Genomic DNA, 54,897 nt, shown 5'->3' with positions numbered 1-54,897 from the left:
CAAAAGTATGTTACGTAATAACATACCATTTCAGTTGGGGCGTTTCCCCAACCCATTCTGTTCGGTCCAGTTCCAGCTCTGAAAATTCGCATTGGTACAGTCGATGCCCATGACCATTCAAAGACGCAATCTGCGCAGCCGCCTGAACCGCCGGAGACGACAACGCCCCGCAATGCAGGCCTATGACACCCTTCCCCCTCAGTTGCGTCAGTGGCTTGCGAATGCCTGTTTGCCGTGGAGTCCGAACTCTGCCCTCAAGATTTGGAAGGCAGCCGGTGGGGCAAAGGCCCCGGCCGACGCACTGGCGCGTTTGAATGCGATCGAGCAGGCCATGCTTCTGAGGGATGCCCGGATTTGGGAGGAGTAGCTGGCCTGAAAAACGCAGGCGGAATCCCGCGTCGGCTTGCAACAAGGGCCTTTCTGCTTGCGCTGCGCCCAGAATCCGCCTATACGCGCGCTGTCTGAACAAGGGCGGTCAACGCCCGGGCGACGTATCTGAGCAGGGCCGGGTTTCCTCGGCCCTTTGTGTTTGTTTAGCCAGATGCGCACCGGGTCACGCCAGAGGACATCATGAAACAAGACCGGCGGAGACAACCGCTCGGCCAGCAAAAACGTTATGTAAAGGAAAACAACGCCACATGGCTAACGCATCCATGGAGGAATTCGAAGCCCTCCTGAACGAAAGCTTCGAAATGGACACCCCCGAGGAGGGTTCGGTTGTCAAAGGCAAGGTCATCGCGATCGAAGCGGGCCAAGCCATCATCGACGTAGGCTACAAGATGGAAGGCCGTGTCGATCTGAAAGAATTCGCAAATCCCGGCGAAGCTCCTGAAATCGCTGTTGGCGACGAGGTCGAAGTCTACCTGCGCGCCGCAGAAAACGCCCGTGGCGAAGCCGTCATCTCGCGTGAGATGGCCCGCCGTGAAGAGGCATGGGACCGTCTGGAAAAAGCATATGCCGACGACCAGCGCGTCGAAGGTGCTATCTTTGGTCGCGTCAAAGGTGGCTTCACCGTGGATCTGGGTGGCGCAGTTGCGTTCTTGCCCGGCAGCCAGGTTGACGTTCGTCCCGTGCGCGACGCTGGCCCGCTGATGGGTCTGAAGCAGCCGTTCCAGATCCTGAAAATGGACCGCCGCCGTGGCAACATCGTTGTCTCGCGTCGTGCAATCCTGGAAGAATCGCGTGCCGAACAGCGTGCCGAAGTCATCGGCAACCTGTCCGAAGGTCAGACCGTCGAGGGTGTCGTCAAGAACATCACAGAATACGGTGCATTCGTTGACCTGGGCGGCGTTGACGGCCTGCTGCACGTCACCGACATGGCATGGCGCCGTGTGAACCACCCGTCCGAGATCCTGACGATCGGCGAAACCATCAAGGTTCAGGTCATCAAGATCAACAAGGAAACCCACCGCATCAGCCTGGGCATGAAGCAGCTGCAGGAAGATCCGTGGGATCTGGTTGGCGCCAAGTACCCGCTGGGTTCGGTGCACAAGGGTCGCGTCACCAACATCACCGACTACGGTGCGTTCGTCGAGCTGGAGCCCGGTGTCGAAGGTCTGGTGCACGTGTCCGAGATGTCCTGGACCAAGAAAAACGTCCACCCCGGCAAGATCGTTTCGACCAGCCAGGAAGTCGACGTTATGGTTCTGGAAATCGACGGCGCCAAGCGTCGCGTGTCCCTGGGCCTCAAGCAGACCCAGCGCAACCCGTGGGAAGTGTTTGCAGAAACGCACCCCGAGGGCACGCAGGTCGAAGGCGAAGTCAAGAACATCACCGAATTTGGTCTGTTCATCGGCCTGGAAGGCGACATCGACGGCATGGTTCACCTGTCGGACCTGTCGTGGGACGAGCGTGGCGAGGATGCCATCCAGAACTACCGCAAGGGCGACGTCGTTCAGGCGGTCGTCTCGGAAGTTGATGTTGAAAAAGAGCGTATCTCGCTGTCGATCAAAGCTCTGGGCGGTGACAAGTTCGCCGAAGCCGTGGGCGGCGTGAAGCGTGGCTCGGTTATCACCGTCGAAGTGACCGCGATCGAAGATGGCGGCATCGAGGTGGAGTACGAAGGCATGAAGTCCTTCATCCGCCGTTCGGACCTGAGCCGCGACCGTGCCGAACAGCGCCCCGAGCGTTTCTCGGTCGGTGACAAGGTCGATGTCCGCGTGACCAACGTCGACAGCAAGACCCGCCGTCTGGGCCTGTCGATCAAGGCGCGCGAAATCGCCGAAGAGAAAGAGGCCGTTCAACAGTACGGTTCGTCGGACTCGGGCGCATCGCTGGGCGACATCCTGGGTGCCGCGCTGAAGTCGGGCGACTAAGCCAGACCTGCAGTTTTGAACACTCAGACGGCCCCGCTCATCCCGAGCGGGGCCGTTTCTTTTGCGAATCAATGTGTTCCGGTTTTGCGAGTTATTCGGCGATAGGTGCAGGCATGAACCGCCGGATTCGCGTCCGTACACGCGAATTTCCGGTGCTTTCTTGGAAAATGCACCCCGGACACACAGAGTTTACATTCCACCCGGCACCGTTTTTTCCTATACTGGCCAAACCAGTAGACGAGATGACACGGTGACCTGGGAGGGTAGCACGCATGATCCGTTCAGAACTGATTCAGAAAATCGCCGACGAAAATCCACATCTGTACCAACGTGATGTCGAGCGGATCGTGAATACCGTATTCGAGGAAGTCACAGACGCGATGGCGCGCGGTGACCGTGTCGAACTGCGGGGCTTCGGAGCTTTTTCGGTCAAGAAACGGGATGCGCGCGTCGGCCGGAACCCTCGCACTGGCGAGACGGTTCAGGTCGAAGAAAAGTGCGTGCCGTTTTTCAAGACCGGCAAGTTGCTAAGGGATCGTTTGAACGGTAAAGCGTGATCTCATGATGCGCTACATTCGATACGGTTTTCTTGCGGTCCTGGGGATCGTCCTTGTCTCGGTCTCGCTGGCCAATCGCCAGATGGTGCAGTTGCAGTTGATGCCGGACGCTTTGTCTGACCTGCTTGGCTTCAATCTGGCCACCTCGCTGCCGCTGTTTCTTGTGGTTCTTGGCGGGATCGTGGCTGGCCTTGTCATCGGCTTTCTGTGGGAGTGGCTACGCGAGCACAAGCACCGCAAGGACGCCACCGTCAAAAAGACCGAGGTCAAGAAGCTCGAGCGCGAGGTCAAGAAGCTCAAGAAGAAGCAGAACGAAGGTCAGGACGATGTGCTTGCCCTTCTGGACGAGGCCAGCTGAGAGCCGATGTCTGCCGAGATCAGCGTAAAAATCTGCGGCTTGACCGCACCCGAGCATGTGCGCGCAGCCGTTGAAGCAGGTGCGCGTTACATTGGGTTCAATTTCTTTCCCAAGTCTCCACGCTATGCACCGATTGCCCAGGCAGCGGCGCTGGCCAGTGATGTGCCGGTCGGCGTGGCCAAAGTGGCCCTGGCGGTAAACTTCACCGACGCGCAGTTGGATGAGATCGTGGCGGGGGTTCCACTGGACATGTTGCAGCTGCATGGCGCCGAAAGCCCCGAGCGCGTGGCCGAGGTCAAATCACGCTACGGCTTGCCGGTGATCAAGGCGATTGGAGTGGCGGAAGCCGAGGATTTGGCCGCAATAGACCTCTACTCGGACGTGGCCGATCAGTTGTTGGTTGACGCCAAGCCGCCGAAGAACTCTGAGCTGCCCGGCGGCAACGGTTTGCCTTTTGACTGGCGACTGCTCGCCGGTCGCAAATACTGGCGGACGCCGTGGATGCTGTCGGGGGGACTCAACCCGGACAACGTAGCCGAGGCGATCCGTATGACCGGTGCAAGGCAGGTCGATGTGGCATCGGGCGTGGAAAGCGCCCCGGGTGTCAAGGATCGGTGCCTGATCCGCTCATTTATTGAAGCGGCACGGTGATCTGACCAGAACGCGCTTGCGTATCCTTCTCAAAGGGGAGGATGAAGGATGCTGGCTGCAATTGGCGCGGTTTCACTGAAGCGATGGTACCACGGGCCCGAGTTTTTCTGGCGTGCGGGGAAGGCCTTGCGCCAGGCCAAGGGCGATCCCTTGTGCCTCCATGCCGAGGTGTTTTTGCATGAGGGCGCGTATTTCTCGCTGAGCGTTTGGCACGACGTCGAAGCAATGCTGACCTTTGCCCAGTCGAACCCGCACCGAGGGGTGATGCAAGCCGCCCCGCGTTTGGCCAATACCTACCAATTCCGTCACTTTGCTTGCATCGCCATTCCGACCCGGGAGCAGGCGCTGACTATCTGGATGAACGGCAGTACCGCGGCGGAATAGTGCGATTTGCGATGGCAAATCCCGCCGGCACCTCCTAATAACAACAGGCACGACGATGGAGACCACCATGGCCAATGATCTGTTCAATTCCTTCATGTCCGGCCCGGATGAAAGCGGCCGCTTCGGTATTTTCGGCGGGCGGTTCGTCAGCGAGACTCTGATGCCGTTGATCCTGTCGCTGGAGGAGGAATACGAGAAGGCCAAGACCGACCCGAGCTTCTGGGCCGAGATGGACGATCTGTGGGCCAACTACGTGGGCCGTCCGTCGCCCCTGTATCACGCCGAGCGCCTGACCGAACATCTGGGTGGCGCCAAGATCTATATGAAGCGCGACGAGTTGAACCACACCGGCGCGCACAAGATCAACAACGTGCTGGGCCAGATTATCCTGGCGCGCCGCATGGGAAAGACCCGGATCATCGCCGAAACCGGGGCCGGGCAGCACGGCGTCGCTACAGCGACCGTCTGCGCCAAGTTCGGCCTGAAATGCGTGGTCTATATGGGCGCACATGATGTCCAGCGGCAAGCGCCCAACGTGTTCCGTATGCGCTTGCTGGGGGCCGAGGTGATTCCGGTGACCTCGGGCCGCGGCACCCTGAAGGACGCTATGAACGACGCGCTGCGCGACTGGGTGACCAACGTGCGCGACACGTTCTACTGCATCGGTACGGTGGCCGGACCGCACCCGTATCCGGCGATGGTGCGCGACTTTCAATCGATCATCGGCAAGGAAGCCAAGGAACAGATGATGAAGGCCGAGGGTCGCCTGCCGGACACGATCATCGCGGCGATCGGCGGCGGCTCGAACGCCATGGGGCTGTTCTATCCCTTCCTCGACGACAAATCGGTCAACATCATCGGCGTCGAAGCAGGCGGCAAAGGCGTCAACGAAAAGATGGAGCATTGCGCCTCGCTCACGGGCGGTCGACCAGGTGTTCTGCATGGCAACCGGACTTATCTGCTGCAGGACGACGACGGCCAGATCCTCGAGGGGTACTCGATTTCGGCCGGGCTCGACTATCCGGGCATCGGCCCCGAACATTCCTGGCTGCACGATATCGGGCGCGCGCAATATGTGTCGATCACTGACAAAGAGGCGCTTGAGGCGTTCCAGCTGTGCTGCGCAACCGAGGGCATCATTCCCGCACTCGAACCCAGCCACGCGCTGGCGCATGTCATGAAGATCGCGCCGGAGCTGCCAAAGGATCACATCATCTGCATGAACATGTGCGGACGTGGCGACAAGGATGTTCAAACGGTCGCCAAGTATCTGAACTTCGACATGTCTGATACCGAGGGTCGCGACGCAACCTAAGGGCAGCCCAAAGATCCGGACCCGGCACGCTTCGACCGTGCCGGGTTTTTCATTCCCGGTTCACTGTCCAGAGTCTGCGCGGTGGCTGGTCAGAACGTGCAGCGGCACGATTTCCAATGCGCGCTGGTGAGTCGCCTCAAGATGAACCTTTGGCGCACAGCCCTCGTCATGGGCCTGCATGAACCGCGCGGCACACAGGCACCAGCTGTCGCCAGGCTTCAGGCCCGGGAAATCGAACTCGGGCCGTGGCGTGCTCAGGTCGTTGCCGACATATTTTGAATAGGCCAGAAATTCAGCGGTCATCACCGCGCAGACCGTGTGGCTGCCGCGATCCTCAGGGCAGGTGTTGCAGGCCCCGTCGCGGAAAAAGCCGGTCAGGGGCTTTCGCGAACACGGAGCCAGCACGCCGCCCAGAACATTTATGCTGTCCTGCTTTTGCATGCAGCTACCTTACAGGCTTTGCGCGATCTTGCGGAACATTTCGATGTTCTGCTCATTGACCCCGGGTTCCCGGAAGCGACGATCAGCGCCCGTTGATACGATCAGAACGCCGCGCGACTGGTCGAAATACATGTATTGGCCATAGACGCCGCGTGCCAGAAACTCACCATCATGGGCGCCGACGGGGATCCACCACTGATATCCGTAGCCGATCTTGCCGGGCTCGGTCGGTGCGCTTGGCAAGGTGGATTCCTTGATCCAGTCGGCCGGAACGATCTGGCGTCCATCGCTCATGCCGTTCTGCAGGATCATTTGGCCAAAGCGGGCGTAATCCCGCGTCGTGAAATTCAAGCCACCCAGAACAAAGGCTACACCGGCGCCGTCGGTGATATAGTATCCGTCCCGCTCAAGACCGAGGTGCTGCAGGATCTTTTCGTCCAGCAACGCGGCGACGCTTTGACCCGTCGCCCCTCGGATCACCATTCCAATGACATGGGTATCGATGGAAACATACTGCCAGGTCTCGCCAGGTGCCGCGAAACTGTCCTTCAACGAGGCCGCAAAGTCATCCAACTCGCCCCCCAGGGCGACGACCCGACCCATCCGGTTGATGTCGGATTTCGGGTCCAGATAGTCTTCGTCAAAGGTTACACCGCTGGCCATGTTCAGCACGTTGCGGATCGTAGCTGTTTCATAGGCGCTGCCCTGCAACTTGGGGGCATATTTGATGACCGGATCATCCAGCGAGGCTATGGCGCCCTCCTCAAGAAGGATGCCGAACAGAGCGGACAAATAGCTTTTGGCCATCGACCACGAGATCCGGCGGTCTTCCGGCGATGTGCCCAGGAAATACTCCTCGAACCGGACCTGCCCGTCCTGAATCACCAGTAGGGATGTAACGGCACGCTCTTCGATCCAGTCCGGCGTCTCGGCGGGCAGTTCGAATTCAGCGCCATAGGGCAGGTCCCAAGTGGGACCGTTCCCGCGAGGGAGGTCGACAGTCAGAAACGCCGCGTCCATGTGAGAGAAATTCTGAACGATCTTTTCTTCGGAAAACAGAGAGTTCACCGCCAGAAGGCGCTGAATTTCCTCGCGCTTCCAGAAACCGACAACTGCAGCGGCCAAGACCAGCGTCAGGACGATTCGCAGCAGCCATTTCAGACCAGTTTTCATGATATTCCTCCCGTTTGGCGGCATTGGATCGTGATGACTGCAATTCGGCAATTGCTACGTTGCGGAAGGTTGTTGCCGCTATCGGAACTTGTCCAACAGCTTCTGCATCGCCGTGCGGTCATCAGGCGTTACCGTCTCGGCTTTCGGGGCAAGAGAGGTCTTGGTTTCGGATTTGGGCGTCGTGGTGGAACTGCGCGGTGGCGCTGTTCGCAGCGCCACGGCGTTCATGAACTTGGCCGCATCGCCCGCAGCCAGATGAACCGCCCCGTCTGCAACGCCTTGCAGAACATCATCCAGCCAGTCGGTGTCGGCCTTGGCGAAATCGCCCAGAACATAGGGCGAGACCAGCTCTTTGCGTCCGGGATGGCCGATCCCCAGCCGGACACGATCATACGCTGCTCCGATATGGTCGTGGATCGACCGCAGGCCGTTATGCCCGGCATGGCCGCCACCTGCCTTGGCGCGAACCTTCCCGGGTGCAAGGTCCAGTTCGTCATGGAAAACGGTCACATCGGTTGAGGCGAGCTTGAAGAACCGCATGGCCTCACCGATCGATTGGCCCGAGCGGTTCATGAAGGTCATGGGCTTCAGCAGCAGGACCTTTTCTCGGCCCAGCATTCCTTCGGATATTTCACCCTGAAATTTCGAACGCCATGGCCCAAAGCCATGATCCCTGGCGATGGCATCCACCGCCATGAAACCGATATTGTGCCGGTTGCGGGCATACTTTGCGCCCGGATTGCCCAATCCGACAAACAGCTTCATCGCGAATTCCTTGTGCGTTTCGGTCCGGCGCAGAATTGCACGAGATGCCTTTCCTGTGCCAGCCGGTCGTTCAAAGAAAAACGGGGCCCTGGACGAGGCCCCGCTTCAAATTCCAATCCGAAGGATCCGGATTTATTCTTCGTCTTTGCCTACGACTTCAACTTCGTCGGCTGCGACTTCCTCTTCACCTTCGCCTTCTTCGTCGTCGCTGGACGCCAGGCCGGTCGGTGCCGAGATGTTCGCAATCACGAAATCACGGTCGATGGTCGGTTTGGTGCCGTTGGGCAGGTCAACCGACGAGATGGTGACAACGTCGTTGATTTCCAGACCGGTCAGATCGACGGTGATCTTTTCGGGGATGTCGCCGGCGGTGCAGACCAGCTCGACCTCAGGACGGACAACGGTCAGAACGCCGCCCTTCTTGATGCCGGGGGCTTCTTCCTCGTTGATGAACTCGACGGGGATGTACAGGGCGATCTTGGTCGTGCGACGCAGACGCATCAGGTCCAGGTGGGTCGGCAGGTCCTTGACGACATCACGCTGAACGTCGCGGCAGATGACGCGGACGTCTTCGTGGCCTTCGACCTTCAGGTTCCACAGGGTCGACTTGAAGCGGCCTGCCTTCAGGCGCTTGAACAGTTCGTTGAACGGAATCTGGATCGGCAGCGGGTCTTTCTCGCCACCAAATACGATGCCCGGAACCATGCCGTCGCGGCGTGCCTGACGAGCGGCGCCCTTGCCCGTCCCCGTCCGTTCCAGAGCTACGAGATCAGGAATCTCACCAGCCATGATAAATCTCCAATGTTAGGGCAGGGTGCCTCCAAGGCTGTCACCCCGCGTGAAGCGGCGTCCTTAGACCGAATCCGGCCATTTGGAAAGGGGTAAAAACGATTTCCGCGTCATTCCTGCCAGCGGCCGCAGAAATCTTGCGGAACAAGCAGATTGTGCGGCCCCAGATCGGCCACGTTGCGCTCGCCGCACAGGGCCATGGTGGTGTCCAGTTCCTTCTGGATCACTTCCAGCGCGGTGGTCACGCCCTTTTGGCCCATCGCGCCCAGCCCGTAGACGAAAGCGCGCCCGATATAGGTGCCCTTGGCCCCCAGCGCCAGCGCCTTGAGCACGTCCTGCCCCGAGCGGATGCCGCTGTCGAGATGCACTTCGACCTCGCCGCCCACCGCATCCATGATCCGCGGCAGCATCCGGATCGAGCTGAGCGCGCCGTCCAGTTGCCGCCCGCCATGGTTCGAGACCACGATGGCGTCGGCGCCCAGCTTGGCCGCCATCTTCGCGTCTTCGGGGTCAAGGATGCCCTTCAGGATCACCTTGCCGCCCCATTGCTCCATCAGTTTCTCGATCTTCGTCCAGTCGAGGCTGGGATCGAATTGTTCCGCGGTCCAAGCGCCCAGTGACGAGGCGTCCGAGATGCCCTGAACATGGCCCACGATATTGCCGAACTCGCGCCTCTTGGCGCCCAGCATCTCGATGCCCCAGGCCCATTTCGTCATCAGGTTTGCGATGGTTTTGGCCGTCAGTTTCGGCGGGGCGGACAGGCCGTTCTTCAGGTCCTTGTGCCGTTGGCCGAGGATTTGCAGATCAAGAGTGATAACCAGGGCCGAGCATTTGGCATCCTTGGCGCGCTGGATCAGGCGGCGGACATAGTCCTCGTCCTTCATGGTGTACAGCTGGAACCAGAACGGCGCGCCGGTATGTTCGGCCACATCCTCGATCGAGTTGATCGACATGGTCGACAGCGTGAAGGGCACGCCGAAATCCAGCGCGGCCTTGGCGGCCTTCATTTCACCATCCGCATGCTGCATCCCGGTCAGACCCACGGGCGCGAGGGCCACCGGCATGGCCACGTCCTGTCCAATCATCTGCGATGCGGTCGAGCGGCCGGACATGTCCACCGCAACCTTTTGGCGCAGACGGATGTCGTGGAAGTCCGAGCTGTTGTCGCGGAAGGTCTGCTCGGTCCAGCTGCCGCTTTCGGCATAGTCATAAAACATCCGGGGCACCCGGCGTTCATAGATGCGCTTGAGGTCGTCGATATTGGTAATGACAGGCATGGCCGCGCCTTTCTGCAGATTGGTTAGGTTTCTTTACCAATTCTTCCACCGCGGCGCAACGGCCAGTTGCGCAAGTGGTCAGGTGGGACGAAGGCGCAAAGAAAAACCGCCGCAGGCGTGCGGCCTGCAGCGGTTGAGAACCGTTTGGGGTTTTGGCGTCAGGCGCTGTGGGCGCCGTCTGACAGCGATTTCACGAAATCCAGAACCTCGTCCACGGGTTTGCCGGCGGCGATTTGGCTGACGATGGCCGAGCCGACCACCGCCCCGTCGGCAACGCTGGCGATGGCGCGTGATTTCTCGGGAGTGTTGATGCCGAAGCCCACGATCACCGGAAGATCGGTCGCCGCCTTGATGCGCGCGACCTCGGGGCCGACATCGGTTGCCTCGGCTTCGGCCGCGCCCGTGATGCCGGTGATCGAGACGTAGTAGACAAAGCCCGAGGTGTTCTGCAGCACTCTCGGCAGGCGCTTGTCATCGGTGGTGGGCGTTGCCAGCCGGATGAAGTTCAGCCCGGCCGCCTGCGCGGGCAAGCACAGCTCGTCATCTTCCTCGGGCGGCAGGTCTACGACGATCAGGCCGTCGATGCCGGCCTCTTTGGCGTCGGCCAGGAACTTGTCCACGCCACGGCTGTAGATCGGGTTGTAATAGCCCATCAGTACGATCGGCGTGGTGTCATCGGTTTCCCGGAATGCCTTGGCCAGATCCAGCGTGCGTTGCAGCGTCATGCCGCCGTCCAGGGCCCGTTGACCAGCCGCCTGAATGGTGGGGCCGTCCGCCATCGGGTCGGTGAAGGGCAGGCCCAGTTCGATCACGTCCACGCCGGCCCCCGGTAGACCGCGAACGATCTCAAGCGAGGTGTCATAGTTGGGATCCCCGGCCATGATATAGGCGACAAAGGCCTTCTTCCCCTCGGCTTTCAGGGCGGCGAACTTGGCGTCGATACGGGTCATGGACGATCCTTGCATACAGGTTTGGACCTGATGTGCAGAAACTTTGGCCGAAAATCAATCCCGTCCTGCGCGGTGGGTTCAGAAGTTTCAGAAGTTCAGGTGATACCGCAGCAACAGCGCGTTCACGCCGGGGTTTTCCTCTTGCGTGCTGGCGTTCGATTTGTGGGTCACGGCCAACGATATGTCATTGCCGTTGTTCAACGTGTAGCCCAGCCCGAAAAGGCTTCGGATTTCGAAGCTCCCGCCGAGGTCGTTCAATTCGTTGGCTTCGCTGTAGAAACCCGGCATCACGCTGCCTTCCACGAACCATCTGTCGGCAAAGGAATAGACCCCGATCACCCCGGCGCCGATATGTGTGTTTCCATCCTCGTCCACCGACAGCGCGGCCCCGAGCGCGGCGCTGAAGCGGGTGGCCTCGTGAAATGGCCGGTGCTGGTATTCGAGGGAAAAGATCGCCTGGTCAATCGAGCTGCTCTCCGAATAGTCGGCGTAGCCGGCGCCGAAAATCACCGACTGCGCCTGCGCGGCTGTTGAAAAAGCCAGAAAAGCGGCGCTTGAAAGGAGGTTTTTCATAGGGATGTTCGCTGTTGATATTCGTTACAAAGTTAAAGTTTGACACTATTCTCTCGTGTTCAATGTCAACAAGCACACGTTTTCCCTACATTTCCGTGATGTTGCAGATTGGACTCAGGGCCAGCTGCCACAGGTGCCTTGCGCATTGCACCGGACCCGCATAGAAGCAGCCCGCGAATGGCATCAGGAGGCCGTCATGGGCTTTAAAATGGGTATCGTGGGTCTGCCGAATGTCGGAAAGTCGACCCTGTTCAACGCGTTGACCAAGACCGCGGCCGCGCAGGCGGCGAATTTCCCGTTCTGCACGATCGAACCCAATGTGGGTGACGTGGCCGTTCCCGATGCGCGTCTGGACAAGTTGGCTGCGATCGCCAAATCGAAGCAGATCATCCCGACGCGTATGACGTTCGTGGATATTGCAGGCCTGGTCAAAGGCGCTTCAAAAGGTGAGGGGCTGGGGAACCAGTTTCTGGCCAACATTCGCGAAACCGATGCCATCGCTCATGTATTGCGCTGTTTCGAAGATGGCGACGTGACCCATGTCGAAGGCAAGGTCGATCCGGTGGCCGATGCCGAGACCATTGAGACCGAACTGATGCTGGCCGATCTGGAAAGCATCGAAAAGCGTCGCGCCAACCTCGTACGCAAGCTCAAGGGCAACGACAAGGAGGCGCAGCAGCAGGATCGGTTGCTGGCCACCGCGCAAGAGATGCTGGAAAGCGGCAAACCCGCGCGCTTGGTCGAGGTGTCCGACGAGGATGCAAAAGCCTGGAAGATGCTGCAGTTGCTGACCACCAAGCCGGTCCTGTATGTCTGCAATGTCTCGGAAGAAGACGCGGCCGAAGGCAATGAATATTCCGCGCGTGTGGCCGAGATGGCCGCGGCGCAGGGCAATGCCCATGTCATCATCAGCGCCAAGATCGAAGAAGAGATCAGTCTGCTGGAGCCTGAAGAGGCGCAGATGTTCCTCGAAGAGATGGGGCTCGAAGAACCGGGCCTCGATCGACTGATCCGTGCGGGGTACGACCTGCTCAAGCTGGAAACCTATTTCACGGTTGGCCCGAAAGAGGCGCGCGCCTGGACCATTCGCAGGGGCACTGCGGCACCTCAGGCGGCCGGTGTCATCCACGGCGACTTTGAAAAGGGCTTCATCCGCGCCGAGACAATTGCCTATGATGATTTCGTGGCGTGCAATGGCGAACAGGGCGCCAAAGAGGCCGGGAAGATGCGTGCAGAAGGCAAAAGCTATGTCGTCAAGGATGGCGACGTGATGCACTTCCTCTTCAACACTTGATCTCGAAACAGCTTTTCTGGGCCGGCATTGGCGGTATCTTGAGGTATCGCTCCTGTCCGCCCGAGGCCCGCACGTGTTCGAAATCCGCGATCTGCAATTGCTCAGCGCTTTGGCGCGTCATCGCCATTTTGCCAAGGCGGCCGAGGAGTGCGGTATTTCGCAGCCCGCGTTCTCGATGCGGATCCGCAACCTCGAGGATCGGCTTGGCGTGTCCATCGTCCGCCGTGCGAACCGCTTTCAGGGCCTGACCGAAGAGGGCGAGATGATCGTCCGCCGCGCCCGCCGCATTCTGGATGACGCCAAAGCGCTGGAGCAGGAGGTGCAGGCGATCAAGGGCGAGATCACCGGTACACTGATCCTGGGCGTGATCCCGACCGCCATCGCGTTTACTGGCCGCTTGGTCAAGCGGCTGCAGCAGGCGCATCCGCGTATCCTGTCGCGGATCGAGACGATGTCGGCCACAGCAATCCAGCACCGCCTGGACGAAGGCAGCCTGGATGCCGGCATCACCTATGGCGACAGCATCGGCACTGACCTGCGCTATGTGCAGCCTCTGTACGAGGAAACCTATGTTTTGCTCATCCCCGAGCATATGACGCAGGGCAAGGGCCCGATCCCGTGGGCGCAGGTCGCCGAGTTTCCGCTCAGTTTGCTGGAGCCTCAGATGCAGAACAGGCGCATCCTCGACAGGATATTTGCCGAACAGGGGTTGCATCCGCGTGTGGTGGCCGAAACCAGCGGGTTTACTGCCTCGATGGTCATGGCGCGTGAGGGGCTGGCGGCGACGGTCGTACCACGGGTTCTGGTACGGGCGCTCGGCGATTTGAAAGGCACGCGTGTCCTGCCTCTGGTTGATCCTGTGGTCAGCAAGCCGATCTGTCTGGCGACGCTGGCGCGGGATCCAGAATTGCCCACCGTTGGGGCATTGCGGCAGGTCGTGACGTCTTTGCGGTGATAAACTGTCGTTATCGTGCGATTGGTTTTTGCGATTTGACGATATGCTACTCTGATGAGAGACGAGGCTCGATCGGAGGGCATCATGGCACCATTGGATACCAAGCCATCAGGCGCGCCAAAGGGCGTCTGGAAGTCAGGTAAAGGCAAGGGGCGGCACACGCCCAAGGGCCGTCAGTTCACGGACGAGGCGCAGGCCGAGATTCAGCGCCTGCTGGGCGACCGCCCGCGCCGCCGCGACCTGCTGATCGAGTTTTTGCACCTGATCCAGGACACGCACGGCCATATCAGCGCCGACCACATCGCCGCGCTGGCCGTCGAGATGCGGATCGGTCAGGCCGAGATCTACGAGACCGCGACCTTCTATGCCCATTTCGACGTGGTGAAAGAGGGTGAGACTCCACCCCCAGCCCTGACGATCCGCGTCTGCGATTCCCTGTCCTGCGAGATGGCCGGAGCGCAGCAGCTGAAGAAGGCGCTGGAGGACGGGCTGGACCCGTCCGAAGTCCGCGTTCTGCGTGCGCCCTGCATGGGTCGCTGCGACACCGCACCGGTGCTGGAAATCGGGCACAACCAAATCGACCACGCGACCCCCGAAAAGGTGCAGGCCGCCGTCGCGGCGGGCGACACCCACGCTCATCTGCCCGACTATGAGACCTTTGCGACCTATGTCGAAAGCGGCGGTTACGCCAAACTGAAAGAACTGCGCGAAGGCGGCGACTGGGAAGCGGTTCAGGAACAGGTTCTGGCCTCGGGCCTGCGGGGCCTCGGCGGTGCCGGTTTCCCGTCAGGCAAGAAATGGGGCTTTGTCCGCATGAATGACGGCCCGCGTTACCTGGCCGTGAACGGCGACGAGGGCGAACCGGGCACCTTCAAGGACCGCTATTACCTGGAGCGCACGCCGCATGTTTTCCTCGAAGGCATGCTGATCGCCGCCTGGGCGGTCGAGGCAGAGACCTGCTTCATCTACATGCGCGATGAATACCCGGCTGTGCTGGAAATCCTGCGGCGCGAGATCGCGGCGCTGGAACAGGACGGGATCGTCGAGAAAGGCTATATCGACCTGCGCCGCGGTGCGGGTGCCTATATCTGCGGTGAAGAATCCGCGATGATCGAGTCAATCGAGGGCAGGAAGGGCCTGCCCCGCCACCGCCCGCCTTTCGTGGCGCAGGTCGGCGTTTTCGGCCGCCCGACGCTGGTGCACAATGTCGAGACGCTCCACTGGGTCTCGAAGATCTGCCGGGAAGGCCCGGAAATCCTCAGCTCAGTCGAAAAGAATGGCCGCAAGGGCCTGCGCAGCTATTCGGTTTCGGGCCGGGTGGCCAAGCCGGGCGTCTACCTGCTGCCGGCAGGCTCGACCATTTTGGACGTGATTGATGCCGCCGGGGGCATGGCCGAGGGCCATGTCTTCAAGGCGTATCAACCGGGCGGGCCGTCGTCAGGTCTTCTCCCCTCCAGCATCGACGACGTCCCGCTCGACTTTGACACCTTGCAGCCGTTGGGCACCTTCATCGGGTCCGCCGCGGTGGTGGTTCTGTCCGATCAGGACACGGCCCGCGATGCGGCGCTGAACATGCTGCGCTTCTTCGAGGACGAAAGCTGTGGCCAGTGCACGCCCTGCCGGGCGGGCTGCGAAAAGGCGGTCAAGCTGATGCAGGCTGACAAGTGGGACACCGACCTGCTGGAAGACCTGTGCCAGGTGATGGGCGATGCCTCGATCTGCGGGCTGGGGCAGGCGGCCCCGAACCCGATCCGCCTGGTCATGAAACATTTCGCCGACGAGATTTGAGGGAGACAGCCATGCTTGACGCAAGCGAAACCAAGACCGTCACCTTCAACCTGAACGGCGAAGACGTGACCGTGCCCGAGGGCACCACGATCTGGGAAGCGGCCAACGGCAAGGGTCTGGTCATCCCGCACCTGTGCCATAAACCTGCGCCGGGCTATCGCCCCGACGGCAACTGCCGCGCCTGCATGGTCGAGGTCGAGGGCGAGCGGACGCTGGTCGCCTCGTGCATCCGTCCGGCGGCTGAAGGAATGGTCGTGAAAACCGACACCGACCGCGCCGAGAAATCGCGCGCGCTGGTGATGGAACTGCTGGTGGCCGATCAGCCCGAACAGCCGCATGATGCCTCGAGCCATTTTTGGGACATGGCCAAGCTGAACGATGTCAGCGACAGCCGCTTTCCGGCGAAAGAGCCCGAGAAGATCCCTCTTCTGGATGACAGCCATGTGGCGATGCGGGTCAATCTGGATGCCTGCATCAACTGCAACCTCTGCGTCCGTGCCTGCCGCGACGTGCAGGTGAATGACGTGATCGGCATGGCCGGCCGCGGGCATACCGCCCAGGTGGTGTTCGACCAGAACGACCCGATGGGTGACTCAACCTGCGTGGCTTGCGGCGAATGCGTTCAGGCTTGCCCCACCGGCGCGCTGATGCCCGCCACCGTGCTGGACGACCAGCAGCGCGGCGACAGCAAGGATTACGATTCCGAGACCGAAAGCGTCTGCCCCTTCTGCGGGGTGGGCTGCAAGGTCAGCCTCAAGGTCAAGGACGGCAAGGTCAAATATGTCGAGGGCATCAACGGCCCCGCCAACGAGGGCCGACTGTGCGTCAAGGGCCGGTTCGGGTTCGACTACATCCACCACCCGCACCGCCTGACCAAGCCGCTGATCCGGCGCGAGAATGCGCCACCCAAGGGGTTGAACGTCGATCCCGCCGACTGGAGCACCCATTTCCGCGAGGCAACCTGGGACGAGGCGCTGGACCTGGCCGCCAAGGGGCTGATGAAGCTGCGGGATGAGGATCCGCGCAGCGTGGCGGGCTTTGGCTCGGCCAAATGCACCAACGAAGAGGCCTATCTGTTCCAGAAGTTCATCCGGCAGGGTTTTGGCCACAACAACGTGGACCACTGCACGCGGCTGTGCCACGCCTCGTCGGTGGCCGCGCTGATCGAGAACGTGGGCTCGGGCGCGGTGACCGCGACCTTCAACGAGATCGAGAATGCCGATGTGGCGATCATCATCGGCGCCAACCCGATTGAGAACCACCCCGTCGCGGCGACCTATTTCAAGCAGTTCGCCAAGCGCGGCGGCAAGCTGATCGTGATGGACCCGCGCGGCGTGGGCATGCGCAAATTCGCGACCGAGATGCTGCAGTTCCGGCCCGGTGCCGATGTCTCGATGCTGAACGCGATCATGAACGTGATCGTCGAGGAAGAGCTGTATGACAGCCAGTACATCCACCGCTGGACCGAGAACTGGGAGGCCGAGAAGGAACACCTGCGCCAGTTCACCCCCGAGAAGATGGCCCCGATCTGCGGTATCGAACCGGATCAGCTGCGCCGCGTGGCCCGGATCTTTGCCAATGCGAATGCGGGCCTGATCTTCTGGGGCATGGGCGTCAGCCAGCATATCCACGGCACCGACAATTCGCGCTGCCTGATCTCGCTGGCGCTGATGACGGGCAATGTCGGCAAGCCGGGCGCCGGTCTGCACCCGCTGCGCGGGCAGAACAACGTACAGGGGGCCTCGGATGCCGGCCTGATCCCGATGTTCCTGCCTGACTACCAGTCGGTCACCGACGACGCCGTGCGGGCCAAGTTCAGTCAAGTCTGGAACTCGGGCGATTTCTCGAACGAGAAGGGCTTGACCGTGACCGAAATCATCGACCACGCCTATGCCGGCAAGATCAAGGGCATGTATATCATGGGCGAAAACCCGGCCATGTCCGACCCCGACGTGCACCACGCCCGCGAGGCGCTGGCCAAGCTGGACCTGATGATCGTGCAGGACATCTTCCTGACCGAAACGGCGAACTATGCCGACATCATCCTGCCGGCCTCGGCGCTGTATGAAAAGAACGGCACAGTGTCGAACACCAACCGTCAGGTGCAGCGCGTGCGCCCTGCGGTGCCGCCGCCGGGCGAAGCGCGCGAGGATTGGGCGATCACCGTCGATCTGGCAAAGCGCATCGGGCTGAACTGGGATTACACGGATGTCTCGCAGGTGTTCAACGAGATGAAGCTGACCATGGCTTCGCTGGACAACATCACTTGGGAGCGGCTCGAGACCGAGAGCATCACCTATCCGTCGCTGTCCGAGACCGATCCGGGCCAGTCCATCGTGTTCGGCGACGGCTTCCCGCGCCCGGATGGCCGTGCGAAATTCACCCCGGCCAGCATCATCCCCCCGGATGAGGCCCCGGACGAGGAATTCCCCATGATTGCCACCACAGGGCGGCAACTGGAACACTGGCACACCGGGTCCATGACCCGTCGTGCCAAGGTTCTGGACGCGGTCGAGCCCGAGGCGAACTGTTCGATGAACCCGCGCACGCTCAAGCTGATGGGGATCGAACCCGGCGAGATGGTGCGTCTGACCACCCGGCGCGGCTCGATCGAGATCATGGTGCGCGCCGACCGGGCGATCGCCGAGGATATGGTGTTCATCCCCTTCGCCTATGTCGAGGCGGCGGCGAACATCCTGACGAACCCGGCCATCGATCCCTATGGCAAGATCCCCGAGTTCAAGTTCTCGGCTATCCGTATCGAAAAGATCGAGGACGCCATCGCGGCCGAGTAACGACTGCCACCACTCACCAAAACCCTGAAAAGGCGGGCCTGCGTGCCCGCCTTTTTCTTGGCTTGACAGATGCTTGCAGCCAGCCAACCCTTGAGCCGCGCAATCCCGGAGGAGTTCATGGCCCGCCGTTTCGTCGATCTGTCCGTCCCGCTGGAAACCGGCATCGTGTCGGACCCGCCGATCATGCTGCCTCAGATCGAATACATGAGCCACGACCAGACGGCCGAGCAGGTGATGGCCTTTTTCCCGGGTCTGAAGAAAGAGGACCTGCCGGGTGGCGAGGGCTGGGCCATCGAACGTCTGCAGATCGCCACTCATAACGGCACCCATCTGGACGCGCCGTACCATCACCACTCGACCATGAACCGGGGCGAGCGGGCGATCACCATCGACGAGGTGCCGCTGGAGTGGTGCATGAACCCGGGCGTGAAGCTGGATTTCCGGCGTTTCGAGGATGGCTACGTCGTCACCGCCGCCGATGTCGCAGCCGAGTTGAAGCGGATCGGGCATGACCTGCGACCGCTGGATATCGTCGTGGTCAATACCTCGGCCGGCACCTGTTATGGCCAGCCGGATTACCTGATGAAAGGCTGCGGAATGGGGCGCGAAGCCACGCTGTACCTGACCGAGCGCGGCGTGCGCGTGACCGGCACCGACGCCTGGAGCTGGGACGCGCCCTTCCCGCTGACCGCACAGGAATACGCGGAAACCCATGACCCCTCGATCATCTGGGAGGGGCACCGCGCGTCGATGGAGATCGGCTATTGCCACATGGAGAAGCTGACCAATCTGGAAAGCCTGCCGCCCACGGGGTTCGAGATCTCGTGCTTTCCGTTCAAGATCAAGGGTGCCTCGGCCGGGTTCATCCGCGCGGTGGCGATCTTCGAGGAGGAAGACGACGAATGACCCGGCAAACCGAGCCATTGGGCGGCCATGACGGCCCGTACCCCGCACCGGTCGAAATCACCGGTTTCACGGTCCGGCCCGACTGGATCGACTATAACGGTCACATGAATGTGGGGTATTATGGCGTGGTGTTCGATCTGGCCTTTGAACGGCTGCTGGTCGATCATCTCGGCCTGGGCGAACCGCAGGTCGCGGCGCTGGAGCAGGGGCCGTACATCCTGCAGTCGCATCTGCATTTCCTGCGCGAGGTTCGCGAGGGCGAGGCATTGGTTTTCCGGTTTCGGATGCTGGACGCCGATCACAAGCGTGGTCACTATTTTGCGCAGATGGTGTCGGTCGAGGATGGCGTGGTCAGTGCAACCCAAGAGGCCCTGTTCATGAATGTCAGCCACACAACAGGCCGGTCGGAACCCTACCCGGACTGGGCTGCGGTGCGGCTGGCGCGAATGGTGTCCGACCATGCCGCATTGCCCCCCGAGCCGCAGATCGGCAGACCAATCGGCATTCGGCGCAAATAGCCTGAGAGTGGCCTTTGTTGCCAGAATTCCAGGAGCGGGTTACGCTGACCACCCGGTTCGGGCTTGGTCACGGGAGGGCAACCAAATGTGGATCCTGAGGAAATGCGCGCAGGCGCCAGCCTGCATATTGGCGGCATCGCTGATCGTCTTGCCTGCGTCAGCCGCTTTGGCGGACAAGAAAAAGGAAGAAGACGCGCTGAAGGGCGCCCTGATCGGCGCCGGCGTCGGAGCGTTGATTGGAGATGGCAAAGGCGCGGCCGCAGGTGCGGTTGTCGGTGCCATCATTGGGGCAAACCGCAAGTGACGGGGGTGTCCATGACTGACCGCCGTCAGAAAGGAGTCCTGATGCGACTGCTTGATTTCAAACCGGTTCTGGCTGGCTTGATCCTTCTCCCGTCCATCGGCACGGCGGACGAGGCCGCCGACCAGATGGCGCAAGACGCGCTTCCGCTGATGTACCACACCTGCGCTTCGGTCATCGAAGAGGCTGATGGGAATGATGAATACGTTTTCGACGTCGTCAGAAAGATGACCGCTCTTTCGATCTACAACCGTCAGGTTGATATCGAAGAGTTTGCATCCTCGGACGAAGAAAAGGCCAAGCTGCGTGAGGCTTTTCTTTCAGCGCTGACCGAAGGTTGCGCAGGCGATGAGGATGCCCTGTTGGGTGGTGTCGTCGACGATGCCGTTAAATCAACGCTTGGGCTGTAGGGGCTGGGCTCAATAGTGCGGTGGGCGCTCGTCGCCCAGAATCACCCCGCCGGATCCTTCCTGCGCACGTTCGGCTTCGCGCTGCATCAACATCGCGACGTGGCGGGTCAGGCGATCGATCTCGTCCTGCTGTTTGGCGACCACCATGCTCAGGTCGTCCACGGTGCGGGTCAGATGGGCAATTTTCTCTTCCAGATGCTGCATCGCTGGGGCTCCTGTGATCTGGTGCGGTCATACCGCTGTGGCGCGCGCAATGCCAGCGCTGGCTTGCCCCGACCCAGACCATGGGATAGACCGCGCGCGCAAGTGATGAAATCCCAAGGACGCCCCACATGGCCAAGCCCAAGAAACAGCCCCGCCCCAAGGCCGTCACGCCGAAAGGGTTCCGCGACTATTTCGGCCAGGAAGTCACGCAGCGCACCGAGATGCTGCGGACGATTGCGGACGTCTATCATCGCTATGGGTTTGACGCGCTGGAAAGCAGCGCCGTGGAAACGGTCGAGGCGCTGGGCAAGTTTCTGCCCGACGTCGATCGCCCGAACGAAGGCGTGTTCGCCTGGCAAGAGTTTGACGAGGGCGGCAACGGCGACTGGATGGCGTTGCGTTATGACCTGACCGCGCCGCTGGCCCGGGTCTATGCCCAGCATCGCAATGACCTGCCCACGCCCTATCGCCGCTATGCGATGGGTCCGGTCTGGCGCAACGAAAAGCCGGGGCCGGGGCGGTATCGCCAGTTCTATCAGTGTGATGCGGATACGGTCGGTACGGCCAGCATGGCCGCCGATGCCGAAATCTGCGCCATGCTCTCCGACACGCTGGAAACCGTGGGCATCCCGCGCGGCGACTATTTGGTGCGGGTCAACAACCGCAAGGTCCTCAACGGAGTGCTCGAGGCCATGGGTCTGGGCGCGGACGCGGCGGCGCGCGACGACGTTCTGCGCACCATCGACAAGTTCGACAAGGTGGGCGAGCAGGGCGTGCGCGAGTTGCTGACCAAGGGCCGGCTGGACGCCTCGGGTGCGTTCATCGAGGGTGTGGGTCTGTCCGACGATCAGGCCGAGCCGGTGATCGCCTTCCTGACCTCCAAGGCCGATGACACCGCCGGAACGCTGGCCAACCTGCGCGCGGCCGTGGGCGACAGCAAGATCGGCGCCGAAGGCATCTCGGAATTGGAACAGATCGGCGAGCTGCTGGCCGCGGGCGGCTATGGTGCCGATCGCATCCAGATCGACCCCTCGGTCGTGCGAGGGCTGGGATACTACACCGGTCCGGTCTACGAGGCCGAGCTGACCTTCGAGATCTTCGACGAAAAGGGCCGCAAGCGGCAGTTCGGGTCTGTCTCGGGCGGCGGGCGCTACGATGATCTGGTCAAGCGCTTCACCGGGCAGGAAGTGCCCGCGACGGGCATCTCGATCGGGGTCGACCGGTTGCTGGCCGCGCTGCGCGAGAAAGGTCGGATCAAGTCACATGACACCGGGCCGGTCGTCGTGACCGTGATGGACCGGGACCGCATGGCCGACTACCAGGCGATGGTGGCCGAGCTGCGCAATGCCGGCATCCGCGCCGAGGTCTATCTGGGCAACCCAAAGAATTTCGGCAATCAGCTGAAATACGCAGACAAGCGGAACTCGCCCGTCGCGGTGATCGAGGGCGGGGACGAGAAGGACCGCGGCGTGGTTCAGATCAAGGACCTGATCCTGGGCGCCAAGATCGCCGAAAGCGCCACGCTTGAGGAATGGAAGGAACGCCCCAGCCAGTTCGAGGTACCGCGCGGCGATCTGGTCGCCAAGGTGCGCGAGATTCTGGACAGTCAGGACTGAGCCATGGCCAACCGATCCCAGATCCAGGCCCGGGCCGCGATGATGCGCGTGCGTTTCGAGGCCGCCGGGGCGCAGGTCGTCGACACGCCGCTGCTGCAATCGGCCGAGACGCTGCTGGACCTTTATGGCGAGGATATCCGCGCGCGCGCTTATGTTACGTCGGATGCGCTGCGCGGCGAACAGATGCTGCGCCCGGATTTCACTCTGCCGGTGGTGCAGATGCACATGCGCGACGGCGCTGAACCGGCGCGGTACACCTATTCGGGCGAGGTGTTCCGCCGTCAGGAACATGACCCCGACCGCGCCAATGAATACATCCAGGTGGGCTACGAGGTCTTTGATCGCGACGATCCGGCAGGGGCCGATGCCGAGGTATTCTCGCTATTTGCCCTGCAATTGCGGGGTCTGCCGCTGCGCGCTGCGACCGGAGACATCGGCATTCTGACCGCAGCCGTTCAGGGCCTGCGCACCTCCGACCAACGTAAGGCCGCGCTGATGCGCCACCTGTGGCGGCCGCGCCGGTTCCGGGCTCTGCTGGACCGGTTCGCGGGCCGCAAGCCCGAGCCGGACCACCGCGCCGCGTTGCTTGCGGTGGCTGACCCGATGGCCTGCGACGCGCCGGTGATCGGCAAGCGCCGACCGGCCGAGATCGCCTCTCGTATCGACGCCCTGCGCGCCGACCGCGACACGCCGCCGATTTCCGACACGGAAATGGCCGGGCTGGACTCGCTGCTGGGCGTGCGCGAGACCATGCCCTATGCGCTGGAGCACCTGCGCGATATCGCCGTCGATCTACCTCAGATCATCCCCGCGCTGGACCGGCTTGAAGCGCGGATCGCCGCCCTGCAGGCGCGTGGTGTTGATGTCGGCAGGCTGGATTTCGAAGCCTCGTATGGGCGCACCTCGATGGAATATTACGACGGGTTCGTTTTCGGCTTCTACGCCGAGCGCCGCCCCGACCTGCCGCCCATCGCCACCGGTGGGCGCTATGATGCGCTGACGCGGCGGCTGGGCAACGGGGCCGAGATCCCGGCGGTGGGTGGCGTGCTGCGCCCCGACCTGATGCTGGAAATCGAGGAGGCGGGCCAATGACCCTGAAGCTGGGCGTGCCGTCCAAAGGGCGGCTGATGGAGAAAACCTTTGCCTGGTTCGCCCGCCACGGGATCGAGCTGTCGCGGGCCGGGTCCGACCGGGAATACGCAGGCAAGGTGGACGGGATCGAGGATGTCTCGCTGATCCTGCTGTCGGCCGGAGAGATCCCGCGTGAGCTGGCTGCCGGCCGTATTCATCTGGGCGTGACCGGCACCGATCTGGTGCACGAGAAACTGCCACGCTGGGAACAGCAGGTCGAAGAAATCGCGCCGCTGGGCTTTGGTCAGGCCGATCTGGTGATCGCGGTTCCGGCCTGCTGGGTCGATGTCGAGACGCTGGATGACCTGGACGCCGCCGCCGCCGCCTTTCGGGCCACGCATGGACACCGCCTGCGGATCGCCACGAAGTACCACCGTCTGGTGCGTGAGTTCCTGACCGTTTCCGGGGTCGCCGATTATACGCTGGTCGACAGCCAGGGGGCGACCGAGGGCACGGTGATGAATGAAACCGCCGAGGCGATAGCTGACATCACCTCGACCGGTGAGACCCTGCGCGCCAACCACCTCAAGATCCTCTCGGACGGGTTGATCCTGCAATCGCAGGCCACTCTTTGGCGCAGCCGGGTTGCGGAGTACGGGGCCACCGAAAAGGCTGCTCTGACAGAAGTGATGCGCCGTCTGGGCTGAGGTCAGAGGACGCCGATCTCAGCCAATGCGCGGTTCAGATCCTCGGGCAAGGCGTCGTCCTGCGCGCGGCTTTCGGGCAGGTCTGCGGGGCTGTCCTCGGGTTTCAGATAGCGCCAGCCCTGAAACGGTCGTTTCTGCGCGCCCTGAGTGCGGTGGACCTGCGGGTTCAGCACGATGGCGCAGCGGCGGATGCCATCCTCACCCGTCACCTCGTCCAACCGCAAAACCCGCTGGCGGCACTGGATGACACCCTTGATGACCCAGAAGATCGATCCGCCGTTCAGAATCTCGGCCTCGCGCTTGGGCCACATGCGGGTGATGTGGCGGGGCAGGCCGTCCGGAAACCGCTGGCGATAGCTGTCCTGCCAGGCGATCAGGCTGTCCACGCTCTCGGACCCGACCGAGAGTTTCACGAGGTTGATGTAATTATCCACAGCTTTCCCACAGAGTCGTCCCACGGACTATCTTTATATTGTAGCTTACCGTTGCGCGCTATCAAGCTGTTGTGGTTCGGCGCGGATTTGGTCTAATCTGGATGCCTCTTTCAAGACAGGGAATCACCAATGAGCCGCTTTGCCGCCCCCATCGCCGAGCAGATCTGGGACATGAAATACCGCTTCAAACAGGCGGATGGCACGCCGATCGACAAGTCGGTCGAGGATACATGGCGGCGGATTGCGCGCGATCTGGCGCGGGTGGAAAAGGACCCCGCACATTGGGAACAGAAGTTCTACGAGGCGCTTGAGGATTTCAAATACCTGCCCGCCGGGCGCATCACGGCCGGAGCAGGCACCGCGCGGCAGGTGACCCTGTTCAACTGTTTCGTCATGGGCACGGTCCCCGACAGCATGGGTGGTATTTTCGACATGCTGAAAGAGGCCGCGCTGACCATGCAGCAAGGCGGGGGGATCGGCTATGATTTCTCGACCATCCGGCCGCGCGGCGCGGATGTGCACGGGGTGGCCGCCGATGCCTCGGGGCCGCTGTCGTTCATGGATGTGTGGGACGCCATGTGCCGCACCATCATGTCGGCGGGCTCGCGCCGGGGCGCGATGATGGCGACCATGCGCTGCGACCATCCGGATATCGAACAGTTCATCACCGCCAAGTCCGACCCGGCCCGGCTGCGCATGTTCAACATGTCGGTGCTGGTGACCGATGCCTTCATGGAGGCGGTCAAGGCCGATGCTTCGTGGGATCTGGTCTTTGACGGCAAGGTCTATCACACGGTGCAGGCCCGCGATCTGTGGAACAAGATCATGCAGGCCACCTATGACTATGCCGAGCCGGGCGTGATCTTCATCGACCGGATCAACCAGTCCAACAACCTGAGCTATGCCGAGACCATCGCCGCCACCAACCCGTGCGGCGAACAGCCCCTGCCGCCGTATGGCGCCTGTCTGTTGGGTTCGATCAATCTGGCCCGGCTGGTGTCGGCGCCGTTCGAAGACGCGGCCCATCTGGACGAGGCGGCGTTGCAGGAACTTGTCGCAACGGCCGTTCGCATGATGGACAACGTGGTGGATGCCTCGAAATTCCCGCTGCCGCAGCAGGCCGCCGAGGCGCAGGCCAAGCGCCGTATCGGTCTGGGCGTGACCGGGCTGGCGGATGCTCTGTTGATGCTGGGCCTGCGCTATGGCTCGGACGAGGCGGCGCGTCAGACCGAGCGCTGGTTGCACGCGATCGCCCGCGCCGCGTATCTGGCGTCGGTCGACTTGGCCAAGGAAAAAGGGGCCTTTCCCCTGTTCGATGCCGAGAAATACCTTGCCAGCGGCACCATGCAGCAGATGGATGACGATGTACGCCAGGCCATCCGCGACCATGGGATCCGCAATGCGCTACTGACCTCGATCGCACCAACGGGGACGATCTCGCTCTATGCGGGCAACGTGTCGTCGGGGATCGAGCCGGTCTTTGCCTATGCCTACACCCGCAAGGTGCTGCAGAAGGACGGCTCGCGCACCGAGGAAGAGGTGGTGGACTATGCCGTTCAGATGTGGCGCGACAAGTTCGGCGACGTGGAACTGCCCGACTATTTCGTGAACGCCCAGACCCTGACCCCGGCTGAGCATGTCAAGATGCAGGCAGCCGCCCAGAAATGGATCGACAGCTCGATCTCGAAGACGATCAACTGCCCCGAGGACATCTCGTTCGATGCTTTCAAGGACGTGTACATGCAGGCTTGGGATATGGGCTGCAAAGGCTGCACCACCTATCGCCCGAATGATGTGACGGGTTCGGTGCTGACCGTCTCGGAAAGCGACGACAAGGTGCCGGGCGAAAGCGCCGATGCCCCGCACGAGGTGGACGGCGGCGACGTGATCTACATGTCCGAACCGCTGGACCGCCCGCAATCTCTGGAAGGGTCGACCTACAAGTTGAAATGGCCCGACAGCGAGCACGCGATCTATCTGACGATCAACGACATCGTCATCGGTGGTCGGCGGCGTCCGTTCGAAGTGTTCATCAACTCGAAGAACATGGAGCATTACGCCTGGACGCTGGCCCTGACCCGGATGATCTCGGCCGTATTCCGGCGGGGCGGGGACGTGTCCTTTGTGGTCGAAGAACTGAAGGCCGTGTTCGACCCGCGCGGCGGGGCCTGGGTGCAGGGCAAGTACATCCCCTCGATCCTGGCGGCCATCGGCGGCGTGATCGAGCAGCACATGATCGCGATCGGGTTTCTCGAAGGCGAAGGGATGGGGCTGAAATCCGACCCGCAGGCGCAGGTGGTCAACATGGACGCACCACGCGGCAAGGCCTGCCCGTCCTGCGGCCAGTATGACATGGTGATGATCGAGGGCTGCATGACCTGCCGCAGCTGCGGACACTCGAAATGCGGTTGACGAATGCCATATAACTGTCGTTAAAGTTGTATTGTGTTTCGCCGGAGTCTCAATTTGATTTGACTCTCCGGCAACATTCTCGTGAAAGCTGCAATTCCGTCTCTTTTCCGCCGGATTCATCGTTGATACACCGCTAATGTACGGGGTGATGAGTTTGAAAGGTCGGGCGGGCAGATGACAGCCGGGTATAACGGTCGCGTAGCAGTATTTTGGTCTCAGACGGAAATTGACGGGCTTGAAGCAGCGCCTGTGGCAGATTTGGCCATTGGAGCGTCTTGGTCGTGGCATGGGTGCATGACACGCTTGCCGGATTGTGACGCGGAATATTCCGTACAGACTGGACATGATCAGGCGTTGATGGCGTTGGCCGGGCATGGCCCCGAAGCCGCAACGCTGAAGCCGATCGCCACGCTTGCAGTTATCTCATTGACGAATGGGGCGCAGACCTACGAGGCCGAGTTGACGTTGGTCGAAGGTCAGAAGGACGCGGTTCTTCTGTTCGAAAATGGCTGCCCCGCGCGGGGTCAGGACTTCTGGGTGTGCGCCGTCGAAGAATATGCCGACGCAAGCCAATCGGGTGCGGGCAACGTTGTTTCCTTCCCCAAGCATCGCAGGTCAACGGAGCAAACGCTGGTTCTTGCGCCGCACATGACTGCCACCGCCGCTGAATAAACGGCCCATTCCTTAGGAACTATTTCTTCGTCCACGCATCGCAGCGTGTTGACTCTGGTCTGTCCGCAGATATAAGCGCGGCTTCATTGGTGTTGGTGGCCCTCGCAAGGGGATGCCTGTCATGGGGGAAACCTCAAGAGGACAACGCCCTTCATAGTGGCCTGTCAGGGCCTCGACCTTAAGAAGGAGATCAGCCGTGACCAAACGCACGTCTGCCAAGCACAAAATCGACCGCCGGATGGGCGAAAACATCTGGGGTCGCCCGAAATCCCCGGTCAACCGTCGTGAATACGGCCCCGGCCAGCATGGTCAGCGCCGCAAGGGCAAGCTGTCGGACTTTGGTCTGCAGCTTCGCGCCAAGCAGAAGCTGAAAGGCTATTACGGCGACCTGACCGAGAAGCAGTTCCGCCGCATCTACGCCGAAGCCGTACGTGTGAACGGCGACACTGGTGAAAACCTGATCGGTCTGTTGGAGCGCCGTCTGGACGCTGTTGTTTACCGCGCCAAATTCGTGCCGACCGTGTTCGCCGCACGTCAGTTCGTGAACCACGGCCACGTCAAAGTGAACGGCAAGCGGGTGAACATCCCCAGCTACCGCGTCAAGGAAGGCGACGTGATCGAGGTCCGCGACAAGTCCAAGCAACTGGCCGTCGTTCTGGAAGCCGTTGGCCTGGCCGAGCGTGATGTTCCGGACTACCTGGAAGTTGACCACTCGAAGATGACCGCGACCTTCGTGCGCACCCCGTCGCTGGGCGACGTGCCGTACCCGGTCATGATGGAACCGAACCTGGTCGTCGAATTCTACGCGAAGAACTGATCTTCGCGGACAGTTTCAGAAAAAGGGCCGTACCTGCGAAGGTACGGCCCTTTTTCATGGCACACACTCAGATCGGCAAAGGGCGGTCTTCTGCGATCGCCTCCATCGCGAAATACGAGGTCACGCTGTCCAGTTCGACCTTCTCGATCAGGCGCTGATAGACTTTGTCATAGGTCGCCATATCCTGCGTCACGACCCGTAGCTGATAGTCGTAGTCGCCGCCGATCCGGTGGAAATCTACGACTTCCGGAATGGTTAGGACATGGCTTCGAAAGGCCTGCAGCCACTCGGCCGAGTGGTGACGCGTGCGCAGCATCACGAAAACCACCAGGTTCAGCCCCAGTTTTTCGCGTGCGATCCGGGCTGTCGACCCTGTCAGGACGCCTGCGTCGTTCAGCGCCTTTAACCGCCGCCAGCAGGCGTTTTGCGACAGGCCGACTCGCTCGGCCAGTTCGCGCTGGGAAAGGGTCGCATCTTTTTGCAGTTCGCGCAGGAGGCGCTTGTCAATTTGATCTACTTTTTCATTCATTCCAGATCATATGACCCAAAATGTTAACAAATCAAGCAAAGATAGGTGAAGATTACTCGGCTCAAGTAGATCATATTGGAAATGCAATATGGAGCCAATGACATGACCCTGTCCCATTTTCGTGCAGAAATCCAAGCCGCCACTCACAATTCGACCCTGCGCGACGGGCTGATCGGAGAGAACGTTCTGATCCCGGGTCTGCATGGGGACGTGCCGCTTGTGTACGCGGATTACGTTGCCTCGGGCCGCGCATTGCGGCAGGTCGAGGATTTTGTGGCCCAGCATGTTTTGCCTTTCTATGCGAACAGCCACACCGAGGCCTCCTATTGCGGTTCCTACATGACGCGACTGCGCCGCGAGGCGCGCGCGGAAATAGCCCGCATCGTTGGCGCGAGGGGAGATGACGCGGTGATTTTCACCGGGTCCGGTGCCACTGCGGGACTCAACCGGCTGGTCAGTTTGATGGGAGTGCAAGAGGCTGACCGGCCGGTTGTCTTGATTGGCCCGTATGAGCACCATTCGAACATCCTGCCCTGGCGCGAGAGCAAGGCGCAGGTCATCGAGATCCCCGAAGGCCCCGAGGGCGGCCCGGACATGGCGGTGCTGGAGAAGGCGCTGATCGAGCATTCGGATTCGGATCTGGTGATCGGGTCATTTTCGGCGGCGTCGAATGTCACGGGCGTGATCACCGACCCTGATCCGGTGACACGACTGTTGAAACGGCACGGGGCGCGCGCGGTCTGGGACTACGCAGGGGGCGGGCCCTACCTGCCGATGGACATGGGGCCGGACGATGCGCGCAAGGATGCCATCGTCGTGTCTCCTCACAAGTTTCCGGGCGGGCCGGGGGCTTCGGGTGTTCTGGTCGTGAACCAGAGCGCCGTGCGCCGCACCTGTCCCAGCTGGCCAGGCGGGGGCACGGTCAGCTTCGTTTCGCCCTGGCGCCACGACTACAGCACCGATCTGGCCACCCGCGAAGAGGCGGGAACCCCGAACGTGATCGGCGACATCCGCGCGGCCCTGGCCTTCATCGTCAAGGATGCCGTGGGCACCGACGAGATCGCCCGGCGCGAGGCGCTGTACAACCGCATGGCGTTGGATGGGTGGCGTGACAACCCGAACCTGACCCTGCTGGGTGTGGATCACCCGCACCGCCTGCCGATCTTTTCCTTCCTGGTGCGCGACACTGTAGGGCAACCGGTGCACCAACAGCTGTTCACCCGGATGCTCAGCGACATCTACGGCATTCAGGCGCGCGGCGGGTGTGCCTGCGCCGGCCCCTATGCGCATCGGCTGCTGGGCATCGACAAGGCGGCCTCGGAGGCGCTGCACGCGGCGTTGTCGGCCGGTGAAGAGATGAAGAAACCGGGTTGGGTGCGGCTGAACTTCTCGTACATGATGACCGAGGACACGGTTCAGTTCATCATCGACAGCGTCAATGACCTGTCGCGCCGCACGCAGGAATACGCCCCGTTCTACGCCGCCGATCCGGCAACCGCCCGCTTCAAGGCGGCGTGACGGAATTGCCGCTTTTCCCAAGGCCTTGAGACCTGTATGAGGGGCGCAACCAACGGAGCCCCTCATGAACAAGATCACCCCGCAACCCGGCATCATGGATATCGCGCTGTATCAGGGCGGTCAGTCGCATGTCGAGGGCGTGGAAAACGTCATCAAGCTGAGTTCCAACGAAAACCCCTTTGGCCCCAGCCCCAAGGCGATCGAAGCCGTGCGCGACAGTGCCACGTTGCTGCATCGCTATCCGGTGACCGATCACTACAACCTGCGCGCCGCGATCGGCGAGCGGCACGGGTTGGACCCCGACCGGATCATTTGTGGCGTGGGCAGTGACGAAGTGCTGCAATTCGTGGCCCAGGCCTATGCCGGGCCGGGGGACGAGGTGATCCATACCGAGCACGGCTTCTCGATGTATCCGATCATCGCCCGCATGGCCGGCGCGACTCCGGTCGAGGTGCCCGAGCGCGACCGCAAGGTCGATGTCGATGCGATCCTGGCCGCGGTGACCGACCGTACCCGCATCGTGTTCGTGACCAACCCGGGCAATCCGACCTCGACCATGATCTCGGACGCCGATCTGACGCGCTTGGCCGAGGGCCTGCCGCAGACCTGCCTGATGGTTCTGGATGGCGCCTATGCGGAATTCGTGCCGGGCTTTGACGGCGGCGCCGGTCTGGTGGACCGGTTCGACAACGTGATCATGACCCGGACCTTCTCGAAGATTTACGGGCTTGGCGGAATGCGGGTCGGCTGGGGCTATGCGCATCGCGAAATCATCGACGTGCTGAATCGCGTGCGCCAGCCCTTCAACCTGTCGCTGACGGCCATCGCCGCGGCCGAGGCCGCCATGGCCGATGTGGAATATGTCGAGTTCTGCCGGGCCGAAAACGCCCGCCTGCGCGAATGGCTGTCGGCCGAGTTGGCCAAGATCGGCGTTCTGTCCGATCCGTCCTGCACCAATTTCATCCTCGCCCGGTTCGCGGATCAGGCCGAGGCCGAGGCCTGCGACGCCTATCTGCAATCGAAAGGTTTGATCGTGCGCCGGGTTGCGGGCTACAAGCTGCCCAACGCTCTGCGGATCACCGTGGGCGACGAAAAGGCCTGTCGCCGCGTGGTTGCGGCCATCACCGCGTTCAAAGGGGGCGCCGCATGAGCCAGATCTATGACCGCGTGGCGCTGATCGGGTTGGGTCTGATCGCCTCGTCGATGTACTGGGCGATCAAGCGCGCCGGGTTGGCGGGCGAGGTGACTGGCTATGCCAGGTCCGAGGCCACCCGCGACACTGCGCGGCGCATCGGGCTGTGCGACCGGGTCTGCGACACCGCGCAAGAGGCGGTCGAGGGTGCCGATCTGGTCGTGCTCTGCGTGCCGGTGGGCGCAATGGGCTCCGTCGCCAAGGACATCGCGCCGGTGCTCAAGCCCGGCGCGACCGTTTCGGATGTAGGCTCGGTCAAACGTCACGTCATTGAAGAGGTTGGCCCGCATATTCCTAAAGGCGTGCATTTCGTGCCCGCCCACCCGCTGGCCGGGACCGAGCATTCCGGCCCCGAATCCGGCTTTGCTGAGCTGTTCGACAACCGCTGGTGCCTGCTGGTTCCGGTCGAAGGGTCTGACCCTGAGGCCATCGCCCGCCTGCGCGCCCTGTGGGAAGGGATGGGGTCGAATGTCGACGAGATGGATGCCGATCACCACGATCTGGTTCTGGCCGTCACCAGCCACGCGCCGCACCTGATCGCCTATACGATGGTGGGCGTCGCCGACGACCTGCGGCGCGTCACCGACTCCGAGGTCATCAAGTACTCGGCCGCCGGTTTCCGTGATTTCACCCGGATCGCGGCCTCGGACCCGACCATGTGGCGCGACGTGTTCCTGACCAACAAGGACGCGACGCTGGAAATCCTCGGCCGTTTCACCGAAGAGCTATTTGCGCTGCAGCGTGCGATCCGTACGGGCGACGGTCAGCACCTGTTCGACTACTTTACCCACACCAGGGCGATCCGGCGCGGCATCATCGACGCGGGTCAGGACACCGACGCTCCTGATTTCGGGCGTGTGAAGGCCAAGTCATGAAACTGATCAAAGGCAAAGCCTTGTCGATGATTGCGGTGGTTTGGGCCGGCGCGGCCACTGCATCGGCCCCCGACACATCACTGGTTCCGGTTGCGCGGCCATCCCCGGCGGCAGAGCTGGTGCAGGTCGCTTATGTCCCGGCAAGTCCGGCGACGCCGATTGCTATGCCTGCGAAGATGCGGCCCGTGGTGCGACCTGTATCCCCTCAGGTCTTAGCCGTGGCGGCGCGCCCGGCCGACCTTCCGCTGCTTGGACCGGATACCTCGCTCAAACCCTATCTGCGGCCCGAGGCGTTGGAACAGCAAGTCCTGTTCAAAAAGCGAAAACTGCGCAAAGGATCAGTGTGCGGTGATATCGCCATTCAGGGCAAGGCCGTGGGCACGGTTCCGGGCAAGATCAAAGCCTGCGGGATCAAGGATGCCGTCCAGATCACATCGGTGTCGGGCGTGGTTCTCAGCCGCCCATCCACGATGGATTGCGGTACGGCGATCGCCTTGAACAAATGGGTCGACAAGACCGTCAAGCCGACGTTCAAACGGCGCGGCCCAGTGGTCGAACTGCAGGTTGCCGCACATTTCGCTTGCCGTACCCGGAACAACCGGAAAGGTGCAAGGATCTCGGAGCATGGCAAGGGTCGGGCCATTGATATCTCGGGGTTCAAAATGGCCGATGGCGAGGTGGTGACCGTTCTGGACGGTTGGCGCAAGAACCCCTCGAAGAAGCAGCTGACCAAGATCTGGCGCGGGGCGTGCGGGCCCTTCGGCACGGTGCTGGGCCCGAATTCAGACCGCTATCACCAGAACCATTTCCACCTTGATACCGCCCGTTACCGCAGCGGACCCTACTGCCGCTAACGCAGGATCAGACGCGGGGCCGGCCCCAACGGCAACGGTCCCAAAGCCACGAATCCGTCGCGGAAATTCAGCTGTAGGTCCAGCGCGTTGGGGTTGCCCCCCAGGCCGGCCAGCAGGTTCAACGCCCGCGTGACCGGATCAACGGCCTGATCGGGCAGGGCACCTGCAGCATTGGCCATGGCAATCATGTCACGCCAGTTCTCGGCTTTGACCGCAATCTCTCCGACCGGAATGCCCTGTTCATCAACCTCCAGTTCGCCGGTTGCAAACAGACGCAATTCGCCCCATTGCACCTCGGCCAGATGCAGGTCGATCAAACGAGGTTGAGGGCGACGTTCTTCCAGCGCGGAGCGGTCCCAGGTTTTGTCGAAGGTGACATTCATGTCCAGTTCAAGCGTCTCGAAGGCTTGGGGCAGCGAAGCCGCCGTTCGCATCAGCGCGCGCAGGTCTTCACCGGGCGTGAAGGCATCCGAACTGACCCCGATCGCATAGCTCTCGGGCTGGGTGCCTTGTTCCATGACCAGGGCAAGTGACTGACCGGCAGCCATGTCGGTTCCGTCCTGGGTCACCGACCAGTTGCCCGATGTCAGGGCCATCTTCTCCAACTCCAACGCGACGCCCGGACGCAGGTTCAGTTCCGCCTGAAGGCTGTCTGCCAGAATGATTGCGGTCTGGTCGAAATAGGACAGCCGCTGCTGCGTATCCGCAAAGCGCAAGATCTGTCGTCCGGGCCAGATGGCGGGGCTTTCGAATTCGATCCAATCCGCGCTCCAGGCTGTTCCATTCACCGGATCGGCCAGCGCGACACTGTTCAAGCGGGTCACGTGGTGCAGCGGAAACCCGGCGATTTCCACGTCGGAATAGTCGGCCTGCCATCCAAGATCCTGCTGATGCGCGAACCAACCGGTGATGGCGCTGCGCAGCCCATACCCGGCTATGGCCCAATACCCGCCCCAGAGGATGGTCAGAAATATGAACACTCGTACCAGTCGGCGCATCGCAAATGGCCCTTTTTCCTGCCTTGGAATTGATGTTTATAGGCCTAAACGGGCAAGGACCAGAACTATGACGATGTGGGTATTCGGATACGGGTCGCTGTTGTGGAATCCGGGCTTTCCTGTGGCCCGGCGCGAGCAGGCGACACTTCACGGCTATGCGCGGTCATTTTGCATGCGGTCGATCCATCACCGCGGAACCGAGGAAAACCCCGGACTTGTCCTGGCCTTGGACGAACACCCGGATGCCCATTGCAAGGGCTTGGCGCTGGCGGTCGAACCAGGCCATGAGGAACGCACCCTTGAGGAACTGCGCGAGCGCGAATTGATCTCGTCAGCCTATGTGGAGAAGATGCTGGACGTGCATCTGGACAGTGGCCAGACGGTGACGGCAGTGACTTATGTGATCGATCCCGACCACGTGCAGTATTGCGGGGGCCTGCCGCTGGAGGAGCAGGCGCAAATCATCGCGCAGGCCGTGGGCGGCCGCGGCCCCAACCCCGAGTATCTTTACAATACCGCTGAACACCTGTCCGAGATCGGGTTGCACGACCCGGATCTTGAGTGGTTGGCGCAACGGGTGCGCAGCTTGACCGCATAAACCTTTGGCTTTGCCACCAGATTTTCGATAGATTCGCCTAAGAGCAGGCAAAACCGGGAAAGACGCGCATGGCGCATGTACAGCAGGGCGCGAGACCGCATTTCTCGCAACCGATCCGTCAAATCGTGATGATGCTGATCGCCATCGGGCTGTCGGGCCTGGGCGTGTTCATGGCTCTGCCCTACGTGCTGCCGGTTTTTTATGCCAACCCCTATCTGAACGGATTCATCCTGCTGGTCTTCGTCATCGGCGTGGTGGCCTGTTTCTATCAGGTGACCCAGTTGATCGGTTCGGTTCGCTGGATCGAAGCGTTCGTGGGCGGCGTCGTGCGCGAAGACGCTCGTACACCGCAGCTGTTGGCCCCTTTGGCGTCGCTGCTTCGCGCACGCGGCGCGAAATCGCAGATCAGCTCGACATCGACCCGGTCGATCCTGGATTCGGTCGCGGAACGGGTCGAGGAAGAGCGGGAATTCACCCGTTACATCACCAACGTACTGATCTATCTGGGTCTTCTGGGCACATTCTTCGGCTTGGCAACAACGGTTCCTGCAATTGTCGACACCATTCGCAGCCTGAACCCCCAAGAGGGCGAAGAAGGCCTGGCCGTATTCAATCGCCTGATGAGTGGTCTCGAATCCCAGCTGCAAGGCATGGGCGTGGCGTTCGGGTCCTCTCTGTTGGGGCTTGCCGGATCGCTGATCGTGGGTTTGCTCGAACTGTTCGCCGGCCACGGGCAGAACCGTTTCTACCGTGAGCTTGAGGAATGGCTGTCGTCGATCACGCGCGTCGGATTTGCCGCCGGAGACGAAGGTGGTGCGGAACTGGCGGTGCTGACCCCGGTCCTTGATGCCATGTCCGAGCAGATGGACGCGCTGCAGGATCTGTTCGCGGCCCAAGAGTCGGATCGCGCCGAGGTATCGGCCAAGCTGGGTGCATTGGTCGATGTCATCGCGGACATGAACCAGCGACAGGCGGAAACCGAAGGGGTCACCGCCGCGCTTGAGCGGATCGCGTTGGGGCAGGACGCGCTGCTGGATCACATGCGTGAACATGGTGCGGGCGAGGGGATCGACGCCGAAAGCCGGATGCGGCTGCGGTCGATGGACGTGCAGCTTCTGCGCATTCTCGAAGAAATCTCGGCCGGTCGCCAGGACAGCATGAACGAACTGCGCAAGGATTTCGAACTGCTGGTCAAGGCGCTGACGCTTCCGCGCGGGGCGGCGCGCCATACACCGGGCGGAGAATAACACATGGCCCTGTCTCGTCGAACCGGTCAGCGTTTCCAGGGCTCGGTCTGGCCCGGCTTCGTTGATGCGATCACGGGGCTGCTTATGGTCATGACCTTTGTGCTGACCATTTTCATGGTCGTGCAGTTCGTGCTGCGCGAAACCATCTCCGGACAGGAAGACGAGCTGACGGCTCTGTCGGACGAAGTGGCCGCCCTTGCGGATGCTTTGGGCCTGGAAGAGCGCGAGAACAGCCGCCTGCAGGCCCGGTTGGGGGCTCTGAACACGACGCTGTCGCAAGCCGAAGAGGATCTGAGCCAGGCACAGGCCTTGATCTCGTCACTCACCTCGGAGCGTGACCAGCGCGCGGCCGAGTTGGAAGAGGCGCAGACTCGTATCACAGGGTTCGAAGCGCAAGTCGCCGCGCTTTTGGCTGATCAGGCGCGTGCGCAGGGCGATATTGCCGAATTGGAATCCCAACGCGAGCAACTGCTGTCCGAGCAGGAGGCATTGAACCTAGCCTTGGCCCAAACCCGTGCGGAGGTGGATGCCGAGGCCGAGGCTGCACGGCTGGCGGCTGCACGCCGCGAAGCGCTGGAGGCCTTGGTGGCCGACCTTGAGCAAGCGGACAGCGCGCGCGCGGCGCAGATCGCGGAATTGCAAAGCCAATTGTCCGAAGAGGAAGCCGCCCGCGTCGCCGAAGCTGCTGCCGCTGAGGCACTGCGCAACAGATTGCAGAATGCGGATGCTGAATTGACGGCCATGACCCTGGCGTTGGAGGAGCAGCGCAAGAAGGCCGAGGAAACACTGACACTGTTGGCCGCCGCGCAGTCGGCCAAGGCTGAGCTTGAGCGGCAATTCGGTGAGTTGAATGACGAGGAGCTCAAGGCTCAGCTTGAAGCAGCCCTTGCGGCGCGAACCGAAGCCGAGGCTGAGGCCGAAAGCCAGCGGACGCTGGCCGAGCAGCGCGACGCCTTGCTTGCCGTTGCCCGGGAAACGATCGCCACCGAAAAGGCTCTGTCCGCAAAGGCGCAACGCCAGACGGCCCTGTTGAACCAGCAGATCGCCGCATTGCGCGGCCAATTGGGGTCGTTGCAGGCGCTGCTGGATGACTACAAAGACAGGAATGCCGAAGCCGAGGTGCAAATTCAGACCCTTGGGCAGGACCTGAACGCGGCCCTTGCCCGGGCCGCTTCCGAGGAACGGCGCCGCCGCTTGTTGGAAGAGGCTGAACGCGTCCGTCTGGAGGCCGAGGCCGAGAAACTGGCCGGTCAGAATCAGGAACTTACGGCACAGGCCGAAGACCTGCAGAGGTACCGCTCCGAGTTCTTTGGTCGCCTGCGCGACGTACTGGGCAACCAGGAAGGCGTTCGGATCGAGGGCGACCGCTTCGTATTCTCGTCCGAGGTGCTGTTCCCACCCGGTTCGGCGGTTCTGTCCGAGGATGGCCGGCGCGAGGTCGCGAAAGTGGCGGGCATTCTGCGTGGGATTGCGGCGGACATTCCGCCCGAATTGAACTGGGTCATCCGGGTCGACGGTCACACGGACAATATCCCGCTGAACGGAACAGGACGCTATCGCGACAATTGGGAGCTCAGCCAAGGGCGGGCGCTGTCGGTCGTGCGCTACATGGTCGAACAGCTGGGCATTCCGCCGGAACGCCTGTCAGCGAACGGATTTGGCGAGTTTCAACCTGTAGATACGGCGGACACTCCGGAAGCGCGGGCAAAGAATCGTCGCATCGAATTGAAGCTGACCGAACGCTAAGCCAGTGTCAGCGCGGCCCGAAGCGGAAGCTGGGATCGGGTGTGCCCGCAAAACAGCGTGGAACAACCGGGTAGTCGTCGGTCAGAAAATACGCGTAGGTGCCCGAAGGAAACGCGGCCGAGACGGTCATGGCACCATTGCATTCGTCGAGCGCTCCAAGTCCTGCCACGAACTCGTAGTCTTCGTTGAACGTTCCATCATGTCGTCCGTCAGGGGCGGCGCCGCCAGGGCGCTGGCCGGCCTTCAGCCGGTAGGAAGAGGTCATTTGCGTGACATTGCCGCCCACCAAACCGGTTCGGGCGTAAATCGGAAACCCGTCCGCTGCATACCCGATCAACGGAGAGTGTTCTTTCGGTGACAAGCCCTGCAGTTCGATCAGGCCGGTCGGAACCCCGTGGTAGTGATATTTTCCGTTTGGTTGGACATGTGCGAAATTGGCATCGAGCCCAAGGGCGATCGCGCCACCCAAGGCATTGTAGGAGCGGCCCGACCGGGGATCGCCGTGCCAGAATTCAGCGGCCAGTGGGTCAAAGACGACCCCAGTCAGAGTCACGCCAAAGTTCCACCCCATGCGCAGAGGTGTCGGGGTTGCATTCGCCCTCGGAACGGCCGGCACGCTCAACTTGACCGGCTGCTCGGCGATATGATGCGGGTTGCCTTTGTTCGGAAAGCGACCGACCAGATGACTGGGGATGCCATTGCCGGTAATCGACAAGGTCCGGCCTTGTTCGGTGATCTCTGATCTGTTGACGCCTGGGTTGACGGTCGCCGGTTCGAGGTTCAACGGCTGGGCGCGGGTTTCGTCATGAAAGCGAAACCGATGCTGGGCAGAGGCGATAACGCCGACGACCGAGGCCGCGAAGGCGATGCTCCAAATGACGGCGATTTTTTTGGACACTGTGCTGCTCCACTCCAAAGGCTTTGGTTTGAAACGTGGCGCGCAGCGGTTTCCGTCGCTGGGAACTGTCTTTTTGGAGGATACTGGCAGGAGAGGGGGGCGGCCACTCACGAAATCGCCCGGCAGAACTGGCTGCCGGGCGACGAGACTTGTTTGATTGGACCGAGGTCTAGTCCGCGGTCAGCAGCGGCGGCTTGTCGCCCGAGATCCGCGGATTGTCCGGGCCGACAATCTCGAGATCCAGATCGCCTTTCATGACCGAGACCCGCACAACACCGCCCTTGGCCAGCTTTCCGAACAGCAGTTCTTCGGCCAACGGTTTCTTGATGTGTTCCTGGATGACCCGGCCCAGCGGCCGTGCGCCCATCTTGTCGTCATACCCCTTGTCGGCCAGCCACTCGGCGGCTTTCGGAGTCAGGTCGATGGTCACGCCACGATCCAGCAGTTGCGCCTCAAGCTGCAGGACGAATTTTTCGACCACTTGCAGGATGACCTCTTTGGGCAGCGGCGCGAACGAGATTACCGCGTCCAAACGGTTGCGGAATTCAGGCGTAAACATCCGTTCGATTGCGGCGGTATCTTCACCCTCACGCCGGTCGCGGGCAAAGCCGATTGCGGCCTTGGCCTGTTCCTGCGCACCTGCGTTCGAGGTCATGATCAACACCACGTTGCGGAAATTCACCGTGCGGCCGTTGTGATCGGTCAGTTCGCCGTGGTCCATCACCTGCAGCAGGATGTTGAACACATCAGGGTGGGCCTTCTCGATCTCGTCCAGCAGCAGCACGCAATGCGGGTGCTGGTCGACGCCATCGGTCAGCAGTCCGCCCTGATCAAATCCGACATAGCCTGGAGGCGCACCGATCAGACGGCTGACCGCGTGTTTCTCCATGTATTCCGACATGTCGAAGCGCAGCAGTTCCACGCCGAGCGTATCGGCCAGTTGCTTGGCGACTTCGGTTTTGCCCACACCGGTCGGGCCAGCGAACAGGTAGTTGCCGATCGGTTTTTCCGGCTCGCGCAGACCGGCCCGCGCCAGCTTGATTGCGCTGGACAGAGCCTCGATTGCCTGGTCCTGCCCGAACACCACCCGTTTCAACGAGTTCTCAAGGTCCTTCAGAACCTCTGCATCGTCCTTGGTGACGTTCTTGGGCGGAATGCGCGCGATCTTGGCCACCACGGCCTCGATCTCCTTAACGCCGATGGTTTTGCGCCGCTTGCTTTCCGCGACCAGATGCTGGGCCGCACCGGCCTCGTCGATCACGTCGATCGCCTTGTCGGGCAGCTTGCGGTCGTTGATGTAACGCGCAGACAGCTCGACCGCGGTCTTGATCGCGTCGGCGGTGTATTTGATGTCGTGATGCTCTTCGAAATAGGGCTTGAGACCGCGCAGGATCTTCACGCTGTCCTCGACCGACGGCTCGTTCACGTCGATCTTCTGGAACCGACGCGACAGCGCGCGATCCTTCTCGAAGTGCTGGCGGAACTCTTTGTAGGTGGTCGAGCCCATGGTGCGCAGCTTGCCACCCTGCAACGCGGGTTTCAGCAGGTTCGAGGCATCCATGGCGCCGCCCGAAGTGGCACCCGCACCGATCACGGTGTGAATCTCGTCGATGAACAGCACGGCGTCGGGGTGATCCTCAAGCTCGGTCACCACGGCCTTGAGCCGTTCTTCGAAATCGCCGCGATAGCGCGTGCCGGCCAGCAATGCGCCCATGTCCAGCGAATAGATGGTCGTGTTCGACAGAACCTCGGGCGCGTCGCCCTGAACGATCTTGTAGGCCAGGCCTTCTGCAATCGCCGTCTTGCCCACGCCCGGATCACCCACCAGCAGCGGGTTGTTCTTGCGGCGGCGGCACAGAACCTGGATGCAACGCTCGACCTCGTCGGCGCGACCGATCAGAGGGTCTACATCGCCGGCGCGGGACTTGGCGTTCAGGTCCACGCAATACTTGCCCAACGCGCTTTCCTTCTGGTCGGCGTCACCGGAGGCGTTCTGCGCTTCCTCTTCACCCTGATCAGCGCCGGTCACCGGACGGTTTTCACCAAATGCCGGGTCTTTGGCGACGCCGTGGGCGATGAAATTCACCGCGTCATAACGCGTCATGTCCTGCTCTTGCAGGAAGTATGCCGCGTTGCTTTCCCGTTCGGCAAAGATGGCCACCAGAACATTCGCCCCGGTCACCTCGGTTCGGCCCGAGCTTTGCACATGGATCGCGGCGCGCTGTATAACACGCTGGAACGCGGCTGTCGGTACGGCTTCGGACCCGTCGATGTCTGTCACCAGATTGGACAGATCCTCGTCGATGAACTCGACCAGAGAGCTGCGCAATTCGTCCAGATCCACGCTGCACGCCTTCATGACGCGCACCGCATCGGGTTCTTCCAGCAGCGCCAGCAGCAGATGCTCCAGCGTTGCGAATTCGTGACGCCGTTCGTTTGCAGCCGCCAGGGCCGCGTGAATGGCTTGTTCCAGTGTGCTCGAGAATGAAGGCACGCGGGTGCTCCTCTGTATTGGGCCGGAAGGGGTTCGAGTATTGGCCGGATCCCCATCCCAACCATGACCTCATACTTTTAGAGTTTGGTTGATCATGGCGCGGCTTCAAGGGTTTTCTTTCACTTGACAGTCACATTTAATGTGACCGTGGCCGTGAAGAAGACCAATTAGGCATCAGAAGCGGTCTTTTCTACCCCGGATCTCGGCAAAAACCGCGACCGGGTCAGCCCCCACCATTCCAAGCTGCGCCTGAATCTTGGGATCAGTGGCGCGCAGGAACGGATTGGTCGCCTTTTCCTCGCCCAGATTAGACGGCACGGTCGCGCGACCCTCTGCCCGTGCCTGATCGATCTCATTCACTCGTTGCTGCAGCGCTGTGTTGTCAGGATCAATTGTCACCGCAAACCGGGCGTTTGACTGGGTGTATTCGTGACCCGAGCAGACCGACGTCTCGTCGGGCAAAGCAGCGAGTTTCGAAAGCGAGGTCCACATTTGCGCGGCGTCTCCTTCGAACAAGCGCCCGCATCCCAGCGCCATCAGGCTGTCGGCCGTGAATACCACCGCGCTTTTGGGCATGTAATAGGCCACATGCCCAACCGTGTGCCCCGAGACATCCAAGACCTCGACAGGTTCGCCCCCAATCTCGAACCGGTCTCCGTCGGCGACCTGTTTGTCGAGGGGAGGGAGCCGGTGAGCGTCGGCCGCCGCACCAATCACCTGTGCTGGGTGCTGCTCGAGGATGCCCGGCAAGCCGTCGACGTGATCCCAGTGGTGATGGGTCAGAAGGACATGGCTCAGGCGCCAGCCGCGTGCGGTCAATTCGGCCAGAATGGGCCCGGCCTCCGGGGCGTCGACCAGGGCCGTCTGTCCGCTTGTCGGGTCATGTGCCAGAAAAGCATAATTGTCGGAAAGGCAGGGGATGGTGACGATCTCAAGAGGCATGGCCTTTTGCCCTTTCGTTGTTAGACTGCGCTCAGCTAAGCCGATCGACCGGGTATCTGCAATGCATCTTGATGTGCAGGATCTTAGGAACTTCTATTACCGCAGCACGCTGGGGCGTGCGGCGCAGGCTGCCATTCGTGGCCGGCTGATCGAACTGTGGCCCGAGGCCAAGGGCCAGACGGTGGCTGGATTCGGTTTTGCGGTGCCTTTGTTGCGCCCTTATCTTGCTGACGCGCGGCGTGTCATCGGCCTGATGCCCGGACCGCAAGGGGTGATGCCTTGGCCCGCCGGTATGCAGAATGTATCGGTGCTGACCGAGGAAACTCAGTGGCCGATCGAAACCGGTCATGTGGACAAGCTGGTGGTCATGCACGGGCTCGAGACCTCGGAACGGCCCAGTCAACTGCTTGAAGAATGCTGGCGTGTTCTGGGGCCGGGCGGTCGGGCGGTGTTTGTCGTTCCCAATCGGGCCGGGCTTTGGTCCCGAACGGACCGAACGCCTTTTGGCTACGGACATCCGTATTCGGCAACGCAATTGGAGAACCAGCTGCGCGCACATCATTTCGTACCCGAGATGCACTGTTCCGCGCTTTACCTGCCGCCCTCCTTCCGGCGGTTCTGGCTGCGCTCGGGTGGGTTGATCGAAAAGACAGGGCAACGGATCCCGACCATCATGGCCGGTGGTGTTCTGATGGTCGAAGCCAGCAAGCTGGTCCGGCCACCAAGCGGCAGCGTGACCAAGGATGCCGAAAAACGCCCCATCAAAGCGCTGGACGGATTGTTGAAGCCGGCGTGAACCGGCGCGCATCCACGAGCGCGGGATCCCCGGAAAAATGAGGGAAAAAGGCCACAGGAATCGCAAAAACAGGCAACTTGGTAACATTTTTCACGCCGGCGAATGGGTTCAAACCGTCGCAGTTTACGTAACCAATTGAAAAGAAAGATTTTGTGGATAAAGCTGACCCCGGCATAACATATTGCTAGGTGGCTTAGGCTCTGCTACATCCCCGGTGATTTTGATCCCCGCCCTTTCAGGACGGGGTTTCCTCACGCCCCCGGTTCAGCTGCCGCACGCGAAATCGGGGCCCAAAATATCGGAAGGGTGGACGTGTCCGAACCAGCTTCGATTTCGACCGGCATAGCCAAGCGCTATGCAACGGCGATCTTCGAGATCGCAAAAGAGAACAAGGACCTTGCAGGTCTGGAAACCGGCATCAATGACCTTTCGGCTGCATTGGGTGAAAGCGCGGACCTGCGCGAGGTGATCTCTTCGCCGCTGATCTCCCGGGCCGACCAGCAGGCGGCCATCACCGCCGTGGCCGACAAGATGGGCCTGCACCCGATCATGCGCAACACGCTGGCTCTTATGGCGCAGAAGCGCCGTTTGTTCGTGCTGCCGCAACTGATCAAGGTTCTGCGCGAAATGCTGGCCGACGAACGCGGCGAAGTGACTGCCGAAGTTGCCTCGGCCAAGGCGCTGACCAAGACCCAGCTGGAAAAACTGTCCAAGACACTGTCCGAGCGCGTAGGCAAGGACGTGACCATCAATGCGACCGTCGATGAAAGCCTCATCGGTGGTCTTGTCGTCAAAGTGGGCTCGCAGATGATCGACAGTTCGATCCGCTCCAAGCTCAATTCCCTACAGAATGCAATGAAAGAGGTCGGATAAATGGGTATCCAAGCCGCAGAGATTTCTGCAATCCTGAAAGACCAGATCAAGAATTTTGGTCAAGAAGCAGAGGTGGCCGAAATCGGCCGCGTGCTGAGCGTCGGTGACGGTATTGCCCGTGTTTACGGCCTGGACAATGTGCAGGCGGGTGAAATGGTCGAGTTCCCCGGCGGCATCATGGGCATGGCGCTGAACCTCGAAGCCGACAACGTCGGTGTCGTGATCTTCGGCTCGGACCGTGACATCAAGGAAGGTGACACCGTCAAGCGCACCAACTCTATCGTGGACGTTCCGATCGGGGACGAACTGTTGGGCCGTGTTGTTGACGGTCTGGGCAACCCGCTGGACGGCAAAGGCCCGATCAATGCCAAGCAGCGCGGCGTCGCAGACGTCAAGGCGCCGGGCATCATCCCGCGTAAGTCGGTGCACGAGCCGATGGCGACCGGCCTGAAGTCGGTTGACGCGATGATCCCGATCGGCCGTGGCCAGCGTGAGCTGATTATCGGCGACCGTCAGACCGGCAAGACCGCCGTGGCTCTGGACACCATCCTGAACCAGAAGGTCTACAACGAAGCCGCTGGCGACGATGAATCGAAGAAGCTGTACTGCGTCTACGTGGCCATCGGCCAGAAGCGTTCGACCGTGGCTCAGCTGGTGAAGAAACTGGAAGAATCCGGCGCCATCGAATACTCGATCGTCGTAGCCGCAACCGCGTCCGACCCGGCGCCGATGCAGTTCCTGGCACCCTATGCCGCAACCGCGATGGCCGAATACTTCCGCGACAACGGCCGACACGCGCTGATTATCTATGATGACCTGTCGAAACAGGCCGTCGCCTATCGTCAGATGTCGCTGCTGCTGCGCCGTCCGCCGGGCCGCGAAGCCTATCCGGGTGACGTTTTCTACCTGCACTCGCGCCTGCTGGAGCGTTCGGCCAAGCTGAACGAAGACTTCGGCGCCGGTTCGCTGACCGCTCTGCCGGTCATCGAAACCCAGGGCGGCGACGTGTCGGCCTTTATTCCGACCAACGTGATCTCGATCACCGACGGCCAGATCTTCCTGGAAACTGAGCTGTTCTATCAGGGCATCCGCCCCGCCGTGAACACCGGTCTGTCGGTTTCGCGTGTGGGTTCGTCGGCTCAGACCAACGCGATGAAATCGGTCGCTGGTCCGGTGAAACTGGAACTGGCCCAGTATCGTGAAATGGCTGCATTTGCGCAGTTCGGTTCGGACCTCGACGCCGCAACCCAGCAGCTGCTGAACCGTGGTGCGCGTCTGACCGAGTTGATGAAGCAGCCGCAGTACTCGCCGCTGACCAACGCGGAAATCGTATGCGTGATCTTCGCCGGCACCAACGGCTATCTCGACAAGATCGACGTTTCGGACGTTGGCCGCTATGAGGCCGGTCTGCTGGCGCATCTGCGCGGCAAGCATGCCGATCTGCTGCAGTGGATCACCGACGAAGATCCCAAGATCAAGGGCGAGGCTGCCGACAAGATCAAGGCTGCGCTGGACGAATACGCCGCAACCTTCGCTTAAGGAGACGCGGCGATGCCAAGTCTAAAGGACCTTAAAAACAGGATCGAGTCGGTCAAATCGACCCGCAAGATCACCAAGGCCATGCAGATGGTCGCGGCTGCAAAACTGCGCCGCGCCCAGGAATCTGCCGAAGCCTCGCGCCCCTATGCCGAGCGGTTCAATGCCGTGATGGCGGGGCTGGCAGCATCGGTCGGGGGCAGCGACAGCGCCCCCAAGCTGCTGCGCGGCACGGGCAGCGACGATGTTCACCTTCTGGTCGTCATGACGGCCGAGCGTGGGCTCTGCGGCGGCTTCAACTCGAACATCTCCAAGTTGGCTCGCGCGAAGGCGGATGAGCTGCGCGGCAAGGGCAAGACGGTCAAGATCCTGACCGTCGGCAAGAAAGGCCGCGACGCGCTCAAGCGTGACTATGGTGATCTGTTCGTCGGTCACATCGACCTGAGCGAGGTCAAGCGCATCGGCTATGCCAACGCGCAGGACATCGCAAAGGACATCCTGTCGCGTTTCGACGCGGGCGAGTTCGACGTTGCCACGATCTTCTACGCGAAGTTCCAGAACGTCGTGACCCAGATCCCGACGGCCCAGCAGATCATCCCCGCCTCGTTCGAGGAGACCGAAGGGGACGACAGCGGCGCCGTGTTCGATTACGAGCCCAGCGAAGAGGCCATCCTGGCCGAATTGCTGCCCAAGGGGGTCGCCACGGCGATCTTCTCGGCTCTGCTTGAAAACGGGGCCTCGGAACAGGGTGCACGGATGTCCGCGATGGACAACGCGACGCGCAACGCGGGCGAGATGATCGACAAGCTGACGATCCAGTTCAACCGCTCACGTCAGGCCGTGATCACCAACGAGCTGATTGAAATTATTTCCGGCGCCGAAGCGCTGTAGAGACAAACCGGAGACGAAACATGGCGAATGCAAAAGGCAAAGTCACACAGATCATCGGGGCCGTCGTCGACGTGCACTTCGAAGATCAGTTGCCTGAAATTCTGAACGCACTTGAAACTGAAAACAACGGCAAGCGCCTGGTGCTGGAAGTTGCCCAGCACCTGGGTGAAAACACCGTCCGGACCATCGCGATGGACGCGACCGAAGGTCTGGTCCGTGGCGCGGATGTTGTCGACACCGGCGCACCTATCTCGGTTCCGGTTGGCAACGCCACCCTGGGCCGCATCCTGAACGTTGTCGGCGAGCCGATCGACGAAAAAGGCCCGGTCGAAGCGACTGAAACCCGTGCCATCCACCAGCCCGCGCCCGAGTTCGACGAACAGTCGACCGAGTCGGAAATCCTGGTCACCGGCATCAAGGTGGTTGACCTGCTGGCGCCCTACGCCAAAGGCGGCAAGATCGGCCTGTTCGGCGGCGCCGGCGTGGGCAAGACCGTTCTGATCATGGAACTGATCAACAACATCGCGAAAGTGCACTCGGGCTTCTCGGTGTTCGCCGGTGTTGGTGAACGGACCCGTGAAGGCAACGACCTGTACCACGAGATGATCGAATCGAACGTCATCAAGCCCGACAACCTGTCGGAAAGCCAAGTGGCCCTGGTCTACGGTCAGATGAACGAACCTCCGGGGGCGCGTGCCCGTGTTGCTCTGACCGGTCTGACCCTGGCCGAGCAGTTCCGCGACCAGTCCGGTACCGACGTTCTGTTCTTCGTCGACAACATCTTCCGCTTCACACAGGCGGGCTCCGAGGTGTCGGCTCTGCTGGGCCGTATTCCTTCGGCCGTGGGTTACCAGCCGACGCTGGCCACCGACATGGGCGCCCTGCAGGAACGCATCACCTCGACCAAGAAGGGCTCGATCACCTCGGTGCAGGCGATCTACGTGCCTGCGGACGACTTGACCGACCCCGCGCCGGCAACCTCGTTCGCCCACCTGGACGCAACCACCGTTCTGAACCGTGCGATCTCGGAAAAGGGTATCTACCCGGCCGTGGACCCGCTCGACTCGACCTCGCGCCTGCTTGACCCCGCCATCGTCGGCGAGCGTCACTACAAGGTTGCGACCGACGTTCAGCAGATCCTCCAGCGCTACAAGTCGCTGCAGGACATCATCGCCATCCTCGGCATGGACGAACTGTCGGAAGAGGACAAGCTGACCGTGGCCCGTGCCCGTAAGATCGAGCGCTTTCTGTCGCAGCCGTTCGACGTGGCCGAAGTCTTCACCGGTTCGCCCGGCGTTCAGGTTCCGCTGGAAGTCACCATCGACTCGTTCGAGCGTGTCGTGGCCGGCGAATTCGACCACCTGCCCGAAGCGGCATTCCTGATGGTTGGCGGTATCGACGAAGTGATCGCCAAAGCCGAGAAGATGGCCGCAGCAGCTGCCTAAGGAGTATCCCCGATGGCAAACACGATGCAATTCGACCTCGTCAGCCCGGAGCGGAGCCTTGCTTCGCTTCAGGCCAGCGCGGTCCAGATTCCCGGCGCGGACGGGGACATGACGGCGATGCCCGATCATGCCCCCACCATCACCACGCTGCGTCCGGGCATCCTGAAGGTCGAAGCGCCCGAAGGGTCCAGCGAATACCTGGTCACCGGCGGGTTTGCCCAGATCAACGGCGATGCCCTGTCGGTACTGGCCGAAAAGGCCATCCCGGTTGACGAAGTGACCCGCTCCCATCTGGACGAGCTGATTGCCGAGGCCCGCGCCTCGCACGAGGCGGCGAAGGAAAACGGCGAACAGACCATTGTCGACGAGGCAGCCAAGCTGCTGGCCGACATGGAAGCGCTGGGAACGCATATGAGCCTGTAACGGCCGATGCACTGTCAGAATTGGAAACGGCCCTGCTGCTGCGGGGCCGTTTTTTTGTCGTGATTTCGCCGAAAGGTCAGGATAAGTTGCGGAAATTCATAGGAATTGATGCGCAATGAAGAAATTTTTGACCCACCCCATCGGAATTGACCGAGGTGAAGAGGTTCTGTTCTCGGAATTCGCAGATGGCGGAGACATGTGGACGGGCGAGGGGCCGCGGGAACGTCGCCGGCCCGTCACCTTCAGCCAACCCTTCCGCACCCCGCCCGTCGTGCAGATTGGAGTGTCCTTGTGGGATGTCGATACCTCATCGGCCTTGCGTGCCGAGCTGCTGTCCGAAAATGTTACAACCACGGGCTTTGACGCGGTGTTCCGGACATGGTCGGACACACGTATCGCCCGGATCCGCGTGGCATGGACCGCGATCGGGGAAGTGGCCCACGAGGACGACTGGGATATTTCCTGACCCGCCGTTCCCAGCGGGTCCTTTGTAATGACCTAGGGCTCGATCATTGCCACGCGTTTCGCGTGCCGGCCGCCTTCGAATTCGGTGCTCAGAAAGGCATCGACAATATCCAGCGCCAATCCAGTGCCAACAACACGCGCGCCGATCGACAGCATGTTGGCGTCATTGTGCTGGCGGATCATGCGGGCGGAGAACGCATCCGAACAGACGCCGCAGCGGATGCCCGGAACCTTGTTTGCAGCCATCATGATACCCTGCCCCGTGCCGCACAGGACAATGCCCAATTGGCACTCGCCCGAGACGACGGCCTCGGCGGCGGCTTTGCCGTGCTTGGGGTAATCCGTGCTTTCGGGGCTGTCAGGGCCGAGATCTAGAACGTCCCAGCCTTGTGCTGCTGCAAAAGCGGCAATTTCCTTGCGCAGGTCGATGGCAGCGTGATCGCTGGAAAGAACCAGACGTTTGTTGGCGGTCATGGGAATGGCTTTCCGGTTTCTTCAGTCGGTGTGGTACAGGGATTCGTAGATCGGGATCAGGGTCTTGTCTTCGAACAGCGACGAAACCGATGTGCCCTGCCAGATGTTCAGAATGGCCTGTGTGAAGATCGGGGCCGTCGGCACCGTGCGGATATTCTTTGCCTTTTTGATGTCTTCGGTCGGCATGATCGTGTCGGTCAGAACAAGCGATTTCATCACCGAGTTCGAGACGCGTTCAACGGCCGGGCCGCTCATGACGCCATGAGTGATGTACGAGTGAACCTCGCGTGCGCCGTTGTCTATCAGCACCTGCGCCGCTTTGCACAGCGTTCCGGCCGTGTCGCAAATGTCGTCGACGATCAGGCAGATCTTGTCCTTCACGTCGCCGATCACGGTCATCTCGGCCACTTCCCCGGCTTTTTCACGTCGTTTGTCGACGATCGACAGAGGAGCGCTGATCCGCTTGGCCAACTCGCGGGCGCGAGCCACGCCGCCGACGTCGGGCGAAACCACCATCAGGTCGTCCATTTGGTCGCGGAACTGGTCCTTCACGTCCAGCGCAAAGATCGGAGAGGCATACAGGTTGTCGACCGGCATGTCGAAAAACCCTTGGATCTGTGCCGCATGCAGATCCATCGTCAGGATGCGTTCGATCCCGGCGCCGGTCAGCATGTTGGCCACCAGCTTGGCGCTGATCGGGGTGCGCGCCTTGGTGCGGCGATCCTGGCGGGCGTATCCGAAATAGGGGATAACCGCGGTGATCCGCGCCGCCGAGGACCGACGCAGCGCATCGGCGATGATCAGAAGCTCCATCAGGTTGTCGTTGGCCGGGTTCGAGGTGGGCTGAATAATGAACATGTCCTCGCCGCGGACATTCTCGAAAACCTCGACAAAGATCTCGCCATCGTTGAACCGTTCGACCCGCGCATCGACCAGACGCTGGTTGACGCCGCGGTGCAGGCTCATGCGGCGCGCGATGGTTTCGGCAAGCGGAAGGTTTGCGTTCCCAGCAATAAGCTTGGGTTCGTGATGTGTCGGCATCGGCTGAGGTCCCCGGGCAGCAGTGGCAATGTGACAGATTCGTGATGTTGACACCGCTTAGCATGGCCTTACGGTTCCGCAAAGATAACTGGGTGGAGAAAGTGCACATGGCCGACATTGACTACTTTTTTGCGACACTGTCGCCCTATTCCTATCTCGCCGGACTGCGGCTGGAGGAGATCGCGGCCAAGCATGGCGCCACCATCGCCTACAAGCCGGTCGACATCATTGCGCTGTTCGGGCGCACCGGCGGCGTGCCCCCCAAGGACCGCCATCCGTCGCGCATTGAATACCGGGCGCAGGAACTGGTGCGTCAGGCCAAGAAGACGGGCCTGCCGTTCAACCTGCAACCTGCACATTGGCCGACCAACGCAGCGCCGTCCTCATACGCCATCATCGCAGCCATTCAGGATGGGTCGGGTGATGTGGGCAAACTGTGCCATTCCTTTCTGCGCGCCTGCTGGGCCGAGGACAAGGACATCACGCAGGACGACGTGATCCGCGACTGTCTGGTCGGGGCGGGCTTTGATCCGGCGCTGGCCGACAGCGGCTTGCTGGTCGGGGCCGAGACCTATGCCGCCAACCTCGAAGAGGCGGTGGACCGCGGCGTGTTCGGCGCGCCTTTCTATATCACGCAGGACGATCAGCGGTTCTGGGGGCAGGACCGGCTTGACGATCTGGACGAGCATCTGGCGACGCTCAAGGCATGACCGTGGCCAAGGCCGTGCTGCCGCCCGTCCACGTTCGCACTCTTGGGGCGGGTGCCCGAAAGGTGCTGGCGCTGCATTGCACGATTGCGCATTCTGGTGCGTGGTCCGGTCTGGCGGCCGCTTTGGACGACCAGGCGACACTGACTGCACCCGACATGCTGTCGCACGGGCGCAGCCCGGATTGGGACGGGCAGGGAGATTTCTTCGACCTGACCACAGCTTTGTCGCGGGCGCAGCTGAGCGAACCGATGGACGTGATCGGGCATAGTTTCGGTGCGATGGTTGCCCTGCGGCTGGCCATCGAATACCCGGACCTTGTGCGCGGCGCCGTTCTGATCGAGCCGGTGTTCTTTGCGGTCGCCCACCAGGACGCCCCAGCGCTTGCGGCGCAGCACGCGGCCGAATCCCAGCCCTACAAGGCCGCCCTTGCCGAAGGCGACGCGCCCCGGGCCGCCCGTCTGTTCAACCGCATGTGGGGCACGACCGACCGCAGCCCGCGCTGGCCGGACCTGCCCGAGCGAACCCGAAATGCGATGATCCGGGGTGTTGGCGTGGTCGGCGCGGTCGGGGGGCCGCTGTTCCGCGACACCACCGGCCTGTTGGCCCCGACGGCCATGGCGCGGGCGGACATGCCGATCCTGCTGCTGCATGGATCGGCCTCGCACCCGATCATGGCCGTGGTCAATGCCGGGCTTTGCGCCCGCTTGCCCAATGCGCGGCAGGGCGTTCTTGAGGGGGCAGGGCATATGCTGCCCATCTCGCACCCGGGCGAGACGGCCGCGCAGATCGACACTTTCTGGAGCGCTTAAAGCAGCGCCAGGAACCGGTCGATTTCTTCTGTCGGAGTCGACCAGTCGCAGACGAACCGGCAGGCCAGCATCTCGTCCTCGTCCGGGCCGTCCAGGGGGGCGCCCCACAGGTGATAGACCGCACCGGCCGCGTGCAGCCGCTTGTGCAGGCTGCGGGGAAAGCTGGCAAAGATGATGTTGGCCTGGGGTTCATGCAGGAACTGCGCCCCCGCAGCCCGCAGCCCATCGGCCAGACGCGCACAGTTGGCGTTGGCCTTTCGGGCCGAGCGCAGCCACAGATCATCGCGCAGGTAGGCCGCCATCTGGGCCGACAGATACCGGTGCTTGGAAAACAGATGCGCCCCGCGCTTGCGGCGCAGCTCGAACTCCCAGGCCTTGCTTTCGTCGAAGAAGACTACCGCTTCGACCCCCATCAGCCCGTTCTTGGTGCCGCCAAAGCTGACCGCATCCACGCCCGCCTTCCATGTCATCTCGGCCGGGGAACAATTCAGCGCGACCAGCGCATTGGTGAACCGCGCGCCATCCATGTGGACGGGCAGGCCGAACTCCTTGGCGACCCCGCACAGCGCCTGCAGCTCGGCCAGCGAATAGACCGAGCCGCGCTCGGTCACCTGTGTGATCGACACCGGACCGCGTTGTGGCCCGTGCACGCCGCGTGTCTCTTCGGCGGCGATGGTGCGGCGCAGTGCATCCGGCTGCATCTTGTCGCCGCCGGGAACCAGCGTCAGCTTGGCGCCGGTGTAGAATTCGGGCGCGTTGCACTCGTCCTCATGAATATGCGCGACGGGCGAGCAGAATACGGTCTCCCACGGCTGCGACAGGGTCGCCAGAGCCAGCGAGTTTGCCGCCGTTCCGGTCGCCACCAGATAGACCGCCGCCCCGGGCGCCTCAAAGATGGCGCGGATCCGGTCGCGCACCTCGTTCATCAGATCGTCGGCGCCATAGGCCATCTGATAGCCCTGATTGGCCTCGGCCAGCGCGGTCAGGACCTCGGGGTGGACGGGCCCGGAATTGTCAGAGGCGAAATGCATCAGGTTGGCTCCTCGATAATGTAGTCTTCCCACTCTTCCTCGGGCGTCTCGAATTCGGAAACGGTAAGCCCCTGAACCGAAACGCCGGCGGCGTGGACGCTGTCGGGCGACCCTGACAGCAACGGGTGCCAATCGTACAAGGGCTTGCCCTCCCACAACAGGCGGTAAGCGCAGGTTTGCGGCAGCCAGTAGGCGTGTTCGTGAATGTTGTCGGGGCGCATGACGATGCATTCCGGCACGAATTGGTGGCGGATGTCATACTGGGTGCAGCGGCAGGTCGCGTCATCCAGCAGCCGGCAGGCGACACGGGTCAGGGCAACCTCGCCACTGTCCTCGTCTTCAAGCTTGTTCAGGCAGCATTTGCCGCAGCCGTCGCACAGGGCTTCCCATTCGCGCGGGTTCATCTTTTGCAAGGGCTTGCGCTCCCAGAAACGCGGGGCCAGCCCGGCGCGGTCGATGGGATCCTTGCTCATGTCGCGGCCAGGATCTTGCACGCGCGATCGCAGTCTTCGGTCATCTGGGCGATCAGAGCATCGAGGCCGTCAAAGGTCATCTCGGGGCGCAGAAATTCGACCAGGCCAACCGAGAGGGTCGCACCATAGAGATCGCCGGAGAAGTCGAACAGGAAGGTTTCGATATTAGGCACCTCGCCGTGGAACATCGGCCGCACCCCGACCGAGGCCGCACCGTGATAGCTGCCGGCATGCGGGCCATCCAGCACGTCGACCAGAACCGCGTAGACGCCGAATTTCGGCGGGTGGATTCCTTCGATCGACATATTGGCCGTGGGAAAGCCCAATTCGCGGCCGCGCTGTTCGCCGCCGATCACCTCGCCTTCGATCCGGTGCCAGTGGCCCAGCATGGCCGCCGCGTCCCGCGGGCGGCCGTCGCTCAAGGCTTGCCGGATCGCGGTGGACGAGACCACGTGATCGGATTGCTGCATCAATGGGGCGATGGTGACACCGAACCCCATCTGCTGGCCGAACTGAACCATGTCCTGCGCCGTGCCGCTGCGGCCTTTGCCGAAACAGAAATCGGCCCCGATCACCACATGGGCCAGACCCAAGCCTTGGCAGATCACGTTGCGGCCGAATTCCTCGGGCGTCAGCCCGGCGAGCGCGGCGTTGAACGGCAGTTCGTAGAGTTTCTGTACGCCCAACTTCTCCAGCCGGTGCGCGCGCGCATTGCCCCGCATCAGACGAAAGGGCGGCGCGTCCGGGGCGAAATATTCGCGCGGGTGCGGCTCGAAGGTCAGAACGCCCAAGGGCGCATCGGGGCATGCCTTCCGGGCCAGATCTATCACCGACTGGTGGCCAATATGAACGCCGTCGAAATTCCCGATCGCAACGCTGGCGCCGCGGTCTTCTGGGTCTACAAACTGGAAATCCCGGATGATCTGCATGGGGCTTGCCTAGCGGGACTGTCCGCCGGGTTCAAGCGGCAGTTCCAGACCAGCGCCCAGCAGGGCGTCAAAACCTGCCGTCAGTCGAATTTCCGTGATGGAGCCAAAACCATCGCCTCGCCAACCAGAACCTTCTTGCCGTCTACTGCGCAATGGCAATCCAGCTTGACCCGGCGCTTGGCGAAGTCGATGTCGATCACCTTGACTTCGGCATAGACCATGTCGCCGGGGCGGACCGGTGCAAGGAATTTGAGCGACTGGCCCATGTAGACGGTACCATGGCCCGGAAGCTGTTCACCGATCACGGCCGAGATCAGACCAGCTGTCAGCATCCCGTGGGCGATGCGCCCCTCGAAAATCGTATCGCGGGCATAGTCGTCATCCAGATGCACCGGGTTCCGGTCGGTCGAGACCTGGGCAAACATCTCGATGTCTTCGTCCGTCACCACTTTGCGCAGGTAGCGGGTCATGCCCATTTCGATGTCTTCGATACAGATCGTTCCGCGCGGAAGATTGTCCAACATGTTGCCCTCACTAAGCATCGGCCCGGCAACAAAAAATCACCAACGACCCAAGGTTGGCAACTTTATTACTTCGCAACTGCAGAAAATCAAGCGTTTTCTGCCTAGCGCAGACGGCCGATCGTATAGGTTGGGTTGATG

General features: G+C 61.7%; 58 protein-coding genes (1 of these 58 cut by a window edge). 37 read left to right on the top strand and 21 right to left on the bottom strand.

The window, feature by feature from the left end:
• Positions 1–103 precede the first annotated feature (103 nt).
• The 7 genes from AC2FNZ_RS14050 (at position 104) to trpB (ending at position 5,580) form a co-directional block, all read left to right on the top strand.
• Positions 104–367, top strand: coding sequence for a DUF6525 family protein (locus tag AC2FNZ_RS14050; RefSeq protein ID WP_496841005.1), 264 nt, complete (start codon positions 104–106; stop codon positions 365–367).
• 271 nt (positions 368–638) lie between these two features.
• Entirely contained in the window at positions 639–2,315 is a 1,677-nt protein-coding gene (rpsA, locus tag AC2FNZ_RS14045) for a 30S ribosomal protein S1 (RefSeq protein ID WP_093964601.1), read from the top strand.
• A 272-nt stretch (positions 2,316–2,587) separates the two neighbouring features.
• Positions 2,588–2,872, top strand: a complete 285-nt coding sequence (ihfB, locus tag AC2FNZ_RS14040) for an integration host factor subunit beta (protein ID WP_050603110.1) — start codon at positions 2,588–2,590, stop codon at positions 2,870–2,872.
• 7 nt (positions 2,873–2,879) lie between these two features.
• Positions 2,880–3,230 carry a lipopolysaccharide assembly protein LapA domain-containing protein gene (locus tag AC2FNZ_RS14035; protein WP_170340535.1) on the top strand — a complete coding sequence of 117 codons (351 nt, stop codon included), beginning with the start codon at positions 2,880–2,882 and terminating at the stop codon, positions 3,228–3,230.
• A gap of 6 nt (positions 3,231–3,236) precedes the next feature.
• Complete coding sequence (locus AC2FNZ_RS14030) at positions 3,237–3,881, top strand: phosphoribosylanthranilate isomerase (protein ID WP_170436365.1); 645 nt, start codon at positions 3,237–3,239, stop codon at positions 3,879–3,881.
• A 48-nt stretch (positions 3,882–3,929) separates the two neighbouring features.
• Positions 3,930–4,265, top strand: coding sequence for a hypothetical protein (locus tag AC2FNZ_RS14025; RefSeq protein WP_170436368.1), 336 nt, complete (start codon positions 3,930–3,932; stop codon positions 4,263–4,265).
• 67 nt (positions 4,266–4,332) lie between these two features.
• Entirely contained in the window at positions 4,333–5,580 is a 1,248-nt protein-coding gene (gene trpB / locus AC2FNZ_RS14020; protein WP_496841004.1) for a tryptophan synthase subunit beta, read from the top strand.
• Between the two features lie 60 nt (positions 5,581–5,640).
• Here the strand turns inward: trpB and AC2FNZ_RS14015 are convergent, their stop codons facing one another.
• The 7 genes from AC2FNZ_RS14015 to AC2FNZ_RS13985 form a co-directional block, all read right to left on the bottom strand.
• On the bottom strand, positions 5,641–6,021 hold the full coding sequence (locus AC2FNZ_RS14015) for a DUF2237 family protein (RefSeq protein WP_093964605.1): 381 nt from the start codon (positions 6,019–6,021) through the stop codon (positions 5,641–5,643).
• 9 nt (positions 6,022–6,030) lie between these two features.
• Positions 6,031–7,194: a serine hydrolase domain-containing protein gene (locus AC2FNZ_RS14010; protein WP_496841003.1), complete on the bottom strand. Its 1,164-nt coding sequence runs from the start codon at positions 7,192–7,194 to the stop codon at positions 6,031–6,033.
• Positions 7,195–7,272: 78 nt separating this feature from the next.
• Positions 7,273–7,959: an aminoacyl-tRNA hydrolase gene (gene pth / locus AC2FNZ_RS14005; protein WP_496841002.1), complete on the bottom strand. Its 687-nt coding sequence runs from the start codon at positions 7,957–7,959 to the stop codon at positions 7,273–7,275.
• Positions 7,960–8,091: 132 nt separating this feature from the next.
• Positions 8,092–8,748, bottom strand: a complete 657-nt coding sequence (locus AC2FNZ_RS14000; protein WP_093964607.1) for a 50S ribosomal protein L25/general stress protein Ctc — start codon at positions 8,746–8,748, stop codon at positions 8,092–8,094.
• A 110-nt stretch (positions 8,749–8,858) separates the two neighbouring features.
• Positions 8,859–10,025, bottom strand: a complete 1,167-nt coding sequence (locus AC2FNZ_RS13995) for an alpha-hydroxy acid oxidase (RefSeq protein ID WP_170367911.1) — start codon at positions 10,023–10,025, stop codon at positions 8,859–8,861.
• 158 nt (positions 10,026–10,183) lie between these two features.
• Positions 10,184–10,975, bottom strand: coding sequence for a tryptophan synthase subunit alpha (gene trpA / locus AC2FNZ_RS13990; protein ID WP_496841001.1), 792 nt, complete (start codon positions 10,973–10,975; stop codon positions 10,184–10,186).
• Positions 10,976–11,062: 87 nt separating this feature from the next.
• A complete protein-coding gene (locus AC2FNZ_RS13985; protein WP_496841000.1) occupies positions 11,063–11,548 on the bottom strand; it encodes an acyloxyacyl hydrolase in 486 nt (161 codons plus the stop codon).
• Between the two features lie 196 nt (positions 11,549–11,744).
• Here AC2FNZ_RS13985 and ychF point away from each other — a divergent pair, with 196 nt between their 5' ends.
• From ychF to AC2FNZ_RS13945, 8 genes are all read left to right on the top strand, one after another.
• Positions 11,745–12,842, top strand: coding sequence for a redox-regulated ATPase YchF (ychF, locus tag AC2FNZ_RS13980; RefSeq protein ID WP_170357094.1), 1,098 nt, complete (start codon positions 11,745–11,747; stop codon positions 12,840–12,842).
• A 73-nt stretch (positions 12,843–12,915) separates the two neighbouring features.
• Positions 12,916–13,797, top strand: a complete 882-nt coding sequence (locus AC2FNZ_RS13975; protein ID WP_093964611.1) for a LysR family transcriptional regulator — start codon at positions 12,916–12,918, stop codon at positions 13,795–13,797.
• An 84-nt stretch (positions 13,798–13,881) separates the two neighbouring features.
• Complete coding sequence (locus AC2FNZ_RS13970; RefSeq protein WP_093965020.1) at positions 13,882–15,585, top strand: NAD(P)H-dependent oxidoreductase subunit E; 1,704 nt, start codon at positions 13,882–13,884, stop codon at positions 15,583–15,585.
• 11 nt (positions 15,586–15,596) lie between these two features.
• Positions 15,597–18,380 (top strand): formate dehydrogenase subunit alpha, encoded by a 2,784-nt coding sequence (gene fdhF / locus AC2FNZ_RS13965; RefSeq protein WP_496840999.1) that lies wholly within the window; start codon positions 15,597–15,599, stop codon positions 18,378–18,380.
• Positions 18,381–18,497: 117 nt separating this feature from the next.
• A complete protein-coding gene (locus AC2FNZ_RS13960; RefSeq protein ID WP_496840998.1) occupies positions 18,498–19,286 on the top strand; it encodes a cyclase family protein in 789 nt (262 codons plus the stop codon).
• Positions 19,283–19,804, top strand: coding sequence for a thioesterase family protein (locus tag AC2FNZ_RS13955; protein ID WP_093964613.1), 522 nt, complete (start codon positions 19,283–19,285; stop codon positions 19,802–19,804). Before AC2FNZ_RS13960 ends, AC2FNZ_RS13955 begins: the two co-directional genes overlap by 4 nt.
• 85 nt (positions 19,805–19,889) lie before the next feature.
• Positions 19,890–20,108, top strand: a complete 219-nt coding sequence (locus AC2FNZ_RS13950) for a YMGG-like glycine zipper-containing protein (RefSeq protein ID WP_244952316.1) — start codon at positions 19,890–19,892, stop codon at positions 20,106–20,108.
• A 41-nt stretch (positions 20,109–20,149) separates the two neighbouring features.
• A complete protein-coding gene (locus AC2FNZ_RS13945) occupies positions 20,150–20,515 on the top strand; it encodes a hypothetical protein (protein ID WP_496834038.1) in 366 nt (121 codons plus the stop codon).
• A 9-nt stretch (positions 20,516–20,524) separates the two neighbouring features.
• On the opposite strand, the gene AC2FNZ_RS13940 is transcribed toward AC2FNZ_RS13945, so the two are convergent.
• Complete coding sequence (locus AC2FNZ_RS13940; protein WP_093964614.1) at positions 20,525–20,719, bottom strand: SlyX family protein; 195 nt, start codon at positions 20,717–20,719, stop codon at positions 20,525–20,527.
• Between the two features lie 128 nt (positions 20,720–20,847).
• Here AC2FNZ_RS13940 and hisS point away from each other — a divergent pair, with 128 nt between their 5' ends.
• Genes hisS through hisG form a run of 3 tightly spaced genes read left to right on the top strand, consistent with a single transcriptional unit; the run spans position 20,848 to position 24,113 of the window.
• On the top strand, positions 20,848–22,335 hold the full coding sequence (hisS, locus tag AC2FNZ_RS13935) for a histidine--tRNA ligase (protein ID WP_496840997.1): 1,488 nt from the start codon (positions 20,848–20,850) through the stop codon (positions 22,333–22,335).
• Between the two features lie 3 nt (positions 22,336–22,338).
• Positions 22,339–23,427, top strand: coding sequence for an ATP phosphoribosyltransferase regulatory subunit (locus AC2FNZ_RS13930; protein WP_496840996.1), 1,089 nt, complete (start codon positions 22,339–22,341; stop codon positions 23,425–23,427).
• Positions 23,424–24,113, top strand: coding sequence for an ATP phosphoribosyltransferase (gene hisG / locus AC2FNZ_RS13925; RefSeq protein ID WP_496840995.1), 690 nt, complete (start codon positions 23,424–23,426; stop codon positions 24,111–24,113). Before AC2FNZ_RS13930 ends, hisG begins: the two co-directional genes overlap by 4 nt.
• 2 nt (positions 24,114–24,115) lie before the next feature.
• Here the strand turns inward: hisG and AC2FNZ_RS13920 are convergent, their stop codons facing one another.
• On the bottom strand, positions 24,116–24,547 hold the full coding sequence (locus AC2FNZ_RS13920; RefSeq protein WP_093964618.1) for a DUF1489 family protein: 432 nt from the start codon (positions 24,545–24,547) through the stop codon (positions 24,116–24,118).
• 129 nt (positions 24,548–24,676) lie between these two features.
• Between AC2FNZ_RS13920 and AC2FNZ_RS13915 the strand changes: the two genes are divergently transcribed.
• The 3 genes from AC2FNZ_RS13915 (at position 24,677) to rpsD (ending at position 28,448) form a co-directional block, all read left to right on the top strand.
• Positions 24,677–26,959: an adenosylcobalamin-dependent ribonucleoside-diphosphate reductase gene (locus AC2FNZ_RS13915; RefSeq protein WP_496840994.1), complete on the top strand. Its 2,283-nt coding sequence runs from the start codon at positions 24,677–24,679 to the stop codon at positions 26,957–26,959.
• Positions 26,960–27,253: 294 nt separating this feature from the next.
• A complete protein-coding gene (locus AC2FNZ_RS13910; RefSeq protein WP_170340503.1) occupies positions 27,254–27,631 on the top strand; it encodes a hypothetical protein in 378 nt (125 codons plus the stop codon).
• A 196-nt stretch (positions 27,632–27,827) separates the two neighbouring features.
• Positions 27,828–28,448 carry a 30S ribosomal protein S4 gene (gene rpsD / locus AC2FNZ_RS13905; RefSeq protein WP_093964621.1) on the top strand — a complete coding sequence of 207 codons (621 nt, stop codon included), beginning with the start codon at positions 27,828–27,830 and terminating at the stop codon, positions 28,446–28,448.
• A gap of 67 nt (positions 28,449–28,515) precedes the next feature.
• Here rpsD and AC2FNZ_RS13900 read toward each other — a convergent pair whose 3' ends face one another.
• Entirely contained in the window at positions 28,516–28,977 is a 462-nt protein-coding gene (locus AC2FNZ_RS13900; RefSeq protein ID WP_170339929.1) for an Lrp/AsnC family transcriptional regulator, read from the bottom strand.
• A 102-nt stretch (positions 28,978–29,079) separates the two neighbouring features.
• Here AC2FNZ_RS13900 and AC2FNZ_RS13895 point away from each other — a divergent pair, with 102 nt between their 5' ends.
• The 4 genes from AC2FNZ_RS13895 to AC2FNZ_RS13880 all read left to right on the top strand — a co-directional run bounded on the left by AC2FNZ_RS13895 (position 29,080) and on the right by AC2FNZ_RS13880 (position 33,416).
• Positions 29,080–30,495 carry an aminotransferase class V-fold PLP-dependent enzyme gene (locus AC2FNZ_RS13895; RefSeq protein ID WP_496840993.1) on the top strand — a complete coding sequence of 472 codons (1,416 nt, stop codon included), beginning with the start codon at positions 29,080–29,082 and terminating at the stop codon, positions 30,493–30,495.
• Between the two features lie 64 nt (positions 30,496–30,559).
• The gene (gene hisC, locus AC2FNZ_RS13890; protein WP_496840992.1) at positions 30,560–31,645 is read left to right on the top strand and encodes a histidinol-phosphate transaminase; all 1,086 of its coding nucleotides are present in this window, start codon (positions 30,560–30,562) and stop codon (positions 31,643–31,645) included.
• Positions 31,642–32,562, top strand: coding sequence for a prephenate/arogenate dehydrogenase family protein (locus AC2FNZ_RS13885; RefSeq protein WP_496840991.1), 921 nt, complete (start codon positions 31,642–31,644; stop codon positions 32,560–32,562). Before hisC ends, AC2FNZ_RS13885 begins: the two co-directional genes overlap by 4 nt.
• A complete protein-coding gene (locus AC2FNZ_RS13880) occupies positions 32,559–33,416 on the top strand; it encodes an extensin-like domain-containing protein (RefSeq protein ID WP_496840990.1) in 858 nt (285 codons plus the stop codon). Before AC2FNZ_RS13885 ends, AC2FNZ_RS13880 begins: the two co-directional genes overlap by 4 nt.
• Here the strand turns inward: AC2FNZ_RS13880 and AC2FNZ_RS13875 are convergent.
• A complete protein-coding gene (locus AC2FNZ_RS13875; protein WP_093964626.1) occupies positions 33,413–34,414 on the bottom strand; it encodes a DUF2125 domain-containing protein in 1,002 nt (333 codons plus the stop codon). The genes AC2FNZ_RS13880 and AC2FNZ_RS13875 overlap by 4 nt on opposite strands.
• A gap of 67 nt (positions 34,415–34,481) precedes the next feature.
• On the opposite strand from AC2FNZ_RS13875, the gene AC2FNZ_RS13870 reads away from it, so the two are divergent.
• From AC2FNZ_RS13870 to AC2FNZ_RS13860, 3 genes are all read left to right on the top strand, one after another.
• On the top strand, positions 34,482–35,012 hold the full coding sequence (locus AC2FNZ_RS13870) for a gamma-glutamylcyclotransferase (RefSeq protein ID WP_093964627.1): 531 nt from the start codon (positions 34,482–34,484) through the stop codon (positions 35,010–35,012).
• Positions 35,013–35,080: 68 nt separating this feature from the next.
• On the top strand, positions 35,081–36,259 hold the full coding sequence (locus AC2FNZ_RS13865) for a biopolymer transporter ExbB (RefSeq protein WP_093964628.1): 1,179 nt from the start codon (positions 35,081–35,083) through the stop codon (positions 36,257–36,259).
• Between the two features lie 3 nt (positions 36,260–36,262).
• The gene (locus tag AC2FNZ_RS13860) at positions 36,263–38,005 is read left to right on the top strand and encodes a peptidoglycan -binding protein (RefSeq protein WP_496840989.1); all 1,743 of its coding nucleotides are present in this window, start codon (positions 36,263–36,265) and stop codon (positions 38,003–38,005) included.
• Positions 38,006–38,012: 7 nt separating this feature from the next.
• Here the strand turns inward: AC2FNZ_RS13860 and AC2FNZ_RS13855 are convergent, their stop codons facing one another.
• From AC2FNZ_RS13855 to gloB, 3 genes are all read right to left on the bottom strand, one after another.
• On the bottom strand, positions 38,013–38,903 hold the full coding sequence (locus AC2FNZ_RS13855) for a YHYH protein (RefSeq protein ID WP_496840988.1): 891 nt from the start codon (positions 38,901–38,903) through the stop codon (positions 38,013–38,015).
• Between the two features lie 169 nt (positions 38,904–39,072).
• Positions 39,073–41,397 (bottom strand): ATP-dependent Clp protease ATP-binding subunit ClpA, encoded by a 2,325-nt coding sequence (gene clpA, locus AC2FNZ_RS13850; RefSeq protein ID WP_496840987.1) that lies wholly within the window; start codon positions 41,395–41,397, stop codon positions 39,073–39,075.
• A gap of 174 nt (positions 41,398–41,571) precedes the next feature.
• Positions 41,572–42,339, bottom strand: coding sequence for a hydroxyacylglutathione hydrolase (gloB, locus tag AC2FNZ_RS13845; RefSeq protein ID WP_496840986.1), 768 nt, complete (start codon positions 42,337–42,339; stop codon positions 41,572–41,574).
• A 61-nt stretch (positions 42,340–42,400) separates the two neighbouring features.
• Here gloB and AC2FNZ_RS13840 point away from each other — a divergent pair, with 61 nt between their 5' ends.
• From AC2FNZ_RS13840 to AC2FNZ_RS13810, 7 genes are all read left to right on the top strand, one after another.
• Positions 42,401–43,135, top strand: coding sequence for a class I SAM-dependent methyltransferase (locus tag AC2FNZ_RS13840; RefSeq protein ID WP_170440549.1), 735 nt, complete (start codon positions 42,401–42,403; stop codon positions 43,133–43,135).
• A 312-nt stretch (positions 43,136–43,447) separates the two neighbouring features.
• On the top strand, positions 43,448–44,008 hold the full coding sequence (locus AC2FNZ_RS13835; RefSeq protein ID WP_480695643.1) for a F0F1 ATP synthase subunit delta: 561 nt from the start codon (positions 43,448–43,450) through the stop codon (positions 44,006–44,008).
• Entirely contained in the window at positions 44,009–45,547 is a 1,539-nt protein-coding gene (gene atpA, locus AC2FNZ_RS13830; protein ID WP_093964634.1) for a F0F1 ATP synthase subunit alpha, read from the top strand. It begins immediately after the preceding gene.
• A 12-nt stretch (positions 45,548–45,559) separates the two neighbouring features.
• Complete coding sequence (locus AC2FNZ_RS13825; RefSeq protein ID WP_170420253.1) at positions 45,560–46,435, top strand: F0F1 ATP synthase subunit gamma; 876 nt, start codon at positions 45,560–45,562, stop codon at positions 46,433–46,435.
• Between the two features lie 20 nt (positions 46,436–46,455).
• Entirely contained in the window at positions 46,456–47,880 is a 1,425-nt protein-coding gene (atpD, locus tag AC2FNZ_RS13820) for a F0F1 ATP synthase subunit beta (RefSeq protein WP_093964636.1), read from the top strand.
• Between the two features lie 12 nt (positions 47,881–47,892).
• Positions 47,893–48,303 (top strand): F0F1 ATP synthase subunit epsilon, encoded by a 411-nt coding sequence (locus AC2FNZ_RS13815; RefSeq protein ID WP_093964637.1) that lies wholly within the window; start codon positions 47,893–47,895, stop codon positions 48,301–48,303.
• Positions 48,304–48,418: 115 nt separating this feature from the next.
• Positions 48,419–48,769: an H-type lectin domain-containing protein gene (locus tag AC2FNZ_RS13810; protein WP_093964638.1), complete on the top strand. Its 351-nt coding sequence runs from the start codon at positions 48,419–48,421 to the stop codon at positions 48,767–48,769.
• Between the two features lie 32 nt (positions 48,770–48,801).
• Here the strand turns inward: AC2FNZ_RS13810 and rpiB are convergent, their stop codons facing one another.
• Together rpiB and AC2FNZ_RS13800 are read right to left on the bottom strand one after the other, a co-directional pair.
• Positions 48,802–49,242 (bottom strand): ribose 5-phosphate isomerase B, encoded by a 441-nt coding sequence (gene rpiB / locus AC2FNZ_RS13805; protein ID WP_496834023.1) that lies wholly within the window; start codon positions 49,240–49,242, stop codon positions 48,802–48,804.
• Positions 49,243–49,263: 21 nt separating this feature from the next.
• Positions 49,264–50,283, bottom strand: a complete 1,020-nt coding sequence (locus AC2FNZ_RS13800) for a ribose-phosphate pyrophosphokinase (protein WP_093964640.1) — start codon at positions 50,281–50,283, stop codon at positions 49,264–49,266.
• 107 nt (positions 50,284–50,390) lie between these two features.
• On the opposite strand from AC2FNZ_RS13800, the gene AC2FNZ_RS13795 reads away from it, so the two are divergent.
• Both AC2FNZ_RS13795 and AC2FNZ_RS13790 read left to right on the top strand, forming a co-directional pair.
• Positions 50,391–50,993: a 2-hydroxychromene-2-carboxylate isomerase gene (locus AC2FNZ_RS13795; RefSeq protein WP_496840985.1), complete on the top strand. Its 603-nt coding sequence runs from the start codon at positions 50,391–50,393 to the stop codon at positions 50,991–50,993.
• Positions 50,990–51,802, top strand: coding sequence for an alpha/beta fold hydrolase (locus AC2FNZ_RS13790; RefSeq protein ID WP_496840984.1), 813 nt, complete (start codon positions 50,990–50,992; stop codon positions 51,800–51,802). Before AC2FNZ_RS13795 ends, AC2FNZ_RS13790 begins: the two co-directional genes overlap by 4 nt.
• Here AC2FNZ_RS13790 and AC2FNZ_RS13785 read toward each other — a convergent pair.
• The 5 genes from AC2FNZ_RS13785 to AC2FNZ_RS13765 form a co-directional block, all read right to left on the bottom strand.
• Positions 51,799–52,833, bottom strand: coding sequence for a threonine aldolase family protein (locus tag AC2FNZ_RS13785; protein WP_496840983.1), 1,035 nt, complete (start codon positions 52,831–52,833; stop codon positions 51,799–51,801). The two genes, AC2FNZ_RS13790 and AC2FNZ_RS13785, sit on opposite strands and share 4 nt — an antisense overlap.
• A complete protein-coding gene (locus AC2FNZ_RS13780) occupies positions 52,833–53,306 on the bottom strand; it encodes a YcgN family cysteine cluster protein (protein ID WP_170340543.1) in 474 nt (157 codons plus the stop codon). Before AC2FNZ_RS13780 ends, AC2FNZ_RS13785 begins: the two co-directional genes overlap by 1 nt.
• Complete coding sequence (locus tag AC2FNZ_RS13775; protein WP_496840982.1) at positions 53,303–54,235, bottom strand: bifunctional riboflavin kinase/FAD synthetase; 933 nt, start codon at positions 54,233–54,235, stop codon at positions 53,303–53,305. Before AC2FNZ_RS13775 ends, AC2FNZ_RS13780 begins: the two co-directional genes overlap by 4 nt.
• Positions 54,236–54,315: 80 nt before the next feature.
• Entirely contained in the window at positions 54,316–54,759 is a 444-nt protein-coding gene (locus tag AC2FNZ_RS13770; protein ID WP_093964645.1) for a MaoC family dehydratase, read from the bottom strand.
• A gap of 101 nt (positions 54,760–54,860) precedes the next feature.
• Positions 54,861–54,897: the end of a TIGR01459 family HAD-type hydrolase gene (locus AC2FNZ_RS13765; protein ID WP_170340548.1), read on the bottom strand. It continues 839 nt past the right edge of the window; only the last 37 of its 876 coding nucleotides appear in the window; the start codon falls outside the window, past its right edge — the gene reads right to left on this strand; its stop codon occupies positions 54,861–54,863.

Source organism: Ruegeria sp. SAZA006 (assembly GCF_059613465.1).
The sequence above is the reverse complement of the archived record's forward strand: the minus strand, read 5'-3'. Positions and strand labels throughout refer to the sequence as shown.

Coding starts and splice junctions, on each gene's coding strand:
- AC2FNZ_RS14050 (WP_496841005.1), top strand. CDS start 104: ATGCCCATGACCATTCAAAGACGCAATCTGCGCAGCCGCCTGAACCGC.
- rpsA (WP_093964601.1), top strand. CDS start 639: ATGGCTAACGCATCCATGGAGGAATTCGAAGCCCTCCTGAACGAAAGC.
- ihfB (WP_050603110.1), top strand. CDS start 2,588: ATGATCCGTTCAGAACTGATTCAGAAAATCGCCGACGAAAATCCACAT.
- AC2FNZ_RS14035 (WP_170340535.1), top strand. CDS start 2,880: ATGCGCTACATTCGATACGGTTTTCTTGCGGTCCTGGGGATCGTCCTT.
- AC2FNZ_RS14030 (WP_170436365.1), top strand. CDS start 3,237: ATGTCTGCCGAGATCAGCGTAAAAATCTGCGGCTTGACCGCACCCGAG.
- AC2FNZ_RS14025 (WP_170436368.1), top strand. CDS start 3,930: ATGCTGGCTGCAATTGGCGCGGTTTCACTGAAGCGATGGTACCACGGG.
- trpB (WP_496841004.1), top strand. CDS start 4,333: ATGGCCAATGATCTGTTCAATTCCTTCATGTCCGGCCCGGATGAAAGC.
- AC2FNZ_RS14015 (WP_093964605.1), bottom strand. CDS start 6,021: ATGCAAAAGCAGGACAGCATAAATGTTCTGGGCGGCGTGCTGGCTCCG.
- AC2FNZ_RS14010 (WP_496841003.1), bottom strand. CDS start 7,194: ATGAAAACTGGTCTGAAATGGCTGCTGCGAATCGTCCTGACGCTGGTC.
- pth (WP_496841002.1), bottom strand. CDS start 7,959: ATGAAGCTGTTTGTCGGATTGGGCAATCCGGGCGCAAAGTATGCCCGC.
- AC2FNZ_RS14000 (WP_093964607.1), bottom strand. CDS start 8,748: ATGGCTGGTGAGATTCCTGATCTCGTAGCTCTGGAACGGACGGGGACG.
- AC2FNZ_RS13995 (WP_170367911.1), bottom strand. CDS start 10,025: ATGCCTGTCATTACCAATATCGACGACCTCAAGCGCATCTATGAACGC.
- trpA (WP_496841001.1), bottom strand. CDS start 10,975: ATGACCCGTATCGACGCCAAGTTCGCCGCCCTGAAAGCCGAGGGGAAG.
- AC2FNZ_RS13985 (WP_496841000.1), bottom strand. CDS start 11,548: ATGAAAAACCTCCTTTCAAGCGCCGCTTTTCTGGCTTTTTCAACAGCC.
- ychF (WP_170357094.1), top strand. CDS start 11,745: ATGGGCTTTAAAATGGGTATCGTGGGTCTGCCGAATGTCGGAAAGTCG.
- AC2FNZ_RS13970 (WP_093965020.1), top strand. CDS start 13,882: ATGGCACCATTGGATACCAAGCCATCAGGCGCGCCAAAGGGCGTCTGG.
- fdhF (WP_496840999.1), top strand. CDS start 15,597: ATGCTTGACGCAAGCGAAACCAAGACCGTCACCTTCAACCTGAACGGC.
- AC2FNZ_RS13960 (WP_496840998.1), top strand. CDS start 18,498: ATGGCCCGCCGTTTCGTCGATCTGTCCGTCCCGCTGGAAACCGGCATC.
- AC2FNZ_RS13955 (WP_093964613.1), top strand. CDS start 19,283: ATGACCCGGCAAACCGAGCCATTGGGCGGCCATGACGGCCCGTACCCC.
- AC2FNZ_RS13950 (WP_244952316.1), top strand. CDS start 19,890: ATGTGGATCCTGAGGAAATGCGCGCAGGCGCCAGCCTGCATATTGGCG.
- AC2FNZ_RS13945 (WP_496834038.1), top strand. CDS start 20,150: ATGCGACTGCTTGATTTCAAACCGGTTCTGGCTGGCTTGATCCTTCTC.
- AC2FNZ_RS13940 (WP_093964614.1), bottom strand. CDS start 20,719: ATGCAGCATCTGGAAGAGAAAATTGCCCATCTGACCCGCACCGTGGAC.
- hisS (WP_496840997.1), top strand. CDS start 20,848: ATGGCCAAGCCCAAGAAACAGCCCCGCCCCAAGGCCGTCACGCCGAAA.
- AC2FNZ_RS13930 (WP_496840996.1), top strand. CDS start 22,339: ATGGCCAACCGATCCCAGATCCAGGCCCGGGCCGCGATGATGCGCGTG.
- hisG (WP_496840995.1), top strand. CDS start 23,424: ATGACCCTGAAGCTGGGCGTGCCGTCCAAAGGGCGGCTGATGGAGAAA.
- AC2FNZ_RS13915 (WP_496840994.1), top strand. CDS start 24,677: ATGAGCCGCTTTGCCGCCCCCATCGCCGAGCAGATCTGGGACATGAAA.
- AC2FNZ_RS13910 (WP_170340503.1), top strand. CDS start 27,254: ATGACACGCTTGCCGGATTGTGACGCGGAATATTCCGTACAGACTGGA.
- AC2FNZ_RS13900 (WP_170339929.1), bottom strand. CDS start 28,977: ATGAATGAAAAAGTAGATCAAATTGACAAGCGCCTCCTGCGCGAACTG.
- AC2FNZ_RS13895 (WP_496840993.1), top strand. CDS start 29,080: ATGACCCTGTCCCATTTTCGTGCAGAAATCCAAGCCGCCACTCACAAT.
- hisC (WP_496840992.1), top strand. CDS start 30,560: ATGAACAAGATCACCCCGCAACCCGGCATCATGGATATCGCGCTGTAT.
- AC2FNZ_RS13885 (WP_496840991.1), top strand. CDS start 31,642: ATGAGCCAGATCTATGACCGCGTGGCGCTGATCGGGTTGGGTCTGATC.
- AC2FNZ_RS13880 (WP_496840990.1), top strand. CDS start 32,559: ATGAAACTGATCAAAGGCAAAGCCTTGTCGATGATTGCGGTGGTTTGG.
- AC2FNZ_RS13875 (WP_093964626.1), bottom strand. CDS start 34,414: ATGCGCCGACTGGTACGAGTGTTCATATTTCTGACCATCCTCTGGGGC.
- AC2FNZ_RS13870 (WP_093964627.1), top strand. CDS start 34,482: ATGACGATGTGGGTATTCGGATACGGGTCGCTGTTGTGGAATCCGGGC.
- AC2FNZ_RS13865 (WP_093964628.1), top strand. CDS start 35,081: ATGGCGCATGTACAGCAGGGCGCGAGACCGCATTTCTCGCAACCGATC.
- AC2FNZ_RS13860 (WP_496840989.1), top strand. CDS start 36,263: ATGGCCCTGTCTCGTCGAACCGGTCAGCGTTTCCAGGGCTCGGTCTGG.
- gloB (WP_496840986.1), bottom strand. CDS start 42,339: ATGCCTCTTGAGATCGTCACCATCCCCTGCCTTTCCGACAATTATGCT.
- AC2FNZ_RS13840 (WP_170440549.1), top strand. CDS start 42,401: ATGCATCTTGATGTGCAGGATCTTAGGAACTTCTATTACCGCAGCACG.
- atpA (WP_093964634.1), top strand. CDS start 44,009: ATGGGTATCCAAGCCGCAGAGATTTCTGCAATCCTGAAAGACCAGATC.
- AC2FNZ_RS13825 (WP_170420253.1), top strand. CDS start 45,560: ATGCCAAGTCTAAAGGACCTTAAAAACAGGATCGAGTCGGTCAAATCG.
- atpD (WP_093964636.1), top strand. CDS start 46,456: ATGGCGAATGCAAAAGGCAAAGTCACACAGATCATCGGGGCCGTCGTC.
- AC2FNZ_RS13815 (WP_093964637.1), top strand. CDS start 47,893: ATGGCAAACACGATGCAATTCGACCTCGTCAGCCCGGAGCGGAGCCTT.
- AC2FNZ_RS13810 (WP_093964638.1), top strand. CDS start 48,419: ATGAAGAAATTTTTGACCCACCCCATCGGAATTGACCGAGGTGAAGAG.
- rpiB (WP_496834023.1), bottom strand. CDS start 49,242: ATGACCGCCAACAAACGTCTGGTTCTTTCCAGCGATCACGCTGCCATC.
- AC2FNZ_RS13800 (WP_093964640.1), bottom strand. CDS start 50,283: ATGCCGACACATCACGAACCCAAGCTTATTGCTGGGAACGCAAACCTT.
- AC2FNZ_RS13795 (WP_496840985.1), top strand. CDS start 50,391: ATGGCCGACATTGACTACTTTTTTGCGACACTGTCGCCCTATTCCTAT.
- AC2FNZ_RS13790 (WP_496840984.1), top strand. CDS start 50,990: ATGACCGTGGCCAAGGCCGTGCTGCCGCCCGTCCACGTTCGCACTCTT.
- AC2FNZ_RS13785 (WP_496840983.1), bottom strand. CDS start 52,833: ATGCATTTCGCCTCTGACAATTCCGGGCCCGTCCACCCCGAGGTCCTG.
- AC2FNZ_RS13780 (WP_170340543.1), bottom strand. CDS start 53,306: ATGAGCAAGGATCCCATCGACCGCGCCGGGCTGGCCCCGCGTTTCTGG.
- AC2FNZ_RS13775 (WP_496840982.1), bottom strand. CDS start 54,235: ATGCAGATCATCCGGGATTTCCAGTTTGTAGACCCAGAAGACCGCGGC.
- AC2FNZ_RS13770 (WP_093964645.1), bottom strand. CDS start 54,759: ATGTTGGACAATCTTCCGCGCGGAACGATCTGTATCGAAGACATCGAA.